Source organism: Kitasatospora sp. NPDC048296 (genome assembly GCF_043201815.1).
In the GTDB taxonomy this organism is placed as follows: Bacteria; Actinomycetota; Actinomycetes; order Streptomycetales; family Streptomycetaceae; genus Kitasatospora.
This window is the reverse complement of the sequence record NZ_JBICZB010000002.1, coordinates 1-56,795: the sequence shown is the minus strand read 5'-3', so window position 1 is coordinate 56,795 and position 56,795 is coordinate 1. Positions and strand designations below refer to the sequence as shown.

47 protein-coding genes and 1 riboswitch (1 of these 48 running past the window's edge) are annotated in these 56,795 nt (G+C 73.9%); of the genes, 26 read left to right on the top strand and 21 right to left on the bottom strand.

What is annotated here, in order from left to right; all coding sequences use genetic code 11:
• Positions 1-8 carry the beginning of a LuxR C-terminal-related transcriptional regulator gene (locus tag ACGF12_RS01990; RefSeq protein ID WP_393024085.1) on the bottom strand. The gene continues 238 nt to the left of window position 1, outside the view, so only the first 8 of its 246 coding nucleotides appear in the window; the start codon lies at positions 6-8; the stop codon falls past the left edge of the window.
• 198 nt (positions 9-206) lie between these two features.
• Here ACGF12_RS01990 and ACGF12_RS01985 point away from each other — a divergent pair, with 198 nt between their 5' ends.
• The 5 genes from ACGF12_RS01985 (at position 207) to fahA (ending at position 6,439) form a co-directional block, all read left to right on the top strand.
• Positions 207-1,574, top strand: a complete 1,368-nt coding sequence (locus tag ACGF12_RS01985; RefSeq protein ID WP_393024082.1) for a phosphoribosyltransferase family protein — start codon at positions 207-209, stop codon at positions 1,572-1,574.
• Positions 1,575-1,824: 250 nt separating this feature from the next.
• Positions 1,825-3,039: a 4-hydroxyphenylpyruvate dioxygenase gene (gene hppD, locus ACGF12_RS01980; protein WP_380609539.1), complete on the top strand. Its 1,215-nt coding sequence runs from the start codon at positions 1,825-1,827 to the stop codon at positions 3,037-3,039.
• A gap of 42 nt (positions 3,040-3,081) precedes the next feature.
• Entirely contained in the window at positions 3,082-4,284 is a 1,203-nt protein-coding gene (locus ACGF12_RS01975) for a homogentisate 1,2-dioxygenase (protein WP_393024079.1), read from the top strand.
• Positions 4,281-5,210, top strand: coding sequence for a hypothetical protein (locus ACGF12_RS01970; RefSeq protein ID WP_393024076.1), 930 nt, complete (start codon positions 4,281-4,283; stop codon positions 5,208-5,210). The genes ACGF12_RS01975 and ACGF12_RS01970 overlap by 4 nt, the downstream gene beginning before the upstream one ends.
• Positions 5,207-6,439, top strand: a complete 1,233-nt coding sequence (gene fahA, locus ACGF12_RS01965; protein ID WP_393024073.1) for a fumarylacetoacetase — start codon at positions 5,207-5,209, stop codon at positions 6,437-6,439. The genes ACGF12_RS01970 and fahA overlap by 4 nt, the downstream gene beginning before the upstream one ends.
• Positions 6,440-6,531: 92 nt before the next feature.
• Here fahA and ACGF12_RS01960 read toward each other — a convergent pair whose 3' ends face one another.
• Positions 6,532-7,305, bottom strand: coding sequence for an SDR family NAD(P)-dependent oxidoreductase (locus ACGF12_RS01960; RefSeq protein ID WP_393024071.1), 774 nt, complete (start codon positions 7,303-7,305; stop codon positions 6,532-6,534).
• Between the two features lie 98 nt (positions 7,306-7,403).
• On the opposite strand from ACGF12_RS01960, the gene ACGF12_RS01955 reads away from it, so the two are divergent.
• The 3 genes from ACGF12_RS01955 (at position 7,404) to ACGF12_RS01945 (ending at position 10,205) form a co-directional block, all read left to right on the top strand.
• Positions 7,404-8,045 (top strand): TetR/AcrR family transcriptional regulator, encoded by a 642-nt coding sequence (locus ACGF12_RS01955; RefSeq protein ID WP_393024068.1) that lies wholly within the window; start codon positions 7,404-7,406, stop codon positions 8,043-8,045.
• Between the two features lie 102 nt (positions 8,046-8,147).
• The gene (locus ACGF12_RS01950) at positions 8,148-9,206 is read left to right on the top strand and encodes an enoyl-CoA hydratase/isomerase family protein (protein WP_393024065.1); all 1,059 of its coding nucleotides are present in this window, start codon (positions 8,148-8,150) and stop codon (positions 9,204-9,206) included.
• A 219-nt stretch (positions 9,207-9,425) separates the two neighbouring features.
• Entirely contained in the window at positions 9,426-10,205 is a 780-nt protein-coding gene (locus tag ACGF12_RS01945; protein WP_393024063.1) for an enoyl-CoA hydratase, read from the top strand.
• A 186-nt stretch (positions 10,206-10,391) separates the two neighbouring features.
• Here ACGF12_RS01945 and ACGF12_RS01940 read toward each other — a convergent pair whose 3' ends face one another.
• On the bottom strand, positions 10,392-12,209 hold the full coding sequence (locus ACGF12_RS01940; protein ID WP_393024061.1) for an NAD-binding protein: 1,818 nt from the start codon (positions 12,207-12,209) through the stop codon (positions 10,392-10,394).
• 153 nt (positions 12,210-12,362) lie between these two features.
• Here ACGF12_RS01940 and ACGF12_RS01935 point away from each other — a divergent pair, with 153 nt between their 5' ends.
• Positions 12,363-12,962 carry an HdeD family acid-resistance protein gene (locus ACGF12_RS01935; RefSeq protein WP_393024059.1) on the top strand — a complete coding sequence of 200 codons (600 nt, stop codon included), beginning with the start codon at positions 12,363-12,365 and terminating at the stop codon, positions 12,960-12,962.
• A 102-nt stretch (positions 12,963-13,064) separates the two neighbouring features.
• Here ACGF12_RS01935 and ACGF12_RS01930 read toward each other — a convergent pair whose 3' ends face one another.
• Positions 13,065-13,703 (bottom strand): DUF6461 domain-containing protein, encoded by a 639-nt coding sequence (locus ACGF12_RS01930; protein WP_393024056.1) that lies wholly within the window; start codon positions 13,701-13,703, stop codon positions 13,065-13,067.
• Positions 13,704-13,755: 52 nt separating this feature from the next.
• Positions 13,756-15,180 (bottom strand): CoA transferase, encoded by a 1,425-nt coding sequence (locus ACGF12_RS01925; protein ID WP_393024053.1) that lies wholly within the window; start codon positions 15,178-15,180, stop codon positions 13,756-13,758.
• A 234-nt stretch (positions 15,181-15,414) separates the two neighbouring features.
• On the opposite strand from ACGF12_RS01925, the gene ACGF12_RS01920 reads away from it, so the two are divergent.
• On the top strand, positions 15,415-16,107 hold the full coding sequence (locus ACGF12_RS01920; protein WP_393024050.1) for an N-acyl homoserine lactonase family protein: 693 nt from the start codon (positions 15,415-15,417) through the stop codon (positions 16,105-16,107).
• 125 nt (positions 16,108-16,232) lie between these two features.
• On the opposite strand, the gene ACGF12_RS01915 is transcribed toward ACGF12_RS01920, so the two are convergent.
• Positions 16,233-17,510, bottom strand: a complete 1,278-nt coding sequence (locus ACGF12_RS01915; protein ID WP_393024048.1) for a cytochrome P450 — start codon at positions 17,508-17,510, stop codon at positions 16,233-16,235.
• A 287-nt stretch (positions 17,511-17,797) separates the two neighbouring features.
• Between ACGF12_RS01915 and ACGF12_RS01910 the strand changes: the two genes are divergently transcribed.
• A complete protein-coding gene (locus tag ACGF12_RS01910; protein WP_393024045.1) occupies positions 17,798-18,721 on the top strand; it encodes a hypothetical protein in 924 nt (307 codons plus the stop codon).
• A gap of 324 nt (positions 18,722-19,045) precedes the next feature.
• On the opposite strand, the gene ACGF12_RS01905 is transcribed toward ACGF12_RS01910, so the two are convergent.
• Positions 19,046-19,312 carry a zf-HC2 domain-containing protein gene (locus ACGF12_RS01905; RefSeq protein ID WP_393024043.1) on the bottom strand — a complete coding sequence of 89 codons (267 nt, stop codon included), beginning with the start codon at positions 19,310-19,312 and terminating at the stop codon, positions 19,046-19,048.
• Positions 19,313-19,388: 76 nt separating this feature from the next.
• On the opposite strand from ACGF12_RS01905, the gene ACGF12_RS01900 reads away from it, so the two are divergent.
• The 3 genes from ACGF12_RS01900 to ACGF12_RS01890 all read left to right on the top strand — a co-directional run bounded on the left by ACGF12_RS01900 (position 19,389) and on the right by ACGF12_RS01890 (position 22,225).
• A complete protein-coding gene (locus ACGF12_RS01900; protein WP_393024040.1) occupies positions 19,389-19,952 on the top strand; it encodes a sigma-70 family RNA polymerase sigma factor in 564 nt (187 codons plus the stop codon).
• Between the two features lie 375 nt (positions 19,953-20,327).
• Positions 20,328-21,134: a helical backbone metal receptor gene (locus tag ACGF12_RS01895; RefSeq protein WP_393024037.1), complete on the top strand. Its 807-nt coding sequence runs from the start codon at positions 20,328-20,330 to the stop codon at positions 21,132-21,134.
• Between the two features lie 50 nt (positions 21,135-21,184).
• Positions 21,185-22,225, top strand: a complete 1,041-nt coding sequence (locus tag ACGF12_RS01890) for a transglycosylase SLT domain-containing protein (protein ID WP_393024035.1) — start codon at positions 21,185-21,187, stop codon at positions 22,223-22,225.
• An 88-nt stretch (positions 22,226-22,313) separates the two neighbouring features.
• Here ACGF12_RS01890 and ACGF12_RS01885 read toward each other — a convergent pair whose 3' ends face one another.
• The 3 genes from ACGF12_RS01885 to ACGF12_RS01875 all read right to left on the bottom strand — a co-directional run bounded on the left by ACGF12_RS01885 (position 22,314) and on the right by ACGF12_RS01875 (position 27,803).
• Complete coding sequence (locus tag ACGF12_RS01885) at positions 22,314-24,587, bottom strand: hypothetical protein (protein WP_393024032.1); 2,274 nt, start codon at positions 24,585-24,587, stop codon at positions 22,314-22,316.
• Positions 24,588-24,789: 202 nt separating this feature from the next.
• Positions 24,790-26,364: a lipase maturation factor family protein gene (locus ACGF12_RS01880; RefSeq protein ID WP_393024611.1), complete on the bottom strand. Its 1,575-nt coding sequence runs from the start codon at positions 26,362-26,364 to the stop codon at positions 24,790-24,792.
• A 362-nt stretch (positions 26,365-26,726) separates the two neighbouring features.
• Entirely contained in the window at positions 26,727-27,803 is a 1,077-nt protein-coding gene (locus ACGF12_RS01875; protein WP_393024029.1) for a GAF domain-containing protein, read from the bottom strand.
• A 343-nt stretch (positions 27,804-28,146) separates the two neighbouring features.
• Between ACGF12_RS01875 and ACGF12_RS01870 the strand changes: the two genes are divergently transcribed.
• The 5 genes from ACGF12_RS01870 to ACGF12_RS01850 all read left to right on the top strand — a co-directional run bounded on the left by ACGF12_RS01870 (position 28,147) and on the right by ACGF12_RS01850 (position 33,537).
• On the top strand, positions 28,147-29,421 hold the full coding sequence (locus tag ACGF12_RS01870) for an acyl-CoA dehydrogenase family protein (protein ID WP_393024026.1): 1,275 nt from the start codon (positions 28,147-28,149) through the stop codon (positions 29,419-29,421).
• A gap of 484 nt (positions 29,422-29,905) precedes the next feature.
• Positions 29,906-32,098 (top strand): ATP-binding protein, encoded by a 2,193-nt coding sequence (locus ACGF12_RS01865; RefSeq protein ID WP_393024023.1) that lies wholly within the window; start codon positions 29,906-29,908, stop codon positions 32,096-32,098.
• Positions 32,098-32,529, top strand: coding sequence for a roadblock/LC7 domain-containing protein (locus ACGF12_RS01860; protein ID WP_393024020.1), 432 nt, complete (start codon positions 32,098-32,100; stop codon positions 32,527-32,529). The genes ACGF12_RS01865 and ACGF12_RS01860 overlap by 1 nt, the downstream gene beginning before the upstream one ends.
• Positions 32,526-32,909 (top strand): DUF742 domain-containing protein, encoded by a 384-nt coding sequence (locus ACGF12_RS01855; protein ID WP_380609560.1) that lies wholly within the window; start codon positions 32,526-32,528, stop codon positions 32,907-32,909. Before ACGF12_RS01860 ends, ACGF12_RS01855 begins: the two co-directional genes overlap by 4 nt.
• A 52-nt stretch (positions 32,910-32,961) precedes the next feature.
• Positions 32,962-33,537, top strand: coding sequence for an ATP/GTP-binding protein (locus tag ACGF12_RS01850; RefSeq protein ID WP_380609561.1), 576 nt, complete (start codon positions 32,962-32,964; stop codon positions 33,535-33,537).
• A 138-nt stretch (positions 33,538-33,675) separates the two neighbouring features.
• Here ACGF12_RS01850 and ACGF12_RS01845 read toward each other — a convergent pair whose 3' ends face one another.
• From ACGF12_RS01845 to ACGF12_RS01815, 7 genes are all read right to left on the bottom strand, one after another.
• Positions 33,676-34,134 carry a MarR family winged helix-turn-helix transcriptional regulator gene (locus ACGF12_RS01845; protein ID WP_393024016.1) on the bottom strand — a complete coding sequence of 153 codons (459 nt, stop codon included), beginning with the start codon at positions 34,132-34,134 and terminating at the stop codon, positions 33,676-33,678.
• 101 nt (positions 34,135-34,235) lie between these two features.
• Positions 34,236-36,197, bottom strand: a complete 1,962-nt coding sequence (locus ACGF12_RS01840; RefSeq protein ID WP_393024013.1) for a hypothetical protein — start codon at positions 36,195-36,197, stop codon at positions 34,236-34,238.
• On the bottom strand, positions 36,194-40,036 hold the full coding sequence (locus ACGF12_RS01835) for a DUF5682 family protein (RefSeq protein WP_393024010.1): 3,843 nt from the start codon (positions 40,034-40,036) through the stop codon (positions 36,194-36,196). Before ACGF12_RS01835 ends, ACGF12_RS01840 begins: the two co-directional genes overlap by 4 nt.
• A 2-nt stretch (positions 40,037-40,038) precedes the next feature.
• On the bottom strand, positions 40,039-41,199 hold the full coding sequence (locus tag ACGF12_RS01830) for an AAA family ATPase (protein WP_393024007.1): 1,161 nt from the start codon (positions 41,197-41,199) through the stop codon (positions 40,039-40,041).
• Entirely contained in the window at positions 41,196-46,262 is a 5,067-nt protein-coding gene (locus ACGF12_RS01825) for a hypothetical protein (protein ID WP_393024004.1), read from the bottom strand. Before ACGF12_RS01825 ends, ACGF12_RS01830 begins: the two co-directional genes overlap by 4 nt.
• On the bottom strand, positions 46,259-47,116 hold the full coding sequence (locus ACGF12_RS01820; protein WP_393024001.1) for a DUF4132 domain-containing protein: 858 nt from the start codon (positions 47,114-47,116) through the stop codon (positions 46,259-46,261). Before ACGF12_RS01820 ends, ACGF12_RS01825 begins: the two co-directional genes overlap by 4 nt.
• Before the next feature lie 241 nt (positions 47,117-47,357).
• Positions 47,358-47,984, bottom strand: a complete 627-nt coding sequence (locus tag ACGF12_RS01815) for an ABC transporter ATP-binding protein (RefSeq protein WP_393023998.1) — start codon at positions 47,982-47,984, stop codon at positions 47,358-47,360.
• Positions 47,985-48,108: 124 nt separating this feature from the next.
• Between ACGF12_RS01815 and ACGF12_RS01810 the strand changes: the two genes are divergently transcribed.
• The 3 genes from ACGF12_RS01810 to ACGF12_RS01800 all read left to right on the top strand — a co-directional run bounded on the left by ACGF12_RS01810 (position 48,109) and on the right by ACGF12_RS01800 (position 50,084).
• Positions 48,109-48,891, top strand: a complete 783-nt coding sequence (locus ACGF12_RS01810) for a Scr1 family TA system antitoxin-like transcriptional regulator (protein WP_393023995.1) — start codon at positions 48,109-48,111, stop codon at positions 48,889-48,891.
• Entirely contained in the window at positions 48,888-49,085 is a 198-nt protein-coding gene (locus tag ACGF12_RS01805) for a DUF397 domain-containing protein (protein WP_393023992.1), read from the top strand. Before ACGF12_RS01810 ends, ACGF12_RS01805 begins: the two co-directional genes overlap by 4 nt.
• A gap of 62 nt (positions 49,086-49,147) precedes the next feature.
• Positions 49,148-49,215, top strand: a riboswitch (guanidine-III (ykkC-III) riboswitch).
• Positions 49,216-49,226: 11 nt separating this feature from the next.
• On the top strand, positions 49,227-50,084 hold the full coding sequence (locus tag ACGF12_RS01800; RefSeq protein ID WP_393023990.1) for an MBL fold metallo-hydrolase: 858 nt from the start codon (positions 49,227-49,229) through the stop codon (positions 50,082-50,084).
• A 6-nt stretch (positions 50,085-50,090) separates the two neighbouring features.
• Here the strand turns inward: ACGF12_RS01800 and ACGF12_RS01795 are convergent, their stop codons facing one another.
• Entirely contained in the window at positions 50,091-50,642 is a 552-nt protein-coding gene (locus tag ACGF12_RS01795; RefSeq protein ID WP_393023988.1) for a Uma2 family endonuclease, read from the bottom strand.
• A 99-nt stretch (positions 50,643-50,741) separates the two neighbouring features.
• Here ACGF12_RS01795 and ACGF12_RS01790 point away from each other — a divergent pair, with 99 nt between their 5' ends.
• A complete protein-coding gene (locus ACGF12_RS01790) occupies positions 50,742-51,284 on the top strand; it encodes a hypothetical protein (RefSeq protein WP_393023985.1) in 543 nt (180 codons plus the stop codon).
• Positions 51,285-51,532: 248 nt separating this feature from the next.
• Here the strand turns inward: ACGF12_RS01790 and ACGF12_RS01785 are convergent, their stop codons facing one another.
• Complete coding sequence (locus ACGF12_RS01785) at positions 51,533-52,066, bottom strand: GNAT family N-acetyltransferase (RefSeq protein ID WP_393023982.1); 534 nt, start codon at positions 52,064-52,066, stop codon at positions 51,533-51,535.
• 21 nt (positions 52,067-52,087) lie between these two features.
• Positions 52,088-53,221, bottom strand: a complete 1,134-nt coding sequence (locus ACGF12_RS01780; RefSeq protein WP_393023980.1) for a CapA family protein — start codon at positions 53,219-53,221, stop codon at positions 52,088-52,090.
• A 303-nt stretch (positions 53,222-53,524) separates the two neighbouring features.
• On the opposite strand from ACGF12_RS01780, the gene ACGF12_RS01775 reads away from it, so the two are divergent.
• From ACGF12_RS01775 to ACGF12_RS01765, 3 genes are all read left to right on the top strand, one after another.
• Positions 53,525-54,319, top strand: coding sequence for a universal stress protein (locus ACGF12_RS01775; RefSeq protein ID WP_393023978.1), 795 nt, complete (start codon positions 53,525-53,527; stop codon positions 54,317-54,319).
• Between the two features lie 121 nt (positions 54,320-54,440).
• Positions 54,441-55,730: a M48 family metalloprotease gene (locus ACGF12_RS01770; protein WP_393023975.1), complete on the top strand. Its 1,290-nt coding sequence runs from the start codon at positions 54,441-54,443 to the stop codon at positions 55,728-55,730.
• Positions 55,731-55,760: 30 nt separating this feature from the next.
• Positions 55,761-56,183: a MarR family winged helix-turn-helix transcriptional regulator gene (locus ACGF12_RS01765; RefSeq protein ID WP_393023972.1), complete on the top strand. Its 423-nt coding sequence runs from the start codon at positions 55,761-55,763 to the stop codon at positions 56,181-56,183.
• A gap of 36 nt (positions 56,184-56,219) precedes the next feature.
• On the opposite strand, the gene ACGF12_RS01760 is transcribed toward ACGF12_RS01765, so the two are convergent.
• Positions 56,220-56,795: transposase (locus ACGF12_RS01760; RefSeq protein ID WP_393023969.1), on the bottom strand; the 576-nt coding region annotated here is incomplete at its 5' end.

Below are 56,795 nucleotides of genomic sequence, written 5' to 3'. Positions count from 1 at the left end.
GCAGGCACGGTCCCGGGAGTCCGCCCGGGCGGCCCCGGCCCGTCCCGGCCGGGCGCCCACGCCCGTCTCGGCCCCGTCTCGGCCCCGTCCCAGCCCGGCGCCCACGCCCGTCCCAGCCCGACGTCGGCGCCCCGTACCGGCCCCGCCGCGACGGGCCCGGGAGCGGCGTAGCGGATCGGCGTACGGTGGAACTCGGAGGCCGTGTCATGCACGTCACCGGAACCCACTTCACCGACCGCACCGACGCGGGCCGGCGCCTGGCCGCCCGCCTCAGCCACCTGGGCGGTGCCGACACCGTGGTGGTCGCGCTGCCGCGCGGCGGGGTGCCGGTGGCCGCCCAGGTGGCGGCGGCGCTCGGCGCGCCGCTGGACATCTGCGTGATCCGCAAGCTCGGCGTGCCGTACCAGCCCGAGCTGGGCATGGGGGCGATCGGCGAGGACGGCGTGCGGGTACTGAACGAGCACGTCATCCGGCTCGCCGGGATCACCGACGACCAGCTGGCGGCGGTGGAGCGGAGCGAGCGCGCCGAGCTGGAGCGCCGGGCCCGCCGCTACCGGGGCGACCGTCCGGCCGCCGACCTGCGCGGGCGCACCGTGGTCGTGGTGGACGACGGCATCGCCACCGGCTCCACCGCCAAGGCCGCCTGCCGGATCGTCCGGGCGCGCGGCGCGGCCCGGGTGGTGCTCGCCGTGCCGGTGGCACCTGTGGACTGGACCGAGCGCCTGACCGAGGTCGCCGACGAGCTGGTCTGCGTCGACACGCCGTCCCCGTTCTTCGCGATCGGTGAGTTCTACGCCGACTTCTCGCAGACCGGCGACGAGGAGGTGCTGGCGCTGCTGGCCGAGGCCAGGGGTGAGCGGTCCCCGGAGCCCGCCGGGGTCGACCGCGAGCTGGTGCTGCCGGCCGCCGGGGTCCGGCTCGCGGGCCGGCTGACCGTCCCGGGCGGGGCGCGCGGCATCGTGGTGTTCGCGCACGGCAGCGGCAGCGGGCGGCACAGCCCGCGCAACCGGCACGTCGCCCGGTACCTGAACCGTGCCGGGCTGGGCACGCTGCTGTTCGACCTGCTCACCGAGGCCGAGGAGCCGGACCGGCGCAAGGTGTTCGACGTCGGCCTGCTGGGCTCGCGGCTGACCTCCGTCGCCGGTCGGCTGGGCGGGCTCGCGGAGACCCGTGGCCTGCCGCTGGGCCTGTTCGGTGCCAGCACCGGCGCCGCCGCCGCGCTGCACACCGCCGCCACGCTGGGCCCGGCGGTGCGCGCCGTGGTCTCCCGGGGCGGGCGCCCGGACCTCGCCGGTCCGCAGGTGCTGGGCGAGGTGAGCGCACCGACGCTGCTGCTGGTCGGCGCCCTGGACACCGTCGTGATCGACCTCAACCGGCAGGCCCGGGCCCGGCTGCGCTGCGAGAGCGAGCTGGTGGTGGTGCCGCACGCGAGCCACCTGTTCGAGGAGCCGGGCACGCTCGACCGGGTCGCCGAGCTGGCCGGGGACTGGTTCCTGCGCCACCTCCCGCCTGCCGAGTCGCCTGCCGAGTCGCCTTCCGGGTCACCTGCTGACTCAGCCGACGAGAGCCCGTAGCCGCCGGTTGCGCAGAATTCGTGCGACCACCGCTGCTGGGCAGCACATTTTGCGCAGCCCGAGGCGGGATTTCCTAATCAGCTTGTACACATTGAGCAGTAAAAAATCGACCTGTTGCCCAACCACTCGGACAGGAGCAAGCTCTGCGCCATCCGCACCGCGCATTTGTTCGCCGGGCGGCCGCGATCCACGCGAGCCACGCGATCCAGCACAAGCCTCAGCGCCGAGGCCCAGAGTGGAGGAACGAGCGATGACCACGCAGTCCCACGCCCTTGAGTTGACCCCCGAGGAGCGCGAGGCCGGTCTCGACACCGACCAGCTGCGCCGCCTCGTCGGCCTCGTCGAGCACGACGCCAGCACCGACCCGTTCCCGGTCACCGCGCAGGACGCGGTCGTCTTCGTGGTCGGCAACGCCACCCAGACCGCGCAGTTCTACCAGGTCGTGTTCGGCATGGAGCTGGTCGCCTACTCCGGTCCGGAGACCGGCCGCCGCGACCGCAAGGCGTACGTCCTCCGCTCCGGCTCCTGCCGCTTCGTGATCAAGGGCGGCGTCCAGCCGGACAGCCCGCTGCTGGACCACCACCGCCGCCACGGTGACGGCGTGGTCGACCTCGCCCTCGAGGTCCCGGACGTCGACAAGTGCATCGAGCACGCCCGGGCGACCGGCGCCACCGTCCTGGAGGAGCCGAACGACGTCTCGGACGAGAACGGCACCGTGCGCCGCGCGGCCATCGCCACCTACGGCGAGACCCGCCACACCCTGATCGACCGCTCCCGCTACAGCGGCCCGTACCTGCCGGGCTACGTCACCGCGAAGAGCGGCGTCACCCACCCGGAGGGCTCGCCCAAGCGCCTGTTCCAGGCCCTCGACCACGCCGTGGGCAACGTCGAGCTCGGCCGGATGGACGAGTGGGTCCAGTTCTACAACCGGGTCATGGGCTTCGTGAACATGGCCGAGTTCGTCGGCGACGACATCGCCACCGAGTACTCCGCCCTGATGTCCAAGGTCGTCGCCAGCGGCAACCACCGGGTGAAGTTCCCGCTCAACGAGCCGGCCATCGCCAAGAAGAAGTCCCAGATCGACGAGTACCTGGAGTTCTACACCGGCCCCGGCTGCCAGCACATGGCGCTCGCCACCAACGACATCCTGACCACCGTGGACGTGCTGCGCTCGCGCGGCGTGGAGTTCCTCAACACCCCGGACGCCTACTACGACGACCCGGAGCTGCGCGAGCGGATCGGCAAGGTCCGGGTGCCGATCGAGGAGCTGAAGAAGCGCGGCATCCTGGTCGACCGCGACGAGGACGGCTACCTGCTGCAGATCTTCACCAAGCCGATCGGCGACCGCCCGACCGTCTTCTACGAGTTCATCGAGCGCCACGGTTCGCTGGGCTTCGGCAAGGGCAACTTCAAGGCGCTGTTCGAGTCCATCGAGCGCGAGCAGGACCGTCGCGGCAACCTGTGAGCGTCAGGACACCCTGACGGACGGTCGAGGAGGAGCACGGAGATGGCGTACTACCGGCAGCTGGGCAACATCCCGCCCAAGCGGCACACCCAGCACCGCACACCCGAAGGCGGGCTGTACTACGAGGAGCTGATGGGCGAGGAGGGGTTCTCCTCCGACTCGTCGCTGCTCTACCACCGGGGCATCCCCTCGGCGGTGGTCAACGCGGTGCCCTGGGAGCTGCCGGACCAGTCCACGGTGCCCAACCATCCCCTGCTCCCCCGCCACCTCAAGCTGCACGAGCTGTTCGCGGGCCAGGAGTGGAAGTCCGCGGACGTCGTGAACAGCCGCCGCCTGGTCCTCGGCAACGGTGACGTGCGGATCTCGTACGTCGCCGCCGGGGCCCCCAGCGAGCTGTACCGCAACGGGCTCGGCGACGAGTGCGTGTACGTGGAGTCCGGCTCGGGGACGGTCGAGACGGTCTTCGGCTCGATCGAGGTCGGCCAGGGCGACTACGTGATCATCCCCCGGGCCACCACCCACCGCTGGGTGCCCTCCGGGGACGAGCCGCTGCGCGCCTACTGCATCGAGGCGAACAGCCACATCACCCCGGTCAAGCGCTACCTGTCCAAGTACGGGCAGCTGCTGGAGCACGCGCCGTACTGCGAGCGGGACTTCCGCGGGCCGGTCGGGCCGCTCGTGGTCGACACCCCCGGGGACGTCGACGTTCTGGTCAAGCACCGTGGCCCGAACGGGGTTTCGGGCACCCGTTACACCGTGCCGCACCACCCCTTCGACGTGGTCGGCTGGGACGGCTGCCTGTACCCGTACGCCTTCAACATCCGGGACTTCGAACCGATCACCGGCCGGATCCACCAGCCGCCGCCGGCCCACCAGGTGTTCGAGGGCAACAACTTCGTGATCTGCAACTTCGTCCCCCGCAAGGTGGACTACCACCCGCTGTCGATCCCGGTGCCGTACTACCACGCCAACGTGGACAGTGACGAGGTCATGTTCTACTGCGGCGGCGACTACGCGGCCCGCAAGGGCTCGGGCATCGCCCAGGGCTCGATCTCGCTGCACCCGGGTGGGCACACCCACGGGCCGCAGCCGGGCGCGTACGAGCGCAGCATCGGCGTGGACTTCTTCGACGAGCTGGCCGTCATGGTGGACACCTTCCGGCCGCTGGAGCTCGGCGAGGGCGGACGGGCCAGCGAGGACGACAACTACGCCTGGACCTGGGCCGGTCGGGGGCCCGGGCGATGAGCGCTCCAGTCGCCACGGGTGTGATCCCCGAGCTGTTCCGCGGGCTCTTCGACGACGCGGCGGTGTTCCCCCCGGGGAACCTGCCGGTCGCCGAGGCGGTGCCCGCCCACCGCGTCCACCGCGCGGCCTGGTACGCCGAGGCGGTCGGCCCGTTCCTCTGCGGGGCGGGCCGACTGGGCGAGTTGGCCGCCGTGGTGACGGGCGGCGCGACGCCCCCGGCCTCAGCTGCCGTGGCCACCGCGACCGCGAGGGGCGCGGAGGAGGCGGGCGCCACGCCGCTCAGGGTCGGACTCGTGCTGCCGGGGGGCAGCGCGGAGCTCGCCCCGGCGCTCGCCGCCGCCGCGCCGTTCGAGCTGGCCGGTGTCGAACTGGCCACCCGGGACGCCGCCGAGGCGGTCGCCGAACTGGACCGGCTGCTGCCGCCGCACGTACCGGCCGCCGTCGAGCTGCCGCGCGAACTCCTGCGCGGGGACGGGCTGGACGCGGTCCTGGACGTACTGGTCGACAGCCCGTACCGGGCGAAGTTCCGCACCGGCGGGCTGGTCGCGGAGGCGTTCCCGGACGAGGACGAGCTGGCCGCCTTCCTCACCGGCTGCGCGCTGCGCGGCCTGCCGTACAAGTGCACGGCCGGGCTGCACAACGCCGTCCGGCACACCGATCCGGAGACCGGCTTCGAGCACCACGGCTTCCTGAACGTGCTGCTGGCCGCGCAGGAGACCGACCGGGCGGCCGCGGCGGCGGTGCTGGCGGAGCGGGACGGCGAGGTGCTGGCCAAGGCGGCACGCGCGCTGACCGATCGTCAGGTTACGGTGATCCGCAACTCGTTCACCGCGTTCGGCACCTGCAGCATCGCCGAGCCGCTGGGCGACCTGGCCGCACTCGGCCTGCTGTCGTCGCCCGATCCACTGCCCCAGGAGGACCGTTGAGCACCACCCCCAGCAGCCCGCGCAGCTGGCTCGCCAGCGCCCAGGACTCGCCGTTCGGCGTGCACAACCTGCCGTACGGCGTCTTCACCGCCGCCGACCAGCCCGGCCGGCGCCGGATCGGCGTGCGTGTCGGGGACTTCGTGCTGGACGCCGGGGCGGCCGCCCGCGCCGCCGGGGCGCCGTCCGTGCTGCTGGCGGCCGACTCGCTCAACCCGCTGATGGCGGCCGGACGTTCGGTCTGGACGCAGGTGCGCTCCGACCTGACCGCCTGGCTGACCGACGAGTCCTTCCGCGAGGCGCTCTCGCCCGCGCTGCTGCCGGCGGACGAGGTCGAGCTGCACCTGCCGTTCGAGGTCGCGGACTACGTCGACTTCTACGCCTCCGAGCACCACGCCAGCAACCTGGGCCGGATCTTCCGCCCGGGCGCGGAGCCGCTCACCCCCAACTGGAAGCACCTGCCGATCGGTTACCACGGCCGGGCGGGCACCGTGGTGGTGTCCGGCACGCCGGTGGTGCGTCCGCACGGGCAGCGCAAGGCGCCGGCCGATGCCGCGCCGACCTTCGGGCCTTCGCGTCGGCTGGACATCGAGGCCGAGGTCGGCTTCGTCGTCGGCACGCCCTCGCAGCTGGGGCGGCCGGTCGTGCTGGACGACTTCCGCGAGCACGTGTTCGGCGTCTGCCTGCTCAACGACTGGTCGGCGCGCGACATCCAGGCCTGGGAGTACGTGCCGCTCGGCCCCTTCCTCGGCAAGTCCTTCGCCACCTCGGTCTCGCCGTGGATCGTGCCGCTGGACGCCCTGGAGCACGCCCGGGTCGCGCCGCCGGAGCGCGACGTCGAGCCGCTGCCGTACCTCGACGACCGGGGCAACGAGCCGTGGGGCCTGGACCTGGCGATGGAGGTCCGGCTGAACGGGCACCCGATCTCCCGGCCGCCGTTCGCCGCGATGTACTGGACGGCGCAGCAGCAGCTGACCCACATGACCGTCAACGGCGCCTCGCTGCGCACGGGCGACCTGTTCGCCTCGGGCACCGTCAGCGGGCCGGAGCCGGACACCCGGGGCGCGCTGATCGAGCTGACCTGGAACGGCGAGGAGCCGGTGAAGCTGCCGGACGGGACGACCCGGACCTTCCTGGAGGACGGCGACGAGGTCACCATCACCGCCACGGCCCCGGGGCCGGACGGCGCGGTGGTCGGGTTCGGCGAGGTGACCGGGCGGGTGCGGGGGTAGTGATGAGCGCCCTTCGCGACGGATAACAGATAGCAGCTGACAGCTGACAGATTTCATCATCTGTCAGCTGTCATCCGTTTTCCCGCGTCCGTCTACAGCCCTGCCCCGCCCGTGGCGTCGATGACCCGCCCCGTCACCCAGCGCGCGTCATCGGAGGCCAGGAACGCGACGATGTCCGCGATGTCCTCCGGCTGCCCGACCCGCCCGAGCGCGGCGACCGAGGCCGCGTACGCCTGCGCCTGCGCGTTGCCGCGCAGCCAGCCCGCGTTGACGTCCGTGTCCACGATGCCGGGCGCGACCGAGTTCGCCGTGATCCCGCGCGGGCCGAGCTGCTTGGCGAGGTTGAGCGTGAAGGTGTCCAGCGCCCCCTTGGTCGCGCCGTAGGCGATGATCTCCGGCATCGCCACCCGGGCGGCGCCGCTGGAGATGTTGATGATCCGGCCGCCGTCGCGCAACCGGTCCAGCCCGTGCTGCACCACGAAGAACGGCGCGCGGACGTTGACCGCGAACACCTCGTCGAACCCCTCCTCGGTGAGCGTGGCGAGGTCCGAACTGCGCCCGATCCCGGCGTTGTTCACGATGATGTCGACCCCGCCGGCGGGCGCGTGCGCCCCGATCTCCGCGTCGAAGGCCTCCCACAGCGCCGCCGCGGCCCCGCGCCGCCCGAGTTCGGCCCGCAGCGCGAAGGCCCGCCCGCCGTCGGCGCGGATGCCCGCCACCACCTCCTGCGCCGCCGCCTCGTCGCGGGCACAACCGACGGCGACGACGGCGCCGTCCCGCCCGAGCCGTCGGGCGATCGCCCGACCGATCCCCCTGCTGCCGCCCGTGACCAGTGCCGTCTTGCCCTGAAGCCCGTTCGCACCCATGGCCGAGCCCCCTCCTGCCGCAATCGATAATTATTGAGCGATCGCTCAAGAAAGAACCTAGCACACACTTTTTGAGTGACTGCTCTAAAATCCAGCACATGACCGAGGCAGCGGCACCCGAGAGCACGACGGCCGGCACCCCGACCCGCCCCAGGCGCGGCCGCCCGCCGGCCTTCGACCGGGACGAGGCCCTGGCCGCGGCCACCCGGCTGTTCTGGGAGCGCGGCTACGAGGCGACCTCCGTCACCGACCTCACCACCGCGATGGGCATCCGTCCGGGCAGCCTCTACGCCGCCTTCGGCGACAAGCGGACGCTCTTCGAGGAGGTCGTCCGCCAGTACGGCCACTCCCCCGTCGGCGCGTTCGTCGGCGTCGCACTGGCGGAGGAGCCCACCGCCCGCGGCGCCTTCGCCCGCATCCTGCGCGAGGCCGCCGCCATCTACCCGGACCCGTCCCACCCGGCGGGCTGCCTGGTGATCACCGCCGCCACCAACGTCACCCCACAGGACGCCGAGGTCCAGGCGCACCTGCGCGAGCTGCGCAACCGGAACAAGCAGGTCTTCGAGGACCGTCTGCGCACCGCGCGGCACGACGGCGAACTGCCGCCCGGGGCGGATCCGAAGGCTCTGGCCGGGTACCTCGCCGCGGTGATCCAGGGCATGTCCCAGCAGGCCCGCGACGGCGCCACCGCCGACGACCTGACCCACACCGCCGAACTCGCCCTGCGCGCCTGGCCGTAGCCGCCGAGCCACCCGGTCCCGGCCCGGCGATCACGGCCACCCGCCCTCCCCGGTACGGTGGAGCGCGGAAGTCCACATCACCGAGGGACGGGAGCGGGTCCGATGAGCGTAGAGGTGGCGGAGGTCCGGGCCTTCCTGGACGAGAACGGCGACGGCGGCCTCGGCCGGATCGTGCTCAACCGCCCGCGGGCGCTCAACTCCCTGACCCACGGCATGATCACCGCCCTGCGCGCGACCCTGGACGACTGGGCCGCAGACGGCCGGGTGCGCGCGGTCGTGCTGACCGGCGCCGGCGAGCGCGGCCTCTGCGCCGGTGCGGACATCCGCGCGATGCACGACGACGCCAAGGCGGGCGGGGCCGGCACCCGCGCCTTCTTCCGCGACGAGTACCGGCTGAACGCGCTGATCGCCGACTACCCGAAGCCGTACGTCGCGGTGATGGACGGCATCACGATGGGCGGCGGCGTCGGCCTGTCCGCGCACGGCGCGGTGCGGATCGTCACCGAGCGCTCCGTGGTCGCGATGCCCGAGACCCGGATCGGGCTCGTCCCGGATGTCGGGGGCAGCCGCCTGCTCGCCCACGCCCCGGGCGAGTTGGGCACCCACCTCGGGCTCACCTCGGCCTCGATGGGACCCGGCGACGCCCTGCTCTGCGGCTTCGCGGACCACTACGTCCCGTCCGCACGCCTCCCCGAGCTGCTCGACGCCCTCGCCGGCAGCGCCGATCCAGCCGCCACCGTCACCGCGCACGCCGAGCCCGCGCCGCCAGCCGAACTCGCCGCCCGGCGCGAGTGGATCGACGCCTGCTACGCGGCCGACACCGTCGAGGAGATCGTCGAGCGGCTGCTCGACTCCGGTGTGCCGGACGCGAAGGAGGCCGCCGGACTGGTCCTCGGGAACTCCCCCACCGCCGTCAAGGTCACCCTGGCCGCGCTGCGCCGGGCCCGTACGCTGCCCTCGCTGAAGGCCGTGCTCGACCAGGAGTACCGCATCTCCTGCGCCGCGTTGGACGGCCACGACCTGGTCGAGGGCATCCGCGCCCAGGTGGTCGACAAGGACCGCAACCCGCAGTGGTCGCCGCGCACGCTCGCCGAGGTGACGGAGGCGGACGTCGCGCGCTTCCTCGCCCCGCGCGGGGACGACGAGCTGGGCCTGGCCTGACCCCGGCCCGACCGGATCCCACCGACTCCTCCCCCTGCTCCCCTTTCCTCTCCCCGGAACGCCTGGAGCGCCATGACCCACCCGGGACCGGGAACTCCGCCACGCTCGTGACCGGCGTCTCGCATGTCAAGACTGGCGCGAGGCGGGGCGCGTCGTAGATCGTTGGGTGGTCAGGGCGCGCCCGCGCGGCGCCGAACAGCGGAATGGGAGTCAACGGCGATGACCGAGACCTACGAGACGATCCTGGTCGAGCGCAAGGGACGGGTGGGCCTGATCACGCTCAACCGACCCAAGGCACTCAACGCGCTGAACACCCAGCTGATGAACGAGGTCGTGGCGGCCGCCACCGCCTTCGACCGGGACCCGGAGATCGGGTGTCTGGTCATCACCGGTTCGGAGAAGGCCTTCGCGGCCGGTGCCGACATCAAGGAGATGCAGGGCAACCACTTCCCGGACGTCTACCTGGACGACTGGCTGGGCCCCTGGGACCGGATCGGCGCACTGCGCAAGCCGGTGGTGGCGGCGGTGGCCGGCTTCGCGCTGGGCGGCGGCTGCGAGCTGGCGATGCTGTGCGACATCCTGCTGGCCGCGGACACCGCGAAGTTCGGGCAGCCGGAGATCAAGCTCGGTGTGATCCCGGGCATCGGCGGCTCGCAGCGGCTGACCCGGGCGGTCGGCAAGGCGAAGGCGATGGAGCTGTGCCTGACGGGCCGGATGATGGGCGCCGAGGAGGCCGAGCGGGCCGGCCTGGTTTCCCGGATCGTCCCGGCCGACCAGCTGCTGGCGGAGGCCCTGGCCACCGCCGAGGCCGTCGCGGCGATGTCCACCCCGGCGGCGATCATGATGAAGGAGAGCGTCAACCGCGCCTTCGAGACCACGCTGGCGGAGGGTGTCCGCTTCGAGCGCCGACTGTTCCACGCGGCCTTCGCCACGGCGGACCAGAAGGAGGGCATGTCGGCCTTCGCCGAGAAGCGCCCGCCGAAGTTCGAGAACCGCTGACGGCGGAGGGCGGACGGTCCGCGGGGAGCGCCCGCCCGCTGACGACGAACAACTGACGGATGACGGCTGACAGATTTCAGATGATGAAATCTGTCAGCCGTCATCTGTTCGCGGCCATCTGTTCGCGGCCATCTGTCTGCGGTCCGCCGTCACCCACCCGCCGTCACCCACCCCCGGCCGCGCGCCTCACCCCTCCTCCACCAGCACCGTGTTGAGCCGTGCCAGCCCGCTGCGGGTGGCGGCGACCACGATCCGGTCGCCCGGGGTCAGCTGGCGGGTGCGGTCCGGGAAGTTCCACTGCAGGTGCGTGCCGCGCGCGAAGCGGACGGCGATCACCCGGACGCCGCCCGGGTCCTCCAGGTCGTGCCGGTTCAGACCGATCAGCCCGCTGCCGTCCTCCACCCCCAGCTCGGCGATCAGCAGCACGTGCCGGAACACCGACAGCGTCCCGCGCACCTCGCTGCCCATCAGGGCGGCGGCGAAGGCGGGCGCCGCCAGGTAGGACACCGACCGGGAGGCCGCGTTGTCCAGCGTCTTGTAGAAGTGGCCGGCGAAGTTGTCGTCGAACAACCGCACCACCACCCGCACCTCGGGATTGCCGTGCCGCGCCTCCAGCGCCGCCTCCAGGTTGGTGGCGTCGTCCCCGCTGACCGCGACCACCGCCCGACTGTGCTTCAGCCGGGCGCGGCGCAGCTGCTCCTCGAACGGCCCGTCGCCCAGCACGACCGGGATGCCGAGCGCCCGGACGGCGGCGATACCGCGGGCCTGCGGGTCCCGTTCCATGCAGACCACCGGCACGCCAAGCTCGTGCAACTGGGTCGCGACGCGCGTACCGACGTTGCCGAGCCCGACCACGATCACGTGGTCCCGGGTGCCCGCGCTGGGGTTGCGGGGCAGCCCGCGCCGTCCGGAGCCGAGCACCTCGACCGCGATGGCGGTGGCGACCGGCGCGAAGGTGATCCCGCAGATGGTGATGACCACCTGGGCGACCCGCTGCCAGATCCCGCCCGTCCCGGTCCCGGCGGCGATGTCGGCCTGCTGGTCGGGCTGGGCGGCGCCGGCCAGGTCCAGCAGCGAGATGTAGACGGTCCAGCCGAAGTCCCGGTTGAGGTACCAGAGCACGCCGAAGGCCATCAGCACCGCGGCGAGCGCGGTGAGCAGCACCAGCCGCATCCGGGCGCTGGTGAAGAACCGCATGGTGTCGAGCACCCGCCAGCGCAGCCGTCGTGCCCAGCTGATCGGCTCCCGGGGTTCGACGGGCAGCGCCTGCAGCGCGGCTCTCCCGCCCGGCGCCTCCTCGGGCTCGGCGGTCGGCACCACCGGTTCACGGTGCACCCCGCCGGGGAGGACCGGTCCGTCGTCGCCGAACTCGCGGGCGAGGCGGACGAACTGGGCCGAGTCGCCCTCCTGTTCCGGCAGCAGACGGATCTTGCTGAGGTCCTTCCGGTCGATCTGGTCGGCGACCACGCAGATCCGGTCGGAGGTGATGGCGTCGTCGAAGGCGATGTGCAGGTACCGTCCGTCGACCTCGACCGCGTTGGGTCGTCCGAGCGCGGCGGCGGCGAAGGCCGGGGCGGCGGTGGCGGAGCCGGAGAGCGCGGCGCCGTTCTTGAGCAGCCGTTGGATGTTCTCGCCGAGTCGCTGGTTGAACATCCGGAACACGATCCGGATGTCCGGGTTGTGGTCCTGGGCGCTGAGCGCGGCGTGGATGTTCTCCTGGTCGCTGCCCTCGACCAGGGCGAGTCCACGGGCGGTGCCGATGGACACCGCGCGCAGCGCCTCCTCGGTGACGCTCGGGTACTCGACCACCGCGGCGACACCGGGGAGTTGCTCGATCTGCGGTGCGTGGTCGCGGGTCCGGTCGGCGACCAGGACGACGACCGGAACCTCGTAGTGCTCGACGAGTTCCAGGACCAGCCGGTGTGCCAGCGCGTTGCCCCCGCAGACGATGTAGTGCTGGCTGATCGGCTCGACCGGAGGGGTCCCCCACCCTTCAGAAGTCATACCGCCGGATGATATCGACAGCGAGTGACCGGAGGATGTCATTCCGGCAACTGCCGGAAGTCACTCGAACGGACCTACCCAACGCGCGGCTTGACGGCGGAGCGATGAGGCTGGGGTGCGTTCTCTGCCCCCAGCCCCGAGGAGTAACCCACCGTGGCCCCTCCGATCATCACCCCCGACGGCACCCCGGTCCAGGGCCCGCTCGGCATGCTCGCCAGGGCCGCCTGGCAGATGCTCCTGGCCGCCGGCGTGGCCTCGCTCGCACTCGGCATCGTCGTCTTCTCCTGGCCCCGGGAGACGCTGCTGGTGGTGGGCGTGCTGTTCGGCCTCTACCTGCTGGTCATCGGCATCGTGCAGCTGGTCGCCGCGTTCGGCACCCACACCGCCACCGCGATGCGGGTGCTGGCCTTCATCAGCGGCGCGATCAGCGTGCTGCTCGGGCTGCTCTGCTTCCGCAGCGCGGCGCAGTCGCTGCTGCTGCTCGCGCTCTGGATCGGCATCGGCTGGCTGTTCCGCGGCATCACCCAGTTCGCCGCTGCGGTCTCCGACCCGCTGATGCCCGCCCGCGGCTGGCAGGCCTTCGCGGGTGTGGCCAACACCCTGGCCGGTGTACTGCTGATGGTCTGGCCGGTCGGCTCGATCGCCGCGCTCACCGTGCTGGCCGGGTGCTGGCTGCTGGTCCTGGGCGTGGTCGAGATCGCGACGGCCCTCCAGATGCGCAGCCGGGCCAAGCGGATCCCTTCGGGGGCCTGACCGGCCGCCAGGCCGCGGCCGCGCGAGAAGGCCACTGTTCGAGAAGGCCACCGTTCGATGGAGGCCGCCACTGCTCCCGGCGCCGCGCTACCCCCTCCGCCACTACGGCCGAGGCGCGTAGCCGAGCCGGAAGGTGGCGGCCTCCAGCCTTTCCGGGCTGAGCCGGACGTCGGTCAGCCGCTCGGCGAGCGCGAACGCGGCCTCGGTGTGCAGCTCGTAGCGCTCCCCGTCCAGCTGGAAGCCGCAGGCCGTCAGCAGCTCCGGGGTGCCCGGGGCCTCGGCGTCCGTGCCGTCCCGCTGGTCGACGAAGAGTGGCTCGAAGTCCAGCCGGCAGGTGCCGTGCTCCCACCAGTGGAAGTGGTCCGCCGCGTTGACGTTCCGGAAGTGCGAGACCAGCCGGGTGCCCTCGCCGAGCCGGGGGACGACCTCGTACAGGCTGCCGAGGTAGCCGTACGGCTCGACCGCGAGCGCCCAGCCGTCGAGCTCGGCGACGGCGACGAGGATCCGGTCCTCGTCCAGGTCGAACAGTTCCTCGGCCTCCTCGTCCTCCCCGTCGTCGAAGGTCTCCCAGGCGGCGAGCACCGCGTCCAGCCCGGTCACCTCCCGGCCGGTCAGGGCGTCGAAGCGGCGCAGCAGTTCCTCGGCGCCGACCCCCTGGACCTGGGTGAGGCAGTAGGCCTCGCCCAGGACGGGGTAGCGCTTCTCGAACCAGGTGTAGTCGGTGGCGTGTGCGGCGGTCATGCGCAGGATGCTGCCAGACCCCGCTGACAGCGCCCTCCGCGCCCCTGGTCGATCAGCGCCAGACCGGCGTGTCCGTCCCCCAACGCCCGGGCGGGCGGGCCCAGTCGACGGGCGCGCCCTCGTAGCCGATGGGCGGCAGGGCGTGCCGCAGCCGTCCGTACGCCGAGTCGGTCTCGGTGAGCCGGCGCGCCGGGTCGTACGGCTCGGTGCCCGGGCGCGGTGCGGCCTTCGGCTCGGGCTCGATGCCGTGCAGCAGCCAGGAGGCGGTGCCGGCCAGGGAGAAGCGCAGGTGGCGGCCGCCGGGGCGGTCGGTGCGCTGGTCGGTGAGGGCGCGCAGGACGGCGGCGGCGAGGAGGTAGCCGGTGCCGTGGTCGAGGGCCTGGGCGGGCAGGACGCCGGGGCGGCCGTCCGGGGCCGCCTCGTGGACGGCGATGCCGACGCCGGCCTGGACCAGGCTGTCGAAGCCGCGGCGGCCGGCCCACGGACCGGTCCAGCCCCAGGCGCAGACCTGCGCGAGGATCAGGTCGGGGCGGCGGGCGAACAGCTCGTCGAGGGCGAGGCCGTGGGCGTCCAGGGATCCGGGGCGGTAGCCGGTGACGACGACGTCGGCGGTGTCGAGCAGGCCCTCGAAGACGGCGCGGTCGGCCGGGTCGGCGAGGTCCAGGCGGGTGGAGCGCTTGCCGAAGCCGGTGTCGGCGTGGGCGTCCTCGGCCTCGGGTAGCCGGGGCGAGTCGACCCGCAGAACGTCGGCGCCCAGCAGGGCGAGGGTGCGGGTGGCGACCGGTCCGGCTATCACCCGGGTGAGGTCGAGGACCCGGATCCCGGCGGCGGGCCGGTCCACCGGGGCGGCGCCGAGCGGACGGGCCGGCGCGGACCCTGTCTCCCGGCGTTCCACCAGGGGGTGCACGGCCACACTCACCGGCGCGACCGCCACGGCGAGCGCCCCCACCGCGTACGCGCGCTCCTGCACCTGCTCGGCCGGCAGCTTGCCGAGCACCTCGGCGAGCTGGTCGGGCCCGGCGTCCGGGGCGAGGTCGAGGACGGCGAGCAGCCGGTCCCGGTGGTGCGGGTAGTTGGCGTGGGTGCGGACCCAGCCGTCGGCGGTGCGCCAGAACCCGGAGTGCGGGGCGAAGCTGGCGGGCGTACGGCCGTCGATCGCCAGGTGCCGCTCGCTGACGAAAGCGGTGGCGACGGCCCCCTCGTCCACCCGGACGGCGGGGACGGGCCCGCCCGCGCGGTGCGCGGCCAACTCGGCGGCGGCCAGCGAGCAGGCGGCCACGGTGGCGCGGGCGAGCCGGCGCACCGGCAGGCCGGAGGGCAGGACGTCCTGCGAGCCGTGGAAGCCCACCCGGTCCAGGAGTTCGGCCGGTCCGCCGAGGGCGGCCCAGGTGTCGGCGGTCGGACGGTCAGCAGTTGGACGGTCGGCGGTCGGCCGGTCGGCGGGCCCGCCCTCGGACGGCATCGGACGATCTGTCATGTCCGGCATTGTGCTCCGCTTTCCCGCGTTCCCGCCGTGACGCCCGCCACTGGGCGCCGACCACCCTCCCCGCCGCGCGGCCCGCCGTCCGGTTCACCGGCATTCGCGCAGGTCAGGACGGGTTCGACGGGAAAGCAGAGCAGGCCGGGCGGCCAGCCGGTGGTCCGCGGGTAGGGTGCGAAACAGCGGCCGGTTCCGGCCGTAGGCACGGGGGCTGAGTGACAAGGGGGACGAATGCACAGGATCCGCCGTCTCGACCTGGGCTACTTCGTCCGGCCGGCCTCCGAGGTGGGCGGCCGAGAGCCTCGGGTGGAGCCGGTGCTCGCGTACCTGGTCCGGGGCCCGGAGGGGCTGCTGTTGTTCGACACCGGGATCGGCGCGGGCTCGCCGGAGACCGAGGCGCACTACCGCCCGGTCCGCCGCCCGCTGCCGGAGGCGCTCGCCGCGGCCGGCGTCTCGGTCTCGGACATCGACCTGGTCGTCAACTGCCACCTGCACTTCGACCACTGCGGCGGCAACCCGCTGCTCGCCGGGACGCCGGTCCTGGTCCAGGCCGAGGAGCTGGCCACCGCCCGGCGCGGCGACTACACCATCGACGCGCTGGTCGACTTCCCCGGCGCCGTCTACCGCGAGCTCGACGGCGAGACCGAGATCTGGCCCGGCGTCCAGGTGCTGCCCACCCCCGGACACACCGACGGCCACCAGTCCCTGCTGGTCGAGCGGCTGGGCGACTGCACGGTTCTGCTGGCCGGTCAGGCGTACGACTTCGCCACCGAGTACGGGCAGGCGGTGCTCGCCCGGCAGGCCGCCCGCGAGGGGGTGGCCGCGCCGCTGCCCGGGTACCGCGCCTGGCTGGACCGGGTGGCCGAGCACGGGCCGCGACAGGTGCTCTTCGCGCACGACCACGCGGTCTGGGAGCTCGCCTGACGGGCCATCGGGGACGCAGACGCGGGCCCGGGCGAGGACTCGGACGAGGGTTTCGAGCGAGGGCCCAGGCGAGGACTCCGGCCCCGGGGCCGGGCGAGGACTCCGGCCCGGGGCCGGGCGAGGACTCAGAAGGTGAACCGCAGCGACCGGACCCGGTGGTCGAAGCTGGACGGGACGAGCTCCGGCGCGCCGACCGACCGCGCGTCGGGCAGCCGGGTGAACAGCTCCCGCAGCAGCGCCGTCATCTCCTGCCGGGCCAGGTGGGCGCCGAGGCAGTAGTGCGGCCCACCGCCGCCGTAGCCGAGGTGGGGGTTCGGGCTGCGGGTGATGTCGAAGGCGTCCGGGTCGGGGAAGACCTCCTCGTCCTGGTTCGCCGAGCCGTAGTACAGCGCGACCTTCTCCCCCGCCCGCAGCAGCGGGCCGCCGGGGCCGCCCAGCTCGTGGTCCACCGCGACGGTCCGGCGGAACTGGATGATCGGCGAGGCGTGCCGGACGATCTCGTCCACCGCGCCGTCGAGCCGCCCGTTCAGGTCGGCGAGGAGCAGGGCCCGCTGCTCGGGGTGGACGGTCAGCAGGTGCAGGCCGTGGGCCAGCGCGTTGCGGGTGGTCTCCACCCCGGCCACCAACAACAGGGTGAAGAAGGCGCCCAGCTCCCGGCCGGTGAGCCGGCGGCCGTCCACGTCGGCGGTGACCAGCGCGGAGATCAGGTCCTCGGCGGGCCGGCGGCGGCGCTCGCGGCCGATCCCGGCGACGATGCCCTGCATCCGGGCGAGCGCCGCCAGCCCGCGCCCGGGCACCCGGAACCGGCGGCGCAGCGGACGGGCCACGCCGATGTCCTCGGAGGTGCGGTTGACCAGGTCGAGGATGGCGCGGCGCGATTCCGCGGGGATGCCCATCATGGTGCAGATCACCTGGAAGGGGAGCTCGGCGGCGACCGCGCCGACGAAGTCCGCGGGCCGACCGCGCTCGACCTCGTCCACCAGGGCGGTGGTGATCCGGCGGACGTCCTCCTCGACCCGGCCGAGCAGCCGCGGGGTGAAGGCCCGCGAGACGATCCGGCGCAGCTGGGCGTGGCGGGGGTCGTCGAGGTTGACCATGGAGTCGCCGAACAGCACCCGGACCCAGCGGGCCGGCTCGGGGGTGGTCACGCCCGGGCCGGAGAGGAAGACGGCGGGGGTACGGCTGGCCTCGACCACGTCGGCGTGCCGGACCAGGGCGTGGAAGCCGCGACCGGTGGCGCGGTCGCCGAAGTACGCCGGGGCGGGGCGGCGGCGCAGCTCGGCGAAGGCGGCGGCTCGGGCGGGGGCGGGCAACTGCCAGAAACGGGGGTCGGCGAGGTCGGCGGTGGCTGACGCCGGGGTTCCTGCCGGGGTGGCCGCGGAGATCTCCGTCGGGGCGTCCATGGTCCTGCCTCCTGCTTCCGGCCCGCTTCCTTCCGACACGTACGGTCCGTGTCGGCGTGTGCACATTTAGTGAGCAGAGGTTGCGCGATGTCAAGTCGCATCGACGGCTGCATGAATGGGTGCCATGAGCGGCTGATCGGTTCATCTGTCGACCGGGCCGGCTCGCCGGTCAACCGGGCCGCCGGCCGACCGGGCAGGCGGGGATCGGGAAGCCGGGCATGGTCTCACGGGACGGAACCGGCCAATACCGGAGGGTGCGGTACGGGCCGGGCAAGGCGGGTGCGACGATGAGTGCCATCGTGATGACCGACCGGATTCGCCTGCTGCGCGCCGCGGTCTTCGCCGCGCTGTGCGTGGCGATGGCCGCCACGGCGCACGTCGCCATGGCCGGGGCCGGGGTCTCGCCACCGGTGTTGCTCGGCGCGTTCGGGGCGATCCTCGGGCTGACCTGGCTGCTGGCCAGGAAGCCGCGCGGGCTCGGTGTGATCAGCGCGTGGATGGTCGCGGCGCAGAGCGCGCTGCACCTGCTGTTCGAACAAGCCGGGTCGTTCGGTCGCGGGGGCGGCGGTCTCGGCCGGCTCGCCACCACGGACTGGGCCGCCCTGCTGCTCTGCAACCCGGACCGGGTACCGGACGGGCTCTCCCCCGTCGAGCTGGCACGGATGGCCGGCATCGACCCGGACGTCCCGCCGGCGACCGCCGGCCTGCGCCCGCTCGCGGGGATGCACCACGGGGCGGCGGCCGGGTCGGCCGACGGGATGGCCATGGACATGAGCCCGCCCGGGATGCCGGGCATGCCAGGCATGCCGGGCATGCCCGCCGGGACGTCCCACGCGATGTCGTCGGGGATGTCGCATGACCTGTCCGGCGGGATGACGCACGGGATGGCGCACGGGATGCCCCCCGGCATGTCACACGGCATGTCGCCGGGGATGGCGATCGCCCACGTGCTGGCGGCGCTGGCCTGTGCGCTGCTGCTCTGGCGTGGTGACGTCGCGCTGGTGCGACTCTTCGAACTGCTCGGCGCGCTCGGGAGCGTGGTCGCGGGGGCGCTGCTGCTCCCGCTACTGGCGCTGGTCGCCCGCCCCTTCGGGTACCGGCCGCCGGCACCGCCCCGGCCCGCCGACCGACCTGCCCGGCCGCCCCGGTCGGCGCTGCTCACGCATGCCGTCGTCCGGCGCGGCCCGCCGGCGTTCGCCCTCGCCTGCTGACGCGCCCGCCGCGCCCCTCCCCCGGCCGACCTCGGCCGCTGCCGGGACCTCCGTGACGGGCAGGTCGCCCTGTCGTGCCGTCGTCCGTCGCACCCCGCTGCCACCGCACCTTCGGGTCGCCGTGCCGGAGTGCCCCCACGCACCGTGCCGAGCAGGGTTCGGGCCCGCGTTCGTCGACGCCTTCTACCGGAGGTGCGGTGTGCCGCGCGATCGCCCCATGGACGTCTGCGGTGCCGCCGCGCGCGGCGCCGTTCCCAGCCTTCCCCTCGGGACCTTCCCATGCCTCACTACGACGGCGCACCGGCTCCGGCCTGCGCCACCGTCCTACCGCTCCGCGCCCTGCGGGCCTTCCGGAGCGTGACCGACCGGGCCTTCCGCCTCCAGCTGGGCCAACAGCCGGGCCGACCACTCGGGCGACGGCCCGTCGGTCGCGGCCGCCCACACCTCGCCGCGCAGCCGCTCGGCCCGGTCGTGCCACTCCCGGCAGCCGGTGCAGCGCGCGAGGTGCTTGTCCAGCCGGGTGTCCGACAGGCCACTCGATTCACCGTCGAGCCGGGCGGACAGAGCGGTACGGAACTGCGCGCATCTCATGTGACCATCGTCCCGCACGGCCGGCGCGCCGGGACGGCGGGCCGGGCTGGCCGGGCCGGCCGGGCGGGAGGCCGCCGTGGATGACGACCAGCTCACCGCGCTCGCGCTGACCGCCCGCTCGGGCCGGGCGGCAGACGTCGAGGCCTTCGTCCGCGCGACCCAGCGGGACGTGTGGCGCTTCGTCGCCCACCTGACGGACGTCCAGTCCGCCGACGACCTCGCCCAGGAAACCTTCCTGCGCGCATTGCGCGGCCTGCCCGCCTTCGCCGGACGCTCCTCGGCCCGCACCTGGCTGCTGTCCATCGCCCGGCGCACGGTGGTCGACCGCTACCGGATGGCCGCCGCCCGGCCGCGCTGCGCGGCGCTGCCGGACTGGCAGGAGGCGGCGGAGCGGCAGGGTGCCACCCCGACGGCCGGGTTCGAGGACGGGATCGCCCTCGGGGACCTGCTCGACCGGGTGCCCGCGCAGCGGCGGGAGGCCTTCGTGCTGACCCAGGTGGTCGGCCTGAGCTACGCCGAGGCGGCGGAGGTCGCGGGCTGCCCCGTCGGCACCGTCCGCTCCCGGGTCGCCCGGGCGCGCGAGGAGCTGATGGCGCGACTGCGGGCGGCCGAGACCGGGGAGCTCGCGGCGGCCTGCTGAGCGGGGGCGGGCAGCCGACCACGGACAAGTAACAGATTACAGATGACAGATAACAGCTGACAGATTTCGAAATCTGTCAGCTGTTATCTGTTCGCCGAAAGTCACCCCTCGCAAAAATTCCCCCCGGGCGTTCGGAGCTGGAGCCGCCGCGCCCTCGACCAAGCCGTTCCCGACCGACCATCAGACCGAGCCGGTCGACCGGTGGAGCCTGGCCGTTGCCGACGGGCTGCTCTCGTTCGTCGCGATGCTCGACATGAACGTGGCCAGCCTGGCACTCACCGACATATCCGCCGACCTGCACATCACCGCCAGGGACGCCGCCTACGAAAGCCGCATGACGGCCCCTCACGACCGCCCTGCCCGTAGGGTGGCCGGATGGCCGAACCCACCCCGCTGCGCGACGACCTCGACCTGCCCGTACGGATCGGGCCGCACCCGCCGCGCCGGGTGGTCTCGCTGGTGCCCTCGCTGACCGAGGCGGTCGCCGCCACCGCACCCGGCCTGCTGGTCGGCGCCACCGACTGGTGCAGCCACCCCGCCGACCTGGCCGTCACCCGGATCGGCGGCACCAAGAACCCGGACGTTCCGGGCATCCTCGCCCTCGGACCGGACCTCGTGCTGGCCAACGACGAGGAGAACCGGCGCCCCGACCTGGACGCGCTGCGGGCCGCCGGGGTGCCGGTCTGGGTCACCGACATCCGCACTCTGGACGACGCGTTCCGCTCGCTGGACCGCCTGCTCACCGCCGCCTGCCGACTGCCCCGCCCGGCCTGGCTGTACGAGGCGGAGGCGGCCTGGCGCGAGGTGCGGCCGACGGCGGACGGTCCGCGCGCGATCGTGCCGATCTGGCGCCGCCCTTGGATGGTGCTCGGCCGCGACACCTTTGCCGGGGACCTGCTGCGCCGCCTGGGCCTGCGGCTCGTCCACGCCGACCACCCCGAGCGCTACCCCGCCGTTCCACTGCCCGAACTCCTGGCGAGCGGAGCGGAGTTGGTGGTGCTACCGGACGAACCGTACCGCTTCACCGCCGAGGACGGCCCGGAGGCGTTCCCGAACGTCCCGGCCGCGCTGGTCAGCGGACGGCACCTGACCTGGTACGGCCCCTCCCTGGCCGCCGCGCCGACCGTGCTGCGGCAGGCGATCGACCACCCGTTCGTACAGGGCTCGATGCCCACATCGTAGGATGACCGCCACTCTCCGGGATCACCGGCGACAAGTGGGGGGAACCACGCATGAGGCTGAGCACCACCCGGCGGACACTGATCCTGGTGTCCGCCACCGCCGTGTCGACCGCCGTCCTGGCGGGCTGCGGCACCAAGCACACCGACGACCACCAGAACGCGGCGGCGACCAGCACGCCCGCGGCCGCCACCGCCTCGCCGAGCGACACGCCGAGCCCGAGCCCGTCCGCGAGCGCCGCCCCGACGCCGACCGACTCGGCGTCAGCCGGCCCCAGTGCCTCGCGCAGCCCGAGCGCCGCCGCCAGTACCGGGGCGGGCAAGACGGCGAAGGCCGCACCGAGCACCCAGCCGGGCACCGCCAAGCCGGCCCCCGGCAACGCGGCCGGCGCGCCCGCCACCCAGCCGCCGGTCGAGAAGCCCGTCGTCGCCGCCCCGGTACCCACCGCCAAGCCCGGCGCGGTCGCGCTCCCGCCGCCGCCCGCACCGCCGGCCCCGCACGTGCCGCCGCTGCAGAGCGGCTGCCAGCCCAGCAAGCCCCAGCCGGACGAGCCCAAGGAGACCGTCGGCGCGGCGCTCACGGCAGCAGCCGGCCAGTCCCGGGTGCTCACCCTCAGCTCGGGCGGCACCGACAAGCTCCCGCCGCTGCCGGTCAACCTGGTCAAGGCGATCGCCTGGCAGGAGAGCGGCTGGCAGTCCGGCATCCTCGCCTGCGACGGCGGGATCGGCACCATGCAGGTCATGCCGAACACCGTCAACTGGATGAACGGCAAGTTCGGTACGACCTCCGACCCGAAGACCCTCGCCGGGAACGTGCAGCTCGGCACCCAGTTGCTCAACTGGCTGGTCGCCTACTACGGCGACTCCTCCTTCGGCGGCAAGTACGACCTCTCCCCCGACCCGGTCACCGGCAAGACACCGCTGCTCGACCTGGTCATCTCGGCGTACAACGCGGGCGCGGGCAACGTGCACTACAACGCCGTCACCGACCCGACCACGGGCGAGGTCGTCGGCAGCCTGGACATCCCGAACCCGAAGTACGTGTCCAACGTGAAGGCGCTGATGTCCAGCCAGCCGTGGAACAAGGCGGGCTGACGAGCCACAGCTCTCGACTGACGGCCCGCATGCAGCACAGGGCCCGGGACGCTCGTGCGTCCCGGGCCCTGCTGTGGGTACTGACGCGTCAGCCGCGCGCGGCGGCGACGGCGGAGCCCAGCGCCTCCTTGATCCGGGGACCGAGGCGGGCGAAGCCCAGCTCCTTCATGGCGGCCCGGAGCAGCTCCTCGTCGGTCCGCCCGGTACCGTCGCCGTCGACCCAGCGGACGACGGCGAGCAGCTCGTCGGCCGAGTAGGCGGTCACGGGGCGGCCGGGGGTGAAGTCCGGCTTCTCGGGACGGCCGGTGGGGGCCTCGGGAGCGGGCTCGGCAGCGGTCGACTCGGCGACGGGCTCGGGCTCGACGGCGGGCTCGGGCTCGGGCTCGGGCTCGGGCTCGACGGCGGGGGCTTCCTCGACGGCCTCGGACCCGACGACGGGCTCCGCGACCTCGACGGCAGGAACCTCGGCGACAACCTCGGACTCGACGGCGGTTTCCTCGGCCACGGCCGCCGGGGGTTCCTCGGCAGTCTCGGCCTCGATCACCGGCTCGGCGACCTCGGCGACCTCAGCGACCTCAGCGACCTCAGCGACCTCAGCGACCTCAGCGACCGGAGCCTCCTCGGCCCCGTCAGCCTCAGCAGCCGACTCCTCGGCCTCGGTGGCAGGGGCCTCGTCGACGGCCTCGACCTCAGCCGCCGGCTCCCCAACCTCGACGGGCTCGGCGGGCTCGGCGGGCTCGGCGATCGCAGCCTCGGTCAGCTCCTCGACCTCAGCCACAGACTCCCCGACCTCAACGGCAGGAACCTCATCGACGGCCCCGACCTCAGCGACCGGCTCCTCGGCAGCGGGTGCCCCGGGCTCAGCAACCTCGACGGCCTCGGCCTCGACCTCGACCACCGGCTCGACGTCGGCAGCCTCCTCGGTCACTTCTTCGACGGCCGCAACCTCGGCGACAGGCTCCTCCGCTCGCTCCGCCTCCGTCTCGTCCGCAGCCGCGGCCTCGGCCAGCGCGGCGGTCGCGGCGGCCACCAGGTCGTCGGCGGCCGGGGAGGGCGCCGGGAGGGACACCACGGCGGCCGGGGTCTCCTCCTCCGTCACCTCTTCCACCGCAGCCGGCTCGACCTCGACGGAGTCCGGGTGCGAGCCCGACGGCGTCTCGACAGCCTCGGTGTCGACCTCGTCCTTGACCTCGGTCTCGCCCTCTGCCTCGGCCTCGGCCTCGGCCACGGCCACGGCCACAAAAGCCTCAGCCTCGACCGGAGCCGTCACCGAAACCGGCGCCTCCTCCGCGAGGCCGTCCCGCTGGCCGCCGGCCAGGGCCTGACGCGCAGCAGCCTCGGCATCGGCGTCCGACGCCTCGACCTCCGGCACCTCGACCAGCGACTCCCCGGCACCCGTCTCGACCGACTCCGCCAGCCCGTCCCGCTGCCCGCCCGCGAGCGCCTGGCGCGCCGCGTACGCGGCCTCGGCGGCGCGGCGGTCGGCCTTGGCTGCGGTGAGCTCGGCGAGCAGGTCGCCGAGGCCGGCCTCCTCCAGGGTGGCGCGCAGGCTGCGGATGGCGGGCAGGCGGTAGAGAGTGCCCTCGTCGGCGGCGAGGCGCTCGACCAGGTCGACCAGGTCCGCGAAGGCGATCCCGTCCAGGTCGTGCTCGGGCAGCAGGCGGGCGAGGCCGCGCAGGCTGGTGTTGATGGCCTCGAAGGCCTGGGCGGTGCGGTCGACCAGGGCGCCGTCGGCGGGCACGGTCGGGAGGGTGCCGGCCGGGGCGAGGGCGACCCAGGCGCGGCGCTCGATCTCGGCGGAGGTGAGGGCCTCGTGCAGGTCCTCGCGGCGGACCCGGCGGTCGGTGGCCAGGGCGGCGGCCTGCTTGCGCAGCGAGCGGCCGCGCAGCCAGGAGAGCTTGACGCCGTTCTCTCGGCGCCAGCTGCTGTCGGCGGTGGCGGCCACGAGGGCGGTGAGGTCTGCGTCGTAGGCGGCGGTGGTGAGGGTGGCGGAGGTGCGGTGCACCCGCTGGAGCATCTCGACCAGCAGCGCGGTCTTGGCGACCGTGGCGGGTTCGTCGAGCTTGGCCTCGGCGGCCAGGGCCGTGACGGCTTCCCAGGTCTGCTGGAGGTCGCGGCCGCGCAGTTCGGCGAGGGCGGTGGAGGCGGCGCGGGCGTCCTCGGAGGTGGCGACGGTGTCGACGGCCGCGTACCAGGCGTGGGTGTCGGCGCGGACGGTGAAGGCGCCGAGTTCGGCGTAGCGGCCGAGGTCCTCGCGGAGGTCGGGCTCCGCGGCGGCGTCCTGGAGGTCCTTGACGTCTGCGGCGCCGGCGACGTCCGCCGGGTCGGCTGCGTCGGCGTTGCGCGAGTGAAGCACTGTCATGTCTGGTCCGGTTCTGGGCGTCGACGGCGGGGCTGGCGGCGAGGGGGCGACGGACCGGTTGCGCGGAATGCCCCTGGGGGGGCCGGGGGCGCGCGGTCGGGCCGCCGGTTGTGGAGGCCCAGAATACGGGTGCCCGTTCGAGCCTTGCACGCACCCACCGCCGGACGGGCCGGTGTCGTGTGCCATACCGCCCGCCTGGACGCTACTCGGGAGGGCCACCCGGGTGGCCCTCCCCTGGTCCGGACGGGTGGCCGGGGTGCTCCGTCCGGGGTGGGCGGGGCCGCCGCAGCCCGTCCAGCGGGACCTTGCGGGCGCTGCGGGCGGGTCGGCCGAGCGGCGGGCGGTAGCCGGCCCGACCGAGGGTGTGCTCGTCGACCGGCGCGAGGTACTCGTGCAGCGCGGTGCGGTGCCACCACGCGCCGGTTTCCCGTAGTTCGCGCCATCCGGTGAACCGGTAGAGATAGAGGGTCGCCCGGACGTGGGTCGGCGGGTCGTCGGGGAAGGGGTTGTGGCGCAGCAGCCGGAGGGTCGCCCGGTCGCCGGCCAGCAGGCGGGCGACAAAGGGCAGGAACCAGGGACGGGCGTAGGCGGGCGAGATGCCGGCGAACCACATCAGCCAGTCGAGCCGCAGGTGGTAGGGGGCGTACTGGCGCGGAAGCCGGCGCACGTCGCCGGGTTTGCCCTTGAAGCCGTACTCGCGCCAGACGGTGTACGGGGTGAGGACGGCCTCGTCGGTGCCCTCGACCACGACCTCCTGGCGCAGCCGGTTGACGCTGCCGAAGGCGCCGTAGGTGTTGACGAGGTGGAGCCGGTTGAAGGAGCGGTTCATCACCTGGCGGCGCGAGACCATGTTGGTGACCGGCCAGTAGCTGAGGACGAGGACGGCGACGGTCAGCGCGATCACCAGCGCCTCGTACCAGAGGGGGGCGCCGGGGTACCGGCGGGCGTGCACGGGCAGGCCGAGGCGGGCCGGTTCGACGGCGGCGAGGGCGAGGGCGATGGTCAGCCAGTTGAGCCAGGCGAAGTTGCCGGAGGCGACCAGCCACAGCTGGGTGGCGAGCACGGCGCAGGCCGCGTAGCTCGCAATCGGCTGCGGGAGCAGCAGGCCGACCGGGACGACGAGTTGGACGAAGTGGTTGGCGGCGGCCTCGACGCGGTGCAGCGGGTCGGGCAGGTGGTGGAAGAACCAGCTGAGCGGTCCGGGCATCGGCTGGGTCTCGTGGTGGTAGCGCAGGCAGGTCAGGTCGCGCCAGCAGGTGTCGCCGCGCAGTTTGATCAGTCCGGCGCCGAACTCGACCCGGAAGGCCAGCCAGCGCATCAGCCACAGGACGAGGGTGGGCGGGGCTGCGTCGGCGTTGCCGAGGAAGGCGGCCAGGAAGCCCGCTTCGAGCAGCAGGGACTCCCAGCCGAAGGAGTACCACGTCTGCCCGACGTTGACGATGGAGAGGTAGAGGACCCAGAGCACCGCCCAGAGCAGGACCGAGGCCCAGAGCGGGACGGCGTCGCCGAGTCCGGCGGCGACGGCGGCGGCCAGGGCGGCGCCGCTCCAGGCGACGGCGGCGAAGAAGCGGTCGCTGTAGTGGAGGTGGAAGAGGCTCGGGGCCTGGCGGAACGGGACGCGGGCGGTGAAGCGGGGCACCGGCAGCATGCCGTCGGCGCCGATCAGGGCGCGGAACTGCGCGGCGGCGGCGAGGAACCCGATCAGGTAGAGGCCGGCGAGCAGGCGTTGGACGAGCAGCCGGCTCAGCCAGTAGTCGGGGGCGGCGAACCAGTCCATGCGGCCCATGCCTACCATCGGCGGCCCCCGCCCGGGCCCGGCCGGGGCGCGGGCGGCGGACGGTTCACCCGCTCGGCCCGGGGTGAAGGGCGGTGAGGCGAAGGGCCGTGAGGCGAAGGGCCGTGAGGCGAAGGCTGCTGAGGAGCAGGCCGAAGAGCGGTGAGGCGGGTGGGCGGTGAGTCGCCGGCTGGTGGGGCAAAGGGGCCGTGCACCACGGTGCCGTGCGCGCAGCACCCGGACGGCACCGTGGCGGGGAGCCTCTCCTCGGGGGTGAGAGGCGCCCCGCCACGGTGGTGGACGGTACGGAGGGCGGAGCCGGCGGCCGCGGCCGCGGTGCCGCGCGCGGGCGGCGGGTCGGCGGCTCAGCTCGGCAGGACGAGTCCGGACCCGCCGGCGACGCCCGGGCGGCCGGTCGCGGTGGCGGCGCCGTTCTGCTGGAGCCGGTCGACCAGCAGCGCGGCCAGCGTGCCGAGCTCCTCCTCGGTGCGGGACTGCGCGGTGACGTCCATGCCGACGGTGAGGACACCGTTGACCTGGCCGGTGCGCGCGTTGCGCATCGGGGTGCAGGTGAAGCTGAAGATCTGCTGGATGCGCTGCACCTCGGGGCGGCCGGACTGGATCCGGACGTCGTTGAGGACGGTGGCGCGGCCGGTGTGGTACGCCTCCGTGACGGCCTGCTGGAGCCCGGCCGCGCCGAGCTGCGGGTAGGCCGCGCCGATCGACCCGTACGCCACCGGGGCGCCGAAGGTGTCGGCGTGCTGGGCGTTGGCGTAGCGGATCTCCTGGCCGGGGCCGTCGGTCAGCATGATCGGGAACGGGGATCCGTCGAAGGCGGCGAACATCTCCTGCTGCTGGGCGAGCAGGTTGTCGCGCAGCCGGATCTCGGAGAGCAGCGCCTCGGCGAGGTGCTGGATGTCGCGCAGCCGCTCCCGCCCCCACTGCCGGGGTTCCCGGTCGAGGACGCAGACGGTGCCGATGACGGTGTTGGTGTCGTCGACGAGCGGGGCGCCGAGGTAGGCCCGGACTCCGAGTTCGTCCACGACCGGGTTTCCGGCGAACCGGGGGTAGGCGAGGATGTCGTCCAGCGCGAGGGGCGAGCGCTGGGCGACCACGTGCGGGCAGAAGCCGTGGCTCAGCGGCATCTGGCGGGTGGGAAGGTCGAAGGCGATGCCTCGATCCGCCCAGGAGGCACCTTCTTCGTGCGCAACCTCGGACGAAGTTGGCGGAATGTAGAGCCCTCGGAACATCTGACGCTCGTCGTTGATGAAGTTGACCATCGCGATGGGAGCGCGGGTGATGCTGGCTGCAAGGTGGGCGAAGCGGTCGAAGGCCTCGTCCGCGGAGGGTTCGTTGAGACCCAGGCTGCGCAGCCTGCGGGTCCGCTCGGACTCCCCGGCAGCACCCGGGAACTGGCCTTGAGTGCTCATCACATCAGTCATGGCGCACATGTAATCAGACATTGGGGCGTCGCGGGGCTACCGGGATCGCCCGCCACCCCTGCCGATGAACAGTCAAAGCCGCACGTGAGGGGCCCCGCGGTGGGCTGACGAAGCGGGGAAGGAGCACTTCCCACCCCGCATCACACTAAACCCATCAATAAAAAGATGATCCAATTCTCGCCAATCCAAGATCCGCTAGCTGTGGAGCCGGGACGCACATATGACAATGAGCCCTGCCGAAGACACGGACGGTAGTTCCCGTGATCCCGCCGGGGGAATGGTCGCAGCGGAATCGACGGCGCGAACGGAGGCACGACACCCACCACAACGAGAGGACCAGAGCATGGCGATGGACTACTTCACCGATGAGCGGCACGACAACCTCCGGGCGGAGGTCCGTGAGTTCGCGGAGAAGGAGGTGCGTCCCGAGGTGGCCAGGATGGAGGCCGACCGGGACGTCGAGTTCGAGCTCTCCCGCGAGATCGCCCGTCGCGGCTGGATCGGTGTCACCATCCCGCGCGAGTTCGGCGGCCTGGGGCTGGGGCACCTCGCCAAGACCATCATCGTGGAGGAGCTGGCCCGGGTCAGCGGCGCGATGGGCGCGATGGCGCAGGCCTCCCAGCTCGGCGTCGCCAAGGTCATCCACTTCGGCTCGAACACCCAACGGCGCTTCTGGCTGCCGAAGTTCGCCTCCGGGGAGAGCCTGCCGACCATCGCGGTGACCGAGCCGGAGTCCGGCGGCCACGTGCTCGGCATGTCCGGCACCGCCCGCCGCGAGGGCAACGAGTACGTGCTCAACGGCCGGAAGGTGTTCGTCGGCAACTCGCACATCGGCGACGTCCACGGCGTGGTCTTCCGTACGGGCAAGGGCAGCGGGGGCCTGTCCGCCTTCCTGGTCGAGAGCGACCGGCCCGGCTTCCGCGCCGGGGCGATCGGCACCCAGGGCGGTCTGCACGGCTTCAGCTTCGGCGAGTTGGCCTTCGAGGACTGCCGCATCCCGGCTGCCAACCGGCTGGGCGAGGAGGGGCTCGGCCTCGACGTCGCCTACTCCTCCTCCACCCTCTACGGCCGACTGAACCTGGGCGCCGTCGCACTGGGCATCCACGTCGCCGTCGTCGAGGACACCGTGCGCTACGCCGAGGAGCGGGTGCTGTACGGCAAGCCGCTCAACCAGCTGAACAGCGTCGCGCTGAAGCTGGGCGAGATGCAGTCCCGGCTGATGACGGCCAAGCTCGCCGCCTACCACGCCTCGCATCTGCTGGACCTCGGCCGGGCCTGCGATGCCGAGCTGATGAACGCCAAGCTCGTCAACACCGAGTACGCGATGGACTCGGCGCGCCAGGCGATGGAGATCTTCGCCGCCCGCGGCACCCAGGAGGAGCACAACATCATCCGCTACCTGCGGGACGCCACCCACATCTACGCCCCGGCCGGCACCTCGGACGTGCAGAAACTGCGGCTGGGCCAGGTGGCTTCGGGTACGTACGGCAAGCAGTGGTCGGCCGAGCTGGCCGACGTGGCGAGCTGGGCATGGACCGAGCTCAACCAGTTGGAGGCCGAGGCGAAGCCGCAGCACTCGCGGGGCGCCCGGGTGGTCCCGATCTCCATGGCGAGCTGACCCGCGGCGGTCGACCGGGCCGGCCGCGAGCTGCGGCCGACCCGGGGCCGGGACATGTGCCCACCCCGGGCGGCAGACCGGAAACCGCTGCCCGGATAGTGGCGAACCTTCAGCACGACGACTGTTTGACCTGTTCCTGACGGCTCGCCGAGAGACACACCCGGCCCTCCCGTAGAGCCGTTCCGGCTTCGCCACCACCGAGCCGACCTGCGACGTTCCGTCGGCGAACACCCTGAGCGGGAGCGGGCCCCACTGCCATCGGCTGTTCACATATCGTCAGTTGATGTTGCGATAAGGGCACCTGGGGCTGATAGGTTTCCTGCCGTCGGCGGCCGTGGCTGCACCCCGCCCGGACGGTGACACCGCGTCACTCCGTCCGGCAGCTCCGGCCTCGGCGCCCTGAAGCCCGCCCGGGCCGCACGGGCCGACCCCGCCCTCGGACCCGCGACCCGGCCTGCAACTCGGCCCTGCAACAAGGAATCAGATGCCAGGCATATCGGCCCCCCGCACGGGCCACCGCGCCGGCCGGTCCGGCTCCCTCCGCAGCTCACTCCTCGCCCTCGTGCTGGTCCCCAGCCTGGGCCTCGCCGCCGCCTGGGGCTACGCCGCCTACCTGCTACGCGACACCGACCACCGCACCGCGCTGCTGGCCGGCACCGTCGTCGTCGCCGTGGTCCTGCTGATCAGCCTGATCCGCGGGATCCGGGCCGTCCGGGCGCTGTCCGCCCGACTGGCCGGACTGCGGGCCGACACCCTCGCGATCGCCCAGCAGGAGATACCCGACGTGGTCGGGCGGCTGCGCGCCGGGGAGACCGTCCCCACCCCGCCCACCTGGACGCCCTCCCGGCGGATCGGCGACGAGGTCCAGCAGACCTCGGACGGCCTGGCCGCCGTCCGACAGGCCGCCGTCGCGGCCATCGTCCACCAGGCCCAGGGCCGCGAGGGGACGAAGAAGGTCTTCCTCAACATCGCCCGCCGCACCCAGATCCTGATCCACCGCCAGATCAGCATGCTCGATGCCCTGGAGCGCGAGCACGAGGAACCCGAGCTCCTGCGCGAACTGTTCGCCGTCGACCACCTGGCCACCCGGATGCGGCGCAACGCCGAGAACCTGGTCATCCTCGGCGGCGCGCTGCCCGCCCGGCGCTGGCGCAACGCCGTACCCGTGGTCAACGTGCTGCGCAGCGCCGTCTCCGAGACCGAGAACTACGCCCGCGTGGTCGTCCAGGGCGTGCCCCGGGCCTCGCTCAGCGGGCAGGCCGTCGCCGACGTGATCCACCTGATCGCCGAGCTGATCGAGAACGGCACCACCTTCTCCCCGCCGTACACCCAGGTGCAGGTCTCCGCGCAGGAGGTCCCCAAGGGTCTGGCGGTCGAGGTCGAGGACCGCGGCCTCGGCATGACCGAGGAGGAGTACGAGCGGCTCAACGAGTACCTCGCCAACCCGCCCGAGCTGGACGTGTCCGCGCTCGGCGACGACCTGCGGCTCGGCCTGTTCGTCGTCGCGCGGCTGGCCGCCCGGCACGACATCCAGGTCACCCTGCGGCCCTCGCCGTACGGCGGCACCCGGGCCGTGGTGCTGGTGCCCTCGGTCCTGCTGGGGCAGGCCGGGCAGCCGGCCGCGGTACCCGGGCTGCCCTCCGGCGCGCGGGTCACCCGCACGCCGGTGCCGGAGCAGCAGCCGACGGCCGACGGCGACCTCGGGGAGGTCGACGAGCAGCTGTCGGGCGCGCTGGCGGGGGTGCTGAGCGGACTGCTGGGCGAGGGACCTGCGGCTCCTTCCGCCGATCCGTCCGCTCCCTCCGCTCCTTCTCCTTCCGGTCCTTCCGTGCCCGAGGCGCCCGCCGCCCCCGGGGGGCCGGACGACGGTGTGATCATCGGTGAGCTGCTCGCGCGACTGGACGGGGAGGGTGGCGCCGCCCCCTCCAGCGGTGGGCTGCCGGTGGGAGCCCAGATCCCCGGGCTGCCCGGTGCCGTGGTCGTGCCCCGACCCGCGCTGCCCCGGCCGTACGCCCTGCCGACCGATCCCCCGGAGTTCGCTGCCGGCCTCCCGGCGGACGTCGCCTCCGGCCACGGTGCGGGCGTCGGTTCCGGTGTCGGCTCCGACCTTGCGTCCGACCTTGCGTCCGACCTTGCTTCCGGCCGTGCGGACGGACCGCTCGTGGACCCGGCGGCCGGGTTCGACGGCGTCACCGCCGACCCCTCGGCGCCCACCCACGAACGCCCGCAGGAGGACCACGTGGAGCACGGCCCGGACGGCGAACTGCGCACCCCGCGGGTCCTGCCGCAGCGGGTCCGCAACGCCAGCCTCGCCGAGCAGCTCCGCGAGGCCAACGCGCCGGGCGCGATGATGCCGCCGGTGGCGTCCATGCCGTCGGCGCCGTCCCTTCCGTCAATGCCCTCGGCGCCCTCGATGCCGTCCACCGCGCCGACTCAGCCGTACGGGGGGCACGCCGCCCCGACCGGCCCCCGGTACGACGCCGGCGAGGCCGACGAGCTCTCGCCGGCACGCTCGCGCGCCACCATGGCCGCCATCCAGCGCGGCACCCGCAGCGCCCGCGCGGCCGGTACCGAACCGGACGCGCCCGCCACAGCCCCCAACCCGGCCGCACCTTCCGCCCCCCGGGAAGCCCCTGCGGAAGCCTCCGCCGTTCAGGAAGCCAAGGAACAGCAGTGATGACGCAGCACACCGACACCCAGCGCGACCTCAACTGGCTGCTGGACCAGCTGGTGGCGCGGGTACCCGAGACCCGGCACGCCATCGTCCTCTCCGAGGACGGCCTGCTGGTCGGCATGTCCCAGGGCCTCGACCGGGCCGACGCCGAGCACCTGTCCGCCGTCGCCTCCGGCCTGCAGAGCCTCGCCCGCGGCGCCGGGCACCGCTTCAACGGCGGCCGGGTCCGGCAGACCGTGGTCGAGATGGACCAGCTGTTCCTGTTCGTCACCACCGCCGGACAGGGCGCCCGGCTCGCTGTCCTCACGAGCGACCAGGTGGACGCCGGACTGATGGCCTACGAGATCAACATGCTGGTCAAGCAGGTCGGCCAGTACCTCACCGCGGCGCCGCGCAGCGACGCCGGCCAGGTCGGCGCGGGTGGCGGTGCGTGACCACCGCCGACGCCGACGAGGGCTGGTTCTACGACAAGGACGCCGGCCACCTGGTCCGTCCCTACGCGATCACCAACGGGCGCACCGGCCCGGTCCGTGACGGCTTCGCCCTGATCACCCTGGTGGTCACCGCCGACCCTCGCACCGACACCACCCGGTTAACACCCGAACCGGCCGCGATCCTCGACCTGTGCCGCGAACGCCCGCTGGCCGTGGCCGAGATCGCGGCCACCCTGGACCTGCCGGTGAGCGTGGTCAAGGTGCTGCTGGACGACCTGGCGGAGGCCCGGCTGATCCTCACCCGGGCACCGGTCCAGCTCGCCGAGGCACCGGACATCTCGCTGATCCAGGCCGTGATCGAGGGCGTCCGCCGGCTCTGACCGGTCGGCCCGCCCTCCTCGCATCACCCAGTTCCCATCCAGGAGACCCGAATTGACGACCCAGAGCCTGGTGCCGGGCGCGGTCAAGATCCTCGTCGCCGGCGGCTTCGGCGTCGGGAAGACCACCATGGTCGGCTCGGTCAGCGAGATCGAACCGCTGCAGACCGAGGAGCGGATGACCCGCGCCAGCATCGGGATCGACAGCCTCGAAGGCGTCCAGGACAAGTCCACCACCACGGTGGCGATGGACTTCGGGCGGATCACCGTCCGCGAGGACCTGGTGCTCTACCTCTTCGGCACGCCCGGGCAGTTCCGGTTCTGGTTCATGTGGGACGACCTCGCGCTCGGCGCCCTCGGGGCGATCGTCCTCGCGGACACCCGGCGGCTCGAATCCAGCTTCGCCGCCGTGGACTTCTTCGAACAGCGGGGCATCCCGTTCGCGATCGGAGTCAACTGCTTCCACGGCCGGCGCGACGCCAGCCCGGAGGACGTCCGCCGCGCCCTCGACCTCGGGCCGGAGGTGCCGGTGGTGCTGTGCGACGTCCGGGAGCGGGCCTCCAGCAAGGAGCTGCTGCTCGCCCTGCTCGACCGGGTGCACCGGGATGCGCTGGCGGCCGGGCGGCGGTAGGAGCGACTCGCCGTTTGACGCCCGGCAATTGGCGCTCGACGCTTGGCGATTGGCGCCTACCGTCGGCCGCCTGCCCGCTGCCGTGCCTTCACCGTGAGGCCTTCACCACGAGGCCTTCGCCGTCAGGCCTCCACGCCGTCAGGCCTTCGCCGGGGTGAGCTTGAGGTCGGTGAGCGCGTCGACCAGTGTGGCCAGTTCGGGGACGTCGGCGGCCTGGGCCAGGGTCGCCTCCAGGGTGGCGTCGTGCACCGGGCGCGCGGCCTCCAGCAGGGCGCGGCCCTCCGGCGTCAACTCGGTGTAGATACCCCGGCGGTCGTCCGCACAGAGGTAGCGGCTGAGCAGGCCGCGGTCCTCCAGGCGGGAGACCAGGCGGGTGGTCGCGCTGCTGCTCAGCGCCGCCGCGCGGGCCAGCTGCTGCATCCGCATGTGCCAGCCGTCCTGCCGGGACAGGGCCTCCAGCACGGTGTACTCGACCACCGAGAGCTGGTGCTCGGCCTGGAGCGCCTTCTCCAGAGCGGTGTCGATCAGCCCGTGCAGTGCGGCGAGCGTGCGCCAGCCACTGGCCCGGACCTCGGCAGCGTCATCGCGGATCCCCATGGCTCGCCTTCCCTTCGCGTTCGCCCGTACGTCCCGTTGCGTCTCCTCTCCGACAAGTATGACAGTCAGCGCCGATTATCTGTCTCTGCAACTACTTCGACTTATGCCTTCCCAGTGACCGCCTCCTCAGGTGCCCAGGCCGCCGAGCAGAGCGCGGCGGCCAGCGCCTCGGTGTAGGCGGCGGCCGCCAACCAGGCGGTGGCGAAGGCGTCGTGGTCGTCCTGGACGATCCGGCCGAACACATCGCGCTGCTGGTTCGCCGCAGCCGCCCGGAGGCCGTCCAGGAGCTGGGCGGCGGTGGCCAGTCCGGCGGCCCGCAGCAGACTCCGGTCGGCCGCCGCCGTGGCCGTGCTCGGGGCCAGGGAGTGCCGGCCGGTGGTGACCGTCTGCTCCACCCGGCGGCCCAGCACGTGCACGGGCGGACCCTCCGCGGGTGGGGCCGGTGCCGCCGTGGGGCCGGTCACGGTGTCTGCCGGGAGGTCCGCGGTCTGGAGGCGCTCCAGGCCCAGGTTGACCCGGCCCGCGCGGTCGGCGGGGAGGGCGAGCGGGCCGGGGGCGTCCGGCGCCGTACCGATCGCGAGCAGGCGCAGCTCCGGCCGGTCCGCGCGCTCCAGCCGGCCGATCACCCGCAACCGCAGGCCGGGGGCGGTGGCGAGCAGGGCGAGGTTGGCCCGGAAGGCCAGCTCGGGGTGCTCGTGGCCCGCGCGCAGGGCGATGACCAGGCTGTTGTCCGGACCGCCGTTCAGACCGCCGGCGCCGCACCGGGCGAGCAACCGGGGCTCCCCGCCCGGCCCGTACGGGGCGGTGCCCAGCAGGTTGACGTCCAGGAACAGCAGATCGCTCCCGGCCGGGCGGCTCTCGTACGGCAGCTCCTGCGCCGCGAGGGCCCGCGCCACCTGGGCAGCCGGCTCATCGGACCAGAGCCGGGCCGCCGGCGGCGCCGTCCAGTCCGTACCCGCCGCGCGGACCGCGCGGACCGAGGCCCCGGCGCCCAGCCGCCCGGTGGTGGACCTGGTCGCACCCTGGACGGCCAGCCCGGCGCGGCTGAACTCGCGGTGGCTGAGCGCGGCATCGCCCAGCCGGACCGTCCGGTTGCCCGCCCCGACCGCCAGCGGGGCGGCGGCCGCCGCGTCGCCGTGCGGTGTCACGTCGGCGACCGTGCTCAGCCGGCCGTCGGCGTCCACCGCCCAACTGACCACGCCCGCGTGGGTGGCGGTCAGCACCGGTTCGGCGAACAGTCCGTAGAGCCGCAGGCCGCCCTCCTCGGCGTAGGCCTGACGGGCGGTGCCGCGCAGTTCGGGGGTGGAACCGGTGGTGGTGGTCAGGGTGGTGGTGAGGTCGAGCAGGTCGCGCAGGGCGGCGACCAGGTCGGCCAGCCGGTGGTCGGGAGCGCCGGAACGCGCCGCCCGGATCCGGGTCACCACGGCGACCGCCGCCGCGGCCGGACGGTACAGCCCCGCCAGCCGCGCGCGGTGGGCGGCGCGCAGCAGCTCGGCCTGGGAGACGGCGCCTGCTCCGCTCACCCCGGCGGCCAGGACGGCACAGGCGGCCCGGTGGAGGTGGCGGGCGGCGGCGCGTTCGGGCGGGGTGAGGGGGGTGAGGGCGGGTGTTGCGGCGTCGCGTTCGCTCACGGCACCGGGCGCCTCGGCGGCTTCGGTCGCCTCGGCCGGTTCGGATGCCTTGGCCGGTTCGGATGCTTCGTGCGCGTCGGGCGGTTCGGCTCCCGAGGGCGCGTCGGGCGCCGAAGGCGGTTCGGTGGCGTCGACGATCGGGCAGAGGGTGACCGCGGCGGCCCGGTGGACGCAGGCCGGGGCGAGCAGGCAGCCGCAGTGGACGTCGGCCGGGTCGGTCACCACCCCACCCGGGGCGCGCAGGACGAGCAAGGACTCCTCGTCCACCTGTACTCGCCACTCATCGCCGTCGCGGGTGACCGGCCGCTGCGCCAGCTTCGCCGCCGCACCGTCCAGCCGCTTCTGCAACCGGGCACTCAGCCCGGCCACCACCTCGGCGACCACCTCGGGCCGGACACCCGGCCAGTCGTCCCCACGCGTCGTCGCGCTCATCGCACCTTCTCCCCCACCCAGCGGGCCAGTTCCATCGGACTCAGTGCCGCCACGGGCATTCCGGCCGCGACCAGTTGGCCCGCGACCGCCTTGGAGTAGCGGGCCGTCCCGGTGTCGTCCAGCGCCGCGCAGCCGAGCAGGTGCACGCCGGAATCCACCAGCGCCCGGGTCTGCGCGAGCAGCCCGGTGACCGGGCCGCCCTCCTCGAAGTCGCTGACCACCGCGACCAGCGTCCGGGACGGCACCGTCACCAGCTCCCGCGCGTACCGGAGCCCGGTCGCGATGCTGGTACCGCCGCCGACCCGCACCTCCAGCAGCAGGCTCAGCGGATCCGCCACCCGCTCCGTGAGGTCGAGGACCTCGGTGGAGAAGGCGACGAAGTGGGTGCTCAACGAGGGCACCCCGGCCAGGATCGCGGCCGTCAGCGCCGCCCAGACCGTGGAGGCCTCCATCGACCCCGAGACGTCCACCACCAGGATCAGCCGCCAGTCGTTGGCCTGCCGCGCCCTGGTGCGGAACACCGGGCGCTCGGGCACGATCAGGGTGCCGACGCCGTCCGGCGCGGGACGGGCGGTGGCGAGGTTGGCCCGGATGGTCCGGTCGAGGTCCAGCCCGCCGCCGGGGCGCCGGGACGGGCGCGGCACGCTGATCCCGGTCAGCGCCGGGCGCAGCCTCGTCGCCAACTCCCGGCTCAACTCGTCCACCAGGCGCAGCACCAGCGGGCGCAGCCGCGCCACCCGTGCCTCGGGCAGGCCGCCCGCGTGGTCCAGCACGGTGCGCAGCAGCTCGACGGACGGGCGGACGGCGGACGGGTCGATCGCCTCCAGGGCGTCGGTCCGCCCGTGGGCGACGGCGGCCGCCAGCACCTCCTCCCGTACGCCCGGGCCGAACAGTGCCTCCAGCTCCTCCGCCCACTCGCGGACCCCGGGGAACGACGGCTCGCGGCCACCTCCTCTGCCGCTCCTGCCATCCAGGCCCGGACCGGAACCCTCGCCGTGCCCGCTGCCGTACAACTCGTCCAGCGCGGTGGCGAGTCGGGCGCAGCGGCCGCTGAGGCCGCCGTTGCCGGGCCGGCCGAGCAGCAGGCGCCAGCGCTCGGCGGGGGTGAGGGCGTGCGCGGGGTGCGGCGGCCGTCCGGTGCGGACCGGGTCCGGCTCCGGCTCGGTGTGCTGGGGAGCGGATGGCAGCAGGCCACGACCGGCAAGCGCCTGACGGGCGGCCAGGTCCGCGCGGACCCAACGTGCCAGCAGGGCGGGCTCGGTCTGCTCGGGCAGGGCGGCCAGCCGGGTGCCGAGGCGTTCCTCGACCAGGGCCAGCAGCCGGTCGCGGGCGGCCGGGCTGAGTGTGTCGAAGCCTGCGCGCAGTGCGGGCAACCGGTCCAGGAACGCGGCGTCCGGCAGCGAGCCGACCCGCTCCAGCACGGGCTCCAGCGCCTCGGGCGCGCTGTCGAACAGCCCTTCCGCGGCGGTCAGCACCCCGGCCAGCGCCCGCCCGAGCAGCTGCCGCGCCCGCGCGTCGGTCGCCCCGTCCACCCAGGACGCGACCCGCCCGCCGAACACCTCCGCCGGCTCCTGCCCGAGCAGCACCCGCACCGCCCCGGCCGCGCCCCGCACCAACGGACTCCCCCGCTCGGCGAGTTCGGCCAGCACGAAGCCCAACCGCACCCCGCCGAGCCGATCCGCCCGCCGCACCAACTCCACCAGCGCCCGCGCATCCGCCGCATCGTCCGACCCGCCCATTCCCTCCAGCTGCCGCACCGCGGCGGCGGTCAGCACCTCCTGGGCGGCCCCGAAGAAGTCACCTCGGACCGCCGCCCCGGTCGGCGAGGCGGCGGGGGCGGCCGACACCGCACCGGCCGGACGCGGGCCGGCGAACGGGCTGGCGAACGGGCTGGCGAACGGGCTGGCAGGCCGCAAGTCCCCAGCGCCACCCACGGCGCCGGGCGGCAGCGTGGCGATCGACACCCCATCAGCCGCATCCGGACCCACCGGCGGCAGACCTCCAGCCTCGCCCGGCGGCAGCGAGCCGTCGGCAGCCGCCCGACTTTCCGGTGGGGCGGCGTCTGTCGGGGGCGCGGGAGTCGCTGTGGCACCGGGGAAGTGGCCGGCGGTGAGGCGGTCCAGGAGGGTGAGGGCGTCGAGGAGGTCCGGGAGGGTGGCGGACGTAGGGAGGGTGGTGGTGAGTTGGGTGAGACGGGTTCGGGCGAGGGTGGGGAGGGCGCAGGAGGCGGCGGCGGTCAGGCCGTCGATGATCTCGCGGGGGGTGGGGTCGTCGGTGAGGCGGCTGCGGAGGGTGCCTTCGGCCGCTTGGGCGGGGGTGACGCCGCGGGTGGCGGCGACGGTGAGCATGGCGGCGGTGGTGGGGGTCCAGTGCAGGCGCCAGCGGGTGCCGAGGGTTTCGGTGCCGCCGGGGCCGGTGGTGGGGACGGGTTCGGCGTAGGGGACGCCGCAGGCGGTGAGGCGGTGGAGGAGGATCTCGCGGCGGCGGTCGAGGGGGCTGCGCAGGGGGTCGAGGCGCAGGTCGCGCGGGCCGGGGTCGGTGGGGCCGGGGAGGCCGAGTTCGGCGAGGAGGGTCTCGACGGCGGGGGCGAGTCCGCTGCGCGGGGCGGCGGGGGTGGGACGGCCGGTGCGGGTGCCGATCAGGACGTGTTCGAGGGCGCGGGCGACGGCCCGGCCGCGGCCGAGGGGTTCGCCCTGGGCGAGGACGGTCTGGACGGCTTCGACGAGTTCGCCGCGGCCGGGGGCGGCGTGGCCGCGCAGGCGGGCGAGGTCGCCGGCGAGGCGGACGATCTCTCGGGCGTCGGCCGGGCCGGACGGGTGGTCCTGGGTGCGCAGGGCGGCGCAGATCCGGACGGCGGTGGCGGTGAGCGCCTCGGTGAGTCGCTCCGGGTCGCCGCCGGCGTCGAGGACGGTGTGCTGCCACTCCGGGTCGCGGATGCCGGCCGGGTAGCCGGAGCGGGCGTCGAGCAGCGGGTAGGTGTACGGGATCAGGGACAGGACGTGCCCGGGCTCGTCCGGGCCGGGCGGTTGCTCGGGGGCGGTCGGCCCGTTCAGCAGCGCCGGGGCGTGGAAGGCGCCGACGACGACGGCGATCCGGCGCCCGTCGGCCGAGGCGGCGCGGATGCGGGCGCGCATCCAGGCCTCACGGTGCAGGTCGTACGGGTCGACGCCGGGCCCTTGCTCGGCGTCGTGCCGCAGCGCCCAGCCGACCAGCAGGGCGGCGCGCCGGACGGCCTCGGGGGTGGAGCCGGGGGCGGCGGTCTCGACCAGGCGGTCCCACAGGTCCTCGTCGGAGTCCCGGCCGGTGAGGCGGTGGCGCAGCGCGTCGGCCACCCCGGGGGCGTCGGCCACTCCGGAGGCGTCGGGCGGTCCGGAGGCGTCGGGCGGTCCGACCGGCCGTGCGCTCCGGGCTGCGGCGCGATGGGCGAGCGGCAGGTCGCAGGCGATGGCCTCGACGCCGTTGCGCCGGGCCCAGCGCAGGGCGGCGAGCTCCGGGGAGAAGTCGGCGAAGGGGTAGAAGGCCGGGCCGGCCGACTCGTCGGAGTCGGCCGGGGCGGCCGCGAGGGCGACCGGGGCCTCGGTGGCCTCATCGGCCAGCCAGTCGAGCCAGGGCTGGAACTCGGCGGGCAGTTCGACCAGCACCGCCTCCGGGCGGGCGGCGTCGAGCAGCGCGGGAAGGACCGCGCTGAGGGAGGGCGCGTGGTGGCGCACGCCGATCAGGTAGGGCCCGGGACCGTCGGTGCCGGAGCCGGCCAGCCGCTCCGACTCGGCCCGGACGTCGGGACCGGCGTCCACCCTGCCGAGGCCGTCCGGAGCGGGCTTCCCCGTGCTGCTCGTCATCGTCAGGCCTCCAGCGCCGAACGGAGGTCCCACAGGGTGCGCCAGGTGGCGGCGCCCTGTTCGGCGCGGCGGCGGACCGGGCCGTCCCAGTAGCCGAGCAGGCGGGCCGCGTCGGCCGGGTCGTCCTTGCGGACCACGCCGAGGAGTTGGCCGGGCAGGCGGCCGATGAGGTCGCCGCCGTCGGGCAGGTAGGCGGCGGTGACGCCGAGCGCGGTGGCGACGGAGACGGCTTCGGCGGTGCTCATGACGGTGGAGGGGCGTTCGACGTCCCAGCCCTCGGTGGAGCGGCCGGTGCGCAGGTCGCGGAAGGCGGTGACCAGGGCTTCCAGGACGGCGTCGTCCACGGCGTAGCCGGCGCCGACCCGGGCGACGGCGGCGGTGGACTGGCGGCGGACCAGCTCGACCTCGGCGGCAAGGCTGCCGATCGGGCCGACCGTCTCGAAGTTGAACCGCCGCTTGAGGGCGGCGGACATCTCGCTGACGCCCTTGTCGCGCAGGTTGGCGGTGGCGATCAGGGTGAAGCCCGCGGCGGCGTGCAGCTGAGTGTCCGGGCTACCGGCCAACTCGGGGACGGCGACGCGCCGTTCGGAGAGCAGGGAGACCAGGGCGTCCTGCACCTCGGGCAGGCAGCGGGTCACCTCCTCGACCCGGGCGACCGCTCCGGTGGTCATCGCGGTGAGCACCGGGGAGGGGACGAGGGCCTCGCGACTGGGGCCCTTGGCGAGCAGCAGAGCGTAGTTCCAGCCGTACTTGAGCTGGTCCTCGGTGGTGCCGGCGGTGCCCTGGACGGTGAGCGCGCTGGTGCCGCAGACGGCGGCGGCGAGCAGTTCGGAGAGCATGGACTTGGCGGTGCCGGGCTCGCCGACGAGCAGCAGGCCGCGCTCCCCGGCGAGGGTGACGACGCAGCGTTCGACCAGGGCGCGCTCGCCGACGAACTTCGGCTCGACGACCAGGCTGCGGCGCCCGGCCTTGAGCTTCTCGCCGGCGCTGCCCATGACGAAGGTGACGACGGCGCGCGGGGTCAGGCGCCAGCCGGGCGGGCGCGGGCCGCTGTCGTGGGCGGCCAGGAACTCCAGTTCGGCGGCGTACTTCTCCTCGGGCGGGACGATCTGCCGTACGGGGGTGGCGGTGGCGTCGCCGGTGGTGGTCTGGGTGGCGGTCATCGGCGGGCCTTCCTGCGCTTGCTGGTCTGGAGCTCTTCGTAGCCGGGGGCGTCGCCGTCGAGGGTGCGCTGCCAAGCCCGGGCGAACAGCTCGGGGACGGTCAGTCGCGGCAGCACCGGCCGGTGGGTGGGTAGTTCGTACAGGGCGGCCTTCCAGGTCTCGACCGGCAGGGCGGGGGCCTTGGCCTCCTGCCAGCCGCCGGGCAGGAAGAGGCTGCGGCCGGCCCGGGCGCGCTTGGCCTCCAGCACCAGTGCGCCGGCGGCGAGTTCGGCGCGGGCGCGCTTGAGCCGGGCGGGCTTCCAGCCCGTCCAGCGGGCGGTGTTGCGGTCGGTCGGGTCGGGCAGGGCGAGCAGTTGGAGGTAGAGCGCGGCCGCGTCCTCGCCGAGACCGTGGGTGCGGGCCGCCTCGGCGACCAGCTCGGGGACGCTCAGCTGCGGGTTCTGCAGCCAGGACGGTCCGTCCGTGGCGGCCGTCACCGCGGCGGCGGAGGCGGCCAGCCGCTCCGGCTCCCCGCGCAGGACGGACTCGACCGCGGCCCGCTCGGTGCGGAACCAGTAGGTGCTGGCGAGCCCGTCGAGCAGTTCGAGCAGCGGGTCGTCCGGGCCGGTGAGGCCGGCCGGGCGCAGCCGGACCCGTTCGTACTCGGCCTGGTACGGGGTGAGGACAAGTGCCGGGCCGCAGCGGATCAGGCCGTCCGGGTCGGCGCCGCCCTCGGCGGGCAGCCCGAAGTGGGTGCGCAGGACAGCGGAGAGCGAGGTGTCCTCGGCGGTGTGGACGAGGACGGTGTCGAGCAGCAGTTCCGGATCGGCCAGGCGGCTGCGCAGCGCGGCGGCTGCCCGGGGCATCAGCGACCGCAGCGGGCTGTCGGCGGGCAGGTGGTAGGCGAGCCAGCGCAGGGCTTCGACGGCGGAGCCCAGTGCGCCGGCGTTGGGCACGGCGGATGCGTCCTCCGGCTCCAGCAGGCGGGTGGCCGGGTCGCCGCCGGTGAGCCGGAAGGTGGTGGTGCGGGTCAGCCACGGGGTGTGGGCGGGGTTGAGCACCGCCTCGATGCTGGCGACGGGCACGCCCCGGACGCCGGCCTGGTCCTCCTCGGGGAGGGTGACGAGCCGTCCGAAGTGCCGGATCCAGGCCTCGGCCCCGGCGGCGAGGTCGGGGCCCTCGGTCCACAGGCGCTTGGGGTCGTCGAGGGGCATCAGGGCGCCCCAGACGTCGGCGAGCGCGTTGCGGTCGTGGTCGCGCAGCCAGTCGCGGGCGGCGTTGACCTCGGCAGGCTTGAGGCCGTACTCGGCGGGCAGGGTGGTCTTGCCCCAGTGGAGGAGGGTGGGCGGCGGGCTGAGCAGCAGGGTGGCGCGGGCGGCGCCGATACCGGTGAGTTCGGCGAAGGCGGCGGCGCGTGCAGGGTCCCAGGGGACGGTGCGGCGCAGGGCGGCGACGCGCCAGAACTTGGCCACCCAGGCGACGCTGACCCGCTCCTCGGTGCCGCGCTCCGCGACGGTGGTGAAGTGGGCGACGGGACCGAACGTCCCGCTCGGGTCGTGGTCGACGGCGAGCCAGCGGACCGTGCCGTCGGTGGTGTGGCTGCGGTGGCCGAGGATGACGACGGTGCGGTCGCCGTGGCGCAGCACCTCGCCCTGGCGGAAGGTCACCGGCCCTGCGGCCTTGGCGCGCTCGTCGGTCTCGGCGAGGACGATCTCGCGCAGGGTGGCGCCGCGGTCGGCGAGCGGGCCCTTGGTGAGTTCGCCGAGCAGCAGGACCAGCGTGGAGCGGTGGGCCGGTTCGGTGAGCGGGGTGGCCACGGCGTGGGCGAGGACGTCCAGCCGGCCGAGCAGGTGCAGCCAGCCGTGGCCGAGGTCGCCGCCCTGCAGGGTGACGGTGGTCGGGGTGGTCCAGCCGTCGCCGCTCGTGGCGGGCGGGGCGGCGAGGACGGCGCTGACGGTGCGCAGGTTGTTGAGCACCCACCAGCGGTCGGCCGAGCCCCAGGTGTTGCCGAAGCCGCCGAGGCCGGGCAGGACGGTGCCGACGGCCACCCGCAGTTCGTGGTCGCGGCCGTGGTCGGGCCGGTACTCGGCGGCCTTCGCCTTGCTCGGGCGCTCGGCCTCGGGCTGCGGGACGAACCGGGCGATCCGGTCGAGCAGGTCGGCGGCGGCGCGGGCGAGCCCGGCGACGCCGGCCAGCAGCAGCGGGTGGCTGATGCCGGGCAGCAGTTCGCCGACCGCCCGGACGGGCAGGCTGCGGCGAGCGCTCTTGTGCTGGGCGACCTGGCGCCGGACGCCCTGGACGGTGATCCAGAGTCGCTCGTCCTCGGGCTCCGGCTGGACGTCGACGGGCCAGGCGGCGTCGATCAGTGCGGCGGCCTGCGCGGCGTCGACGGTGCGCAGGACGCGCGAGCCGGCCTCGTCGCGGGGCCGCAGGGCGTGCCAGTGGTCGCGTGGCGGGACGAACACGGTGCCGGCGGCCGAGAGCTCGCCGGAGCGGCAGGAGCGCAGGTCGGCGGTGCGGTCGTGGTTGTCGGCGAGGTCGGCCAGGCAGAGGGAGAAGGAGTCGCCGGTCGGGTCGACGACGACCGGGCGGGCGTCGCCGGGCAGGGCGAGTCGGCCGACCGGGCCGTAGACCCGACGGTTGCCCGTCAGCGGCAGGACGATGCACTGCCCGTCGGCGGTGAAGGTGGTGACGGCCCGCCCGGGGTCGATCCGCACCCAGCTGCCGAGCACCGTGCCGTCGGTGCCGAACGGGGTCTGCTCCAGGCCGGGCAGCAGCGGCAGCAGTCGGGGGCTTGCGTCGGCGAGTCCGCCGGCGGCGGCGATCACGGGCGGTTCGGCGGCGCGGCCGAGGGTGCCGGTGAGCGGGTCGAACTCGTGCAGGACGAGGCCCTGCCCGCCCGGGCGCGGCGTCCAGTAGCCCGTGCCGTCGCTGAGGACGCGGTGCTCGGCGGGCAGCCGGGTGTCGCCGGGGTGCAGCGGGCGCTCGCCGGTGGTGCGGCCGCCCCCGGGCAGCGGGAGGGACGGGGCGGCCGGCCGGTGTTCGCCGTAGTGGTAGCCGGCGATGATCTCGCCGCCGAGTACGACGGTCTCGTCCGGACGGCTGGACCAGTAGCCGACCTGCTTGCCGTCCTGGTGGTAGGCCACCAGGAGTTCACCGTCGACGAAGCGCAGCCGGGGCCGGTTCCACTTCTCCAGCTTGGGCACGCGCAGGGTGTGCTCCAGCACGATGCCCTGGGGGCCGACCACCACGGCCCTGTCGAGGCGGGCGAGGATCAGGTTCGGCCAGGCGTCCTCGACGATCAGGCCGGTCAGGCCGGTGGTGCGGTAGCCGGGGGCGTCGTTCTTCCCGCCGGTCTCGGGGGCGTCGGGGTCGGCCGGGTCGGCCGGGTCGGCGAGCTTGGCGAGCGCCTCCTCCAGGGCGGGCCAGCCGAGTTCGTCCAGGATGCCGGCGCCGAGCGCCCGGGCGAGCAGCCCGGCGACGTCGAGGGCGGCGATCTTCTCGGCGGCGGCCGGGGCGACCGCGCGGATGGCGGTGCGGTACTGGGTCAGCGAGCGGACCAGGTCGGCGGCGCCGGCCAGGCCGCGGGCGGCGGCGAGTTCCTCGGCGCGCTCCTCGGCCCACTCCCTGAACAGCTCGTTCAGCAGTGGCAGGACGGCCGCCCGGTGCTTGACGGCCGGCTCCCAGGCGGCCGGCGCGGCGAGGCGCAGCAGCGGCCGGTAGCGCTCGTCGGCGGCGACGGCCGCGAGACCGGCGCCGTCCGGGCGGCTCTGCCCGACCCACTCGCGCAGGTCGAAGCCCAGGCCGGCCGGCGGGTCGGCGACCGGGACGCCCGCGGCCAGCAGGAGTTCCAGCAGGTCGATCCGGGTGTGGCTGGCGCGGGTGCCGGTGAACAGGTCGACCGGGACGGCGTCGGCGCGCAGCCGCTCGGCCATCCGACCGGCCAGGGCGATGGTGGCGGGGCAGCTGGGCCGGGCGCGCCAGCCGCGGCCCAGGTGGTGGCACCAGCGCTGGAGCCAGGCGGCGGGCTCGGCGCCCTCGGCGCGCGGGCCGGTGAGCAGCTGCTCGGCGCCGCTCTCGGCGAGCACCTCCAGCCAGGCCGCGTCGTGCGGGGCGGCGTCGGAGCCGGCCGGGTCGGGCAGCAGCTCCAGCAGACGGGCCCGGACGGCGGCGTCCTTCCGGCCGAGCGCGACCAGCGGGCCGTGCCAGGACTTCCAGAAGGCGGCGGGCGCCCGGTTGACCGCCGGGGAGTCCAGCAGTTCGGCGAGCAGCTCCTGTTCGTGCTCGGCGCGGTCCAGCCCGGCGGCCCGGATCAGCGCGCGGGCGTCCTCGGCGACCCCGGCGTAGGGGGCCATGCCGGCGGCGGAGCGCTCGGTGCACAGCTGGCGGAAGCGCTGCCAGGCCGTCAGCGGATCGAGCCGCTGGGCGAGCTCCTTGACGTACTGGCGCAGGGACTTGACGGTGAGCGCGCCGGCCAGGGCGAACTCCAGGAAGACGGCGCGCAGCCGCTCCTCGTCCACCGCCAGGTTGTGGGTGCGCTCGGCCTCGCGGGCCTTGCCGAACCAGGCGGCGGCGTAGCTCTGGTTGCCGTGGGTGAGGAAGATCCGGCCGACCTCCTCGCAGAAGGTGGGAAGGAAGTGCGGCACGGCGCGGCCGAGCCGGGTGGCGAGTTCGTCGAAGCCGTCCTTGGCGGCGCCGGGCTTGGACCTGGCCTGGCGGGCGAGCCGCTCCAGCTCCTTGACCAGGGCGAGCGCGTGGTGTCCGTTGGCCGGGTCGTGGACCAGCGCCCAGGCGGGGAAGCCGAGCGCCTCCTGACGGACCTGGCCGACCTCGGCGGGCTCCCCCTCGGGGACGAGGCCGAGGAACTCCAGGGCGAGGTCCTCGGCCCGGCCGAGCGCGCCGGGGACCAGTCGGACGATCCGGCGGCCCTCCAGGGCCGGGTGGGCGTAGCCGCGGGCGGTCAGCACGTCGGCGGCGCTGTCGGGGCGGCCGACGCCGGGCAGGGTGCCGGACGGGAGCGCGGCGCCGGCGTCGAGCAGGGCCTCGGGCGTGGCGGTGTCCTGGTTCGGGACGCTGGTGGTCATGCGGCTTCCTCCCCTTCGATCGTGCGGCCCGCGTACAGGGCGGCGGCCATCCGCATGCCCTCGGACCAGGCCACCGGTCCGACCTCGGCGAGCGGCAGGGCCCGGCCGTCGGGGCGCGCCCAGCTGAGCGCGCCGGTCTCGCAGGCGTCGTACTCGTAGTAGTCGCCGACCCACACCCGGGCCTCGACGGTCCGGCCGTTCTCGGTGATCGGCTGCACGGCGGAGCCGCCGCGGACCCGGCACCCGAGCCGGTTGCAGCGGCCGACCAGTTCGCGCAGTTCGCGGTAGCGGCCGCCGGCGTAGGTGGTGACCTCGGTGCCGGCCGACGGCTCCTCGGGCCGGTGCCAGACCTCGCGGTAGAGCTGCTGGACGCGCTGGGAGACGCCGAGTTCGACGGCGAACTCGCGCAGCTCGTCGAGGTCCTGGAGCAGCACGGGGTGGGGTATCAGGACCTCGCCGTCGGTGAGGCGCACGGTGTCGCCGTCCAGGTCGACCAGGCCGAGGCCGCGCTCCGGGTCCGCTCCGCGCAGGAAGCCGGTGACGGCGCCGTCGGGGCCGGTGACCACGAGGTCGCGCAGGACGGCCTGCCAGGCCTCGTCCGGCCAGACGGCGGTGATCACGGCGGCCGGCACCGGCAGCGAGCGCACCATCCACCGCTCGACGTCCTCCTGGCAGCGCCGCTCGTGCGCGGCCAGCCACTCGGCGAGCTGCTTGAGCTGGGCGACCACAGGGTCGTCACCGAGCTTCGACGGCAGGGACTTGAGCTCGCGGCCCGCCGCGTTGCGGCACACCACCTTGCCCTCCCCGTCGAGCGTGACGCGGTACCCTCCCGCACCCGTCTCCACCCATGCCACAGCCGTGCTCCTCCCACCCGGGGACGTCGCTCTGATCACCTGTTGACCAGCGATGCGAGGAACGTAGCGAGGGGCACTGACAACGCGACGGGCGGGGTGGAGACGGGTGGTGAGCTGCGGAGTTCAAACCACTCGAACGGGTGGTCGAAACTGTGGGCAGGGGAAACGCCGGCGGACGGCGCCACCCCACCGGGAGTGGGGCCGCCGGCGCGGCCGCGGTGTCGTCGACCCGGGCGCGCCGTCAGCCCGTCGGCGCCCTGGGGACGATGACCGGGGCGCCGTCGTCCGGGGCGGTGAGCACATGGCTGTCGATGTCGTACAGCGCCCGCACCAGCGGCGCGTCCACCACCTCGCGCGGCGGTCCGCAGGCGACCACCGAGCCGTCCCGCAGCGCGACCAGCAGGTCGGCGTAGCGGGCCGCCGCCGCGAGGTCGTGCAGGACCATGACCACCGTCCGCCCGCCCGCCGCGACCTCGCGGACCAGTTCCAGCACCTCCACCGCGTGCCCGAGGTCCAGGGCGCTGGTCGGCTCGTCCAGCAGCACGACGGGGGTGTCCTGGGCGAGGACCATGGCGAGCCAGCAGCGCTGGCGCTGGCCGCCGGAGAGCCGGTCGAGGCGGCGGTCGGCCAGGGCGTCCACGCCGGTGGCACGCAGGGCTTCCGCGGTGAGCCGTTCGTCGTCCGGCGACCACTGGCGGAACAGGCCCTGGTGCGGGTGGCGCCCGTAGCGCACCAGCCCGGCCACGGTGACCGCCTCGGGGGCCTGCGGGCCCTGCGGCAGCAGGGCGACCCGGTGGGCGGCCTGGCGCGGGCGCAGCCTCCAGACGTCCTCGCCGCCGACCAGGACCCGCCCACCTGCTGGGGTCACCCGTAGGGATGGTTTCGATCGATTCGCACACCCCCGAACCGCTGAGCGCCTAACGTCGAGGGCCACACCGGATGACCTTGGGGGGTCAGCCTTGAACGCGTCCTCGTCCGCCACGCCGCCGCCGATGTCCTGGCAGTACTGCGGCAACCAGATCAAGCTCTGGCGGACTCGCGCCGGAGTCAGCCGGGAGGACCTGGCGGCTGAAGCCGGGTACAGCTACGAGAGCCTTCGATCGATGGAGGCCGGGCGCCGGAAGCCGTCACTGCACCTGTTGCAGGTGGCCGACGAAATGTGCGGCGCGAAGGGAATTCTGGCGGCAGGAGCGGACTTCCTGAAGCCGGAGAAATATCCGTCATCCGCCGAGGACTACATGAAGTACGAAGCCGAGGCCGTAGCACTCAACTGGTACGAGAACCACTTCTTTCCGGGTCTTTTGCAGACCGAGGAGACCGTGAGAACACTCCTCAACTCCCACTGGCCGCCGCTCGATGACGAGACGGTCGAAACGCGTGTCGCTGCGAGGTTGGAACGCCAGGAAATGCTGAAGGTACAGACCAGGGCCTTCAACTTTCTCATCGAAGAAGGCGTCCTACGACGGCCCCTCACAACTATCGAAGCCCACCGCCGACAGCTGCGCCACGTTCTGGCCATCGGCGAGGCGCGTCACATCACGGTTCAAGTGGTTCCATCCCGTGGAATCCACCCTGGCCTGAACGGGCAGTTCATCCTTCTGGAAACAGCCGAGCACCAGCGGCTCGCGTATGAGGAGGGCCAGGCGTTGGGCATGCTCCACGCAGACCCCGCCAGGGTAAGCGTCCTCAGCCATCGCCATGAAATGATCCTCCGGCAGGCACTCGATCCCGAGGCCTCGGCCAAGCTGATCAGCGAGTTGCTGGAGGAGCTATGAACGACGCGCTGACCTGGTTCAAGTCCAGCCACAGCAACACCGAGGGCGGCGCCTGCGTCGAGATCGCGGTCACCCCGGCCTCCATCCACGTCCGCGACTCCAAGGACAGGACCGGCCCGCAGCTCCGCTTCACCCCTGAGGCGTGGACCGACTTCGTCCAGCTCGCCCGAGACGTTTCTCCTCTGGACCGCTGAATCCACTGGTAGCGCCGAGGGATTCCGGTACGAGCCTCCGCACTGCTCGTGCTAGCGTCCCCGGGGCGGTGCAGCAGCGCCCGCCCCGGACGAGACGTGCGCCGTACCCGGCCCGCCAAGACGACGCACTCTGGAGGCGTCATGTCCGCTGCCAGTGCACCGATCGCCCGTCCGCTGGACGTGCGGTGGATCCACGGATCCCCGTCCGCGAAGCACAACACCGACCCGGACATCCAGGTCCACGAGTACGACGAGCACACCGTCATCCTGCGGCAGAACAAGGCGGTCAACTACGAGGCACCGTTCCTCTTCCTGCTCTTCGGAGCGGAGCGGGCGGTGCTGATCGACACCGGGGCGACGGCCGAGGCCTCGTACTTCCCGCTGCGCGCGACGGTCGACGACCTGATGGCCGATTGGCTCACCCGCCACCCCCGGGACGAGTACCCCCTGCTGGTGCTGCACACCCACCCGCACGGCGACCACATCGCCGGCGACGGCCAGTTCGCCGACCGGCCCGCGACCACCCTGGTCGGCGCCGACCTTGCCACGGCCTGGGCGTACTTCGGCTTCGACCGGGCCCCCGAGGCCACGGCCCGCGTCGACCTCGGCGGCGGGCGGGTACTGGAATGCCTGGCCACCCCGGGACACCACGAGGCGGCGGTCACCTACTACGACCCGTGGACGGGCTTCCTGCTCACCGGCGACACCGTCTACCCGGGCCGGCTCTACATCAACGACTGGCCCGCCTTCGCCCGCACCATCGACCGACTGATCGCCTTCACCGAGAGCCGCCCGGTCACGTACGTCCTCGGCTGCCACATCGAGATGACCCGCGCCCCGGGCATCGACTACCCGATCCGCACCACCTACCAGCCCGACGAACCCCCGCTCCAGCTCACCGTCGACCACCTGCACCGGATCCGCGCAGCCGTCGCCGAACTGGGCGACCAGCCGCGTCGCCACCCGCTGGACGACCTGATCCTCTGGCCGAGCGACTGAGGCGGGTCAGTCCCGGTAGGGGACCAGCGCGGACAAGTCCAGGTCGAAGCCGAACGGCTCGGGGATGTGGATCCGCTCGCCGAATTCCCGTTCGGTCCTGGTGTGGTAGCGATCACGGTTCGGTTCGGAGAACAGGGTGACCGTCTTCTGCCGTGGGTCAACGATCAGATAGAGCGGGAAGCCCGTGCGCGGGTAGTCGCGGACCTTCCCGGCCCAGTCGTTGTCCGGGTTCGACGGGGAAACGATCTCGACCGCGATCAGAGCCAGTTCTGCAGGGATGCTGCGCCCGGCAAGGTCGACGACGTCTACGGGCAGGTAGGTGAGATCCGGGTTCCTCACTGCTCCGACCTCTGACGAGGACAGGTCGCTGTTGCCGGTCGGAAAGTACCCGGCAGGACAGTGGGCCTCGAACTGTCGTTGGACGAGGGCAAGGTTCAGCTGGTGAATCAACGGCGGAGACGCCTGCATGACAATGACGTCGCCGGACAACTCGACCTTGTAGCCGTCGGGGAGGCTCCGTCGGGCCTGTTCGAGAAGGCGGTAGTGCTCGGGATTCATGCGATCCCCTCCAGTGCTCCAGCCACCGTACGACAGTAAGGGCAGACCAGGAGGACATCCCGCCCCCCGAATGTGCATTCGACTGGGATGCTGGCCGACATGACTAAAGATCAAGTTGGTCGGCTCGTCGGCGCCGGCTTCGGGCTCGTCTTCATCGAGGCCAACGCGGGAGCACTGCCGGCAGGGGTGGCCATCCCACTGCGCGTGATCGGCGTGGCCGCGTTCCTCGGGCTGGTCCTCTTCGGACGGCGCCGGCCTCAAGCGGCCGAGAACGGCGGCGGATCCACGGGCACGAGCTTCGGGGGACGGTACTGGCTGGTCGTGGTGGCTGAGGTGGTGGCGGTCGCCGCCGGACTGGCGGTGATCAACCGAGTGCTGCACACCCCGCAGGCGACGGTGGGGTGGATCGCCGTGGTGGTCGGCGTGCACTTCTTCGGGCTCGCGACCGTTTGGCGCAGGCCTGAGCTGCGCACGCTCGGCGGCGGGATGGCGGCCTGCGGCGTCCTCGGCCTGGTGCTGGCCTTCTGCGGCGCCGCCGCCGCGCTCGTGGCGCTGGTGGCCGGGATCGCGCCCGGCCTGTTGCTGCTCGGGTCGGTGTGGTGGTCCGGCCGGGCGGCGATCGCGCCCGGCCGGACGAGCTGAGGTCAGTCGGACAGGAGTTGGGCGGGTATCCGCGCGGCCAGCAGGGGCCCGGCGGCTACCAGAGCTCTAGTGAGGGCCAGCGCGATGCGGTAGGGGGTCGCCTCGGCGCCATCGGCGAAGGCGCCGATGTTCGCCTACGCCGAGATTCTGTGCGACAACGTCAACTCGCCCCGGATACGCGGAAGCCGCCCGACCCCGGCAGGGGACGGGCGGCCCGAGGTGCCGAGTCGGTCGACCGAGCGGCGCAGCTACCGGCCCCCGGGGAGGTTGCTCGCGTAGATCCAGTCGTAGCCGTCGTAGCCAGGGCCGTCCAGGTGTTCCGCCCGGCGCAGACCGGCGCGCAGGGCGACGTGTTGGGAGGGGAGGTTCTCGGGGCGGACGCGGGCGATGAGCGGCAGCTCGGGCACGGCGGAAACGGACCACGCCACGACGGCCGTGGCGGCCTCGGTCGCGAAGCCCCGGCCCCACGCGGCGGGGGCGAAGCGGTAGAAGAGGTTGAGGACGGGCCGGCCCGCCAGGTCCATGCGTTTGACGCCGCAGAAGCCCAGCACTGGAGAGGCGCCGCGCTCGCGGACCGTCCAGTAGCCGTAGCCGCGGACCTGCCACAGGGCGTCCCAGCGGGCGTAGCGCTCCTCGGCCTCGGCGCGGGAGGTCAGCGCGTCGGAGGGGTTGTGGACGCAGGTGGCCGGGTCTCGGTGGATGGCGAGGACGGCGTCCAGGTCACCAGCCGTGGGCCGACGCAGGGAAAGCCGACGGGTCATCAGTTCCTCGTGTCCGCTCATCCGGTGATGATACGGACGACGTCAGTGGGCAGCCGGGGGCGGGGTGAGTCCGGCGCAACCGCGGAGGCCGTCGCGGCGCTTGAGGGCGGCTTCGGCGGTGGCGCCGGTGACCGGTTGGGGGATGCCCTTGTCGTCGATGGTGGCCGGGGCGAAGGCCTCGCCGGTCACCTTGCCGTCGGCGGTGAGGGTGAGGGTGGTGACACCGGTCTCGTTGGAGTTGGGGTAGTTGGAGGTGCCGTACCAGAGGAAGTTGCCGAAGCCGTAGCCGATGTAGGTGTTGCCGAGCATGCCCGAGCCGACCATGGTGTGGGCATGGGTGCCGACCACGGCGGTGGCCCCGACGGAGGCGAGCTTCTTGGCGACGGCGGTCTGGGCGCCGGTCGGGCAGGCCTTGCCCTCCTCGCCCCAGTGCAGGTAGACGAGCACGACCGGGGCCTGCTGCTTGGCCGACTCCACCGCCTTGACCAGCGCGGGCACGTCCAGCGCCGAGGCGATGCCCGGCTTGTCGGCGCCGGCCCGCCACTTCTGGTTGGTGATGTCCTCGACCTGGCTGGCGGCGACCACCGCGACCTTCACCCCGCGCACCGTGGTGACGTACGGGGCGTACGCCTCCTTGGCGCTGTGCCCGACGCCGATCACCGGGATCGGCGAGGAGTCTTTGGCGGCGAGGGTGTCGGCGAGGCCGTCGGCGCCGAAGTCGACGGCGTGGTTGTTGGCCATCGAGACGATGTCGACGCCGGAGTCCTTGAGCACGGACAGCGCCTTCGGCGTGGTGCGGAAGGTGTACGTCTTCGGCTCCGGCGCGCCGCGGCCGGTGATCGCCGTCTCCAGGTTGAGGACGGACAGGTCGGCGTCGGCGAGGGTGCGGGAGATCGGGCCGAGTGCGGGCTCGGGCGGCTGGACGGACAGCCGGGCCTCGGTGCGGCCCTCGAAGTGGACGTCCCCGGCGAAGGCGACGGTGATGCTGCCGTCGGGCCGGGGCGCGGAACTCTTGCCGGGGGTCGAGGCGGGGGCCGTGCCGGAGGGCGTACCGGGGGGCGCGGCGGCCGCGGCACCGGAGGGGGCCGCCGGGGCGGGCGCCGGGTCGTCCGGCCCGCAGGCGGCGACGGCGGTCAGCCCGACGAACAGCGCGACGGCGGCCGCGGCACGGCGCATGAGTGGTTCCCCCCGAGAACGATGCAAGAGCGGTCAGCCTACGCCACCGAATCACCACGACTTGGGCCCGCACCCACAACATTCCGGACACAGAAGCGCACCGACCGCCCCGGTCGCCGCCCCGACAACCACACCGACGACCACACCGACGACGACACAGGCGGCCGAATCGACAGCCGCCCCGCCCGTTGGCCCACCCGTCCCAATCCCCCGCCCCACCCGGCCACCGCGTCCCTGGCGCCCCGGCCGGTCGGCGCGCAGCGTGGAAGGGAGGCGGCAGATCCACGCCGGAGGTGGTACGTGATGGGCAGCAACCAACCCGCCGGCACCCGACCGGCAGGCATCCGGCCCGTCGGCTCCCCGCCCGCCCCCGGCCGGGCGCGCCGGATCGTGGTCGGGGTCGACGGTTCGGCACCGTCCAAGGCGGCGCTGCGCTGGGCGATCGGGCAGGCGGTGCTCACCGGGGCCACGGTGCACGCCGTGGCGGCCTGGGAGTACCCCTCCCTGTACGGCTGGTTCGCGCCGATGGTGGACGACGGCTTCGAGCAGACCGCCCGCCGGACGCTGTCCGCCGAGGTCAACGAGGTGGTCGGCCCGGAACGCTCGGTGGAGGTCCGGGAGAGCCTGGTCCTCGGACACGCCGCCGAGGTGCTGCTGGAGGCGGCCGAGGATGCGGACCTGCTGGTGCTGGGCAGCCGCGGCCGGGGCACCTTCGCCCGGACGCTGCTCGGCTCGGTGTCGACCCGCTGCGCGGTGCACGGGGTCTGCCCGGTGGTGATCGTCCGCGCCGACGGGACGGCCTCGGCGCCGCCACTGCCGGAGGCGGTGGCCGGGGAGCAGGCCCCGGATGCCGTCCGCACCAAGGACTGGCAGCTCAGCCTGCACGTGGTCGAGGACCGCGACACCACCCGGGTGCACGCCGTACTGGACGCCGACGGCAACGTGCTGCACAGCGACGCCCTGGCCCGCCGCAACCCCCACGACACCCCGACCCCGGCGGTCGGCGACGAGTTCGCCGTCGGCCGCGCCCTGGTCGACCTCGGCCACCAACTGCTGCGCGCCGGCGTGCACAGCGCCACCGGCCCAGCCGAGGAGTGAGCCCGGCGAGCGGGCACGGGGAACGAGCACGAGCACCGGAGCACGGAGGACTGCGCAGCACCCGGGCGGGTACGCCATGCTGAACCGCGACACCCCGAACCGGAGGAGCCGCACCCCGGCCATGAACACCCCGCCACCGAACAACGCACCGGCGAACACCCCGCCACCGAACACCCCGTCGACCACCGCGCCGCCCGCCCCCGACTTCACCCCCGCCCAGCGCGCCCGCGGCCGCGCCCTGCGCCGAGCGCAGCTGCCGTGGACGCTCGGCGGCCGGCTGGCCGGCCTGGCGCTGCCCCTGCTGCTCGGCCTCACTCCGGCCGGCGCTGCCCTGGTGACCGCCACCGGCCGCTGGTTCGGCGGTTCCCGCACCGCCGCCGTCCTGGCCGGGGCGGCCGCACTGGTCCTGCTCGGCCAGGCCCTGCAGCTGCCGTTCGGCGCCCGGGTGCGCTCCGTGCGGACCCGGTACGGCCTGGTGACCCAGGGCCGGGCAGGCTGGACACTGGACGTGCTGCGCGGGCTCGCGCTCACCCTGGTGCTGCTCCTCCCGCTCCTGCTCGGCCTGTTCGCCCTGACGGACTGGTCGCCGCGGCGCTGGTGGCTCCCGGCCGCGGGCGCGGCGGCGCTGCTGACCGCCGCCCTCTCCTTCCTCCACCCGCTGCTGATCGAGCCGGTGTTCAACCGCTTCACCCCGATGCCCCCGGGCGAGCTGCGCACCGCCCTGCTGGCGCTGGCCGCGCGGGACGGCGTGCGGGTGCGGGACGTCCTGGTGGCGGATGCCTCCCGGCGCACCACCGCGCTGAACGCGTACGTCTCCGGGCTGGGCGCGACCCGCCGGATCGTCGTGTACGACACCCTGCTCTCGACCGCCGAGCCGCGCGAGGTGGAGCTCGTGGTGGCGCACGAGCTGGGGCACGTCAAGCACCGCGACGTGCCACTCGGTACGGCGCTGGGCGCGGTCGGCGCGGCTGTCGCCGTGGCCGTCCTCGGGCTGCTGAGCACCTGGCGCCCGCTGCTGGACGCCGCCGGCGCGCGCGACGCGGCCGATCCGCGGGCACTGCCGCTGCTGGCCGCGCTCGCCGCGCTGATCGGCGCCCTGTCGGGCCCGGCGCAGTGCGCGGTGAGCCGCCGGATCGAGGCCAGGGCGGACCGGCACGCGCTCGAACTGACCGGGGACGCCGAGCAGTTCGTGGCGATGCAGCGCAGACTGGCACTGGCGAACGTCTCCGATGTCGACCCGCCCCGGGTGCTTGAGCTACTGTTCGCCACTCATCCGAGTACGACCCGCCGGATCGCGGCCGCCCGCGCCTGGCAGGCCGGACCGGGACGGTCGGCGGGCGAGGCGCCGAGCAGGACGGCAGGCGACGCCGCCGACGGGCCGCGCGCGACCCCGGGTGAATCCGTTGTATAGTGCAACAAATTCCGAGGAGGTAGGAACGCCGTGCCCGGCCGCCAGTCGTCCATCGACACCATCCAGCGCGAGCTGACCGCCTTCGCCCGCCGTGCCCGGCACAAGGCCTCCCAGCTGCACCCCGACCTCTCCCTGGTCACCTACAGCATCCTCGACCTGATCACCGAGCGCGGCGGCTGCCGGGCCGCCGACGTGGCCGCGCACTTCATGCTCGACAAGTCCACCGTCAGCCGCCAGGTCACCGCCCTGGAGAAGCTCGGCCTGCTGCGCCGCGAGGCCGACCCGGACGACCAGCGCGGCCAGATCCTGCGCGCCACCGAAGCCGGGCTGACCCTGCTGCGGGACGCCAACGAGCAGCGCCGGATAGCCTTCACCACCCGCTTCATCGACTGGTCCGACGAGGACGTCGCCCGCTTCGCCGCCTACCTGGCCCGCTACGGCGAGGAAGGCTAGCCCCAACGCCGTGTAGATAGAGCCTGCGGGTTCCGGTCACGGGTCTGGTGTCGTCAGGATGTCGATGCTGATGGTGGCCTTGTAGCTGGTCCGGTCGACGGTGCCTTTGGCGTTGTACTTGGAGATCGCGCGTTTGACGACGCGGGGTCGGGTGCGGATGCGTCGGTCGGGCATGAGGTCGGCCAGGACGCGCCGGCCGATGGTGCCGACGAGGTCGATGACGGTGTTTGCGATGACGCCCGCGGCCTGGATGACCAGGTCGCGGGCGGTGTTCAGGGCGATGGTGAAGCTGGCCCGGTCGGGATCGGTGCCGGGTCGGGTTCCGGTGGCGTCGGCCATGGCCAGACGCAGGACCTGGTAGGTGACCAGCAGCGCGTAGACCTCCTGGTCGAGGCCGGCGGGGGTGCGGGCGCGCAGGACACGGCCGCCCAGGATGGTGGACTTGATCTCCAGGTAGGCGGTCTCGATCTCCCATCGCTGGTGGTACAGCGTGATCAGTTCGGCGGCGGGATGGGTGCGGTGGTCGGTCAGCGTGGTCACCAGTCGGTAGAGGCCGGTGTGGCGGCCGGTGGCCGTGGTGATGGTGATCTCGCAGTCGATGACCCGGACCGC

Coding starts and splice junctions, on each gene's coding strand:
- ACGF12_RS01985 (WP_393024082.1), top strand. CDS start 207: ATGCACGTCACCGGAACCCACTTCACCGACCGCACCGACGCGGGCCGG.
- hppD (WP_380609539.1), top strand. CDS start 1,825: ATGACCACGCAGTCCCACGCCCTTGAGTTGACCCCCGAGGAGCGCGAG.
- ACGF12_RS01975 (WP_393024079.1), top strand. CDS start 3,082: ATGGCGTACTACCGGCAGCTGGGCAACATCCCGCCCAAGCGGCACACC.
- ACGF12_RS01970 (WP_393024076.1), top strand. CDS start 4,281: ATGAGCGCTCCAGTCGCCACGGGTGTGATCCCCGAGCTGTTCCGCGGG.
- ACGF12_RS01960 (WP_393024071.1), bottom strand. CDS start 7,305: ATGGGTGCGAACGGGCTTCAGGGCAAGACGGCACTGGTCACGGGCGGC.
- ACGF12_RS01955 (WP_393024068.1), top strand. CDS start 7,404: ATGACCGAGGCAGCGGCACCCGAGAGCACGACGGCCGGCACCCCGACC.
- ACGF12_RS01950 (WP_393024065.1), top strand. CDS start 8,148: ATGAGCGTAGAGGTGGCGGAGGTCCGGGCCTTCCTGGACGAGAACGGC.
- ACGF12_RS01945 (WP_393024063.1), top strand. CDS start 9,426: ATGACCGAGACCTACGAGACGATCCTGGTCGAGCGCAAGGGACGGGTG.
- ACGF12_RS01940 (WP_393024061.1), bottom strand. CDS start 12,209: ATGACTTCTGAAGGGTGGGGGACCCCTCCGGTCGAGCCGATCAGCCAG.
- ACGF12_RS01930 (WP_393024056.1), bottom strand. CDS start 13,703: ATGACCGCCGCACACGCCACCGACTACACCTGGTTCGAGAAGCGCTAC.
- ACGF12_RS01925 (WP_393024053.1), bottom strand. CDS start 15,180: ATGACAGATCGTCCGATGCCGTCCGAGGGCGGGCCCGCCGACCGGCCG.
- ACGF12_RS01920 (WP_393024050.1), top strand. CDS start 15,415: ATGCACAGGATCCGCCGTCTCGACCTGGGCTACTTCGTCCGGCCGGCC.
- ACGF12_RS01915 (WP_393024048.1), bottom strand. CDS start 17,510: ATGGACGCCCCGACGGAGATCTCCGCGGCCACCCCGGCAGGAACCCCG.
- ACGF12_RS01910 (WP_393024045.1), top strand. CDS start 17,798: ATGAGTGCCATCGTGATGACCGACCGGATTCGCCTGCTGCGCGCCGCG.
- ACGF12_RS01905 (WP_393024043.1), bottom strand. CDS start 19,312: ATGAGATGCGCGCAGTTCCGTACCGCTCTGTCCGCCCGGCTCGACGGT.
- ACGF12_RS01895 (WP_393024037.1), top strand. CDS start 20,328: ATGGCCGAACCCACCCCGCTGCGCGACGACCTCGACCTGCCCGTACGG.
- ACGF12_RS01890 (WP_393024035.1), top strand. CDS start 21,185: ATGAGGCTGAGCACCACCCGGCGGACACTGATCCTGGTGTCCGCCACC.
- ACGF12_RS01885 (WP_393024032.1), bottom strand. CDS start 24,587: ATGACAGTGCTTCACTCGCGCAACGCCGACGCAGCCGACCCGGCGGAC.
- ACGF12_RS01880 (WP_393024611.1), bottom strand. CDS start 26,364: ATGGACTGGTTCGCCGCCCCCGACTACTGGCTGAGCCGGCTGCTCGTC.
- ACGF12_RS01875 (WP_393024029.1), bottom strand. CDS start 27,803: ATGACTGATGTGATGAGCACTCAAGGCCAGTTCCCGGGTGCTGCCGGG.
- ACGF12_RS01870 (WP_393024026.1), top strand. CDS start 28,147: ATGGCGATGGACTACTTCACCGATGAGCGGCACGACAACCTCCGGGCG.
- ACGF12_RS01865 (WP_393024023.1), top strand. CDS start 29,906: ATGCCAGGCATATCGGCCCCCCGCACGGGCCACCGCGCCGGCCGGTCC.
- ACGF12_RS01860 (WP_393024020.1), top strand. CDS start 32,098: ATGACGCAGCACACCGACACCCAGCGCGACCTCAACTGGCTGCTGGAC.
- ACGF12_RS01845 (WP_393024016.1), bottom strand. CDS start 34,134: ATGGGGATCCGCGATGACGCTGCCGAGGTCCGGGCCAGTGGCTGGCGC.
- ACGF12_RS01840 (WP_393024013.1), bottom strand. CDS start 36,197: ATGAGCGCGACGACGCGTGGGGACGACTGGCCGGGTGTCCGGCCCGAG.
- ACGF12_RS01835 (WP_393024010.1), bottom strand. CDS start 40,036: ATGACGAGCAGCACGGGGAAGCCCGCTCCGGACGGCCTCGGCAGGGTG.
- ACGF12_RS01830 (WP_393024007.1), bottom strand. CDS start 41,199: ATGACCGCCACCCAGACCACCACCGGCGACGCCACCGCCACCCCCGTA.
- ACGF12_RS01825 (WP_393024004.1), bottom strand. CDS start 46,262: ATGACCACCAGCGTCCCGAACCAGGACACCGCCACGCCCGAGGCCCTG.
- ACGF12_RS01810 (WP_393023995.1), top strand. CDS start 48,109: ATGTCCTGGCAGTACTGCGGCAACCAGATCAAGCTCTGGCGGACTCGC.
- ACGF12_RS01805 (WP_393023992.1), top strand. CDS start 48,888: ATGAACGACGCGCTGACCTGGTTCAAGTCCAGCCACAGCAACACCGAG.
- ACGF12_RS01800 (WP_393023990.1), top strand. CDS start 49,227: ATGTCCGCTGCCAGTGCACCGATCGCCCGTCCGCTGGACGTGCGGTGG.
- ACGF12_RS01795 (WP_393023988.1), bottom strand. CDS start 50,642: ATGAATCCCGAGCACTACCGCCTTCTCGAACAGGCCCGACGGAGCCTC.
- ACGF12_RS01790 (WP_393023985.1), top strand. CDS start 50,742: ATGACTAAAGATCAAGTTGGTCGGCTCGTCGGCGCCGGCTTCGGGCTC.
- ACGF12_RS01785 (WP_393023982.1), bottom strand. CDS start 52,066: ATGAGCGGACACGAGGAACTGATGACCCGTCGGCTTTCCCTGCGTCGG.
- ACGF12_RS01780 (WP_393023980.1), bottom strand. CDS start 53,221: ATGCGCCGTGCCGCGGCCGCCGTCGCGCTGTTCGTCGGGCTGACCGCC.
- ACGF12_RS01775 (WP_393023978.1), top strand. CDS start 53,525: ATGGGCAGCAACCAACCCGCCGGCACCCGACCGGCAGGCATCCGGCCC.
- ACGF12_RS01770 (WP_393023975.1), top strand. CDS start 54,441: ATGAACACCCCGCCACCGAACAACGCACCGGCGAACACCCCGCCACCG.